Below are 54195 nucleotides of genomic sequence, written 5' to 3' on the forward strand. Positions count from 1 at the left end.
GCCGATCAGCTGAGCGTAAAACGGCTGGTAGCGGCGCAGGATCGCCAAGACCCGCCGCCGGTCGTGTCCCGTGTCAGCCGGTCAGGCGGACCTCGATGGCCCCGTAGCCCTTGGAATGCAGGACGGCAGCAGCGCCGCGCCCGGGCGTGCCGGGGCGAGCTCGGTGGCGTCCCGTACGGCGCCCTCCGCGTCGGCCTAGGCGGGGGAGCCGGGCCAGGAACCCCCTGCCCGCGGTCGCGATCTACCGGGTTACGCGGCAATCGCCGATCTCTATCCGTATTCAAAACAAACGCGACGTACTGTTTGATTAAACTCGCGATGTACTCCGCCCTGCGGACCGGCAACACGCAATCGGGTGGCCACACCATCGATACGGAACCCGTGTCTGTGAGGCGTCGCGAGCGTTAGGCCATTCGGTCACGGTCGGTCCCGGATGACGAGGGGGGAGGAGACGGGCGTGGAGATCAGGGATGTGCATCACGCCTACCGTCGGCGTGTGGTCTTGCGGGGCGTTGACCTGCGGCTTCGGGCCGGAACTCTGTGCGGGATCGTCGGGGAGAACGGTGCCGGCAAGTCCACGCTGCTGAGGATTCTGTCCGGCGAACTGCGGCCCACGCATGGATCGGTCCGTCATAGCGGCCGGTTCGGCTACTGCCCACAGCACGTGGTCCTCAATGACGCGTTGACCGTCCGGCAGCACCTGACGTTCTTCCGGACGGCCTACCGCCTCACCGATGTGCGCTACGCCGAAGAGATCATGGACGTGCTGGGCTTCACCGGATACGCCGACGAGCGGGCCGGGGTTCTCAGCGGCGGCACGCGGCAGAAGTTGAACGTGACGCTGGCGCTCATGCACGATCCGCAGGTCCTGTTGCTGGACGAGCCGTATCAAGGCTTCGACTGGGACACCTATCAGCGGTTCTGGGATCTGGCCGCGCGGCTGCGGGATGCGGGACGCTCGGTCCTGGTCGTCTCCCACCTCGCGTACGACACCGAGCGCCTGGACGAGCTGTGGCGCCTGGACAGCGGAACGCTGCGCGCGGACAAGGCGGGAACCGCCGCGTGAGGTTTCACCTGACCCGCTTCGCCGTCGCCACCCGCTTCACGCTCCTCGAACACGGCCGCAACCGGTTCGCCATGATTCTGGTGATCCTGTTCGTCCCCGTGTGGACCTCCCTGGCGTACCTGGCGATGCCCGACGCCCCGGCCCGGATGCGGCTTCGCGCCACCGGGGAAGCATTGGCCCCGCACGGCAACGAACTGACCGCGATCAGCGGAGCGCTCAACGCCGTCACCCTGATCACCGGTTTCATGATGTTCGCCGCCACCTTCTCCGGCAGTGGCTTCGACCGCCGCCTGGCGATGGCCGGCTACCCCCGCGCCCACCTCGTCCTGGCGAAAGTCACCGCTCTGGCTCTGGTCTCGGCGGCGGTGGCCGCTTATGCCACCGCGGCCATCTGCCTGGCCTGGCCCCCCCGCCAGCCTCTCCTGCTCGCCGCCTCCCTGTTCTGCGCCGGACTCACCTACGGCGCTCTGGGAGTCGGCTACGGGTCTCTGCTGCGCCGGGAAGTCGAGGGGATGTTCGCCATCGTGATGACCAGCATCATCGACCTCGCGCTGCAGAACCCCATCATGAGTTCCGGGGCCGACAACCCGGTCATCCGCTACCTGCCCTCGTACGGGGCCATGCAGGCCAGCACGGCGGCCGGCTTCTCCACCAGCCCGGTCCCCGGGCAGCTGGCTGTCCAGCTCACCTGGTTCGCAGGCGCCGCCCTGGTCGCCCTGATGGGCTTTTGCCGCAGCACCCGCGACTGCCTGCCGTCGACCGCCCCCGCACCGCCGCACGGACAAGGCAGCGGCAAGACCGGCCTTCCCAAGCCGCGCCACACTGCCGCGCCATCGGCTGCGGCGTCCGACACGGAAGCACACTGAGGTCACGGTCCCCATATGCGCGCCACCCCGCAGCCCACCACGACAGACATCGATGCGGTCCTGTCAGCACAGCGAAGGCGTCCCACCCGCCGACCGCCCGCCGGTGGGGATCCGTCTCTGCGGGCGGCGTACCGGCACTGCCGGCGCATCACACGAGAGCACGATCCCGGGATCCACGCCCTCATCCAGCTGATGCCGGCCGTGCTGCGCCCTCCCTGCCGGGCCTTGTGGGCGGCAGCGAGCGTCCTGGACGACCTGGCCGACCAGCGCCGGGACGGGTCACCGGCCGAACGTGCGGCCCGTGTCGAGGCGTGGACGCAAGCCCTGCAACGCGATCTGGCGGCCGGCACCAGCACGGACCTGGTCCGCCACGCCCTGGTGGACACCGCCTTGCGGTGGCGTCTGGACTTGTCCAGCCTGCAAGGCGCCGTGACCAGCACTCTCGACGACGTCCGCGACCGGCGCTTCGCCGACTGGGCCGAGTGGCGTTCCTGGTGCGAGGCACTGGTTCCCTGGGTCGACCAGGTACGGCACCTGTTCGCACAGGCCGGAGCGCCGATGACGCTCAGACTGGACCGGCACAAGGACTACAAGCGGTTCATCGACGGGGCCCAGCTCACCGACATCCTCACCGACCTGAGCGCCGACCTCACCCAAGGGCTCCTGCTGCTACCGCAGGAGGCCCTGGACGCCTTTCCCGGTGCGGAAGACGATCTGCGGCAGAGGCGCTGGAGCCCTGCTGCAGCGGCCTTGACCGACGCGATGACCGCCCTGGGCCGCCAATGGGTGACCAGGCCCGCGATGACCAGAGGCATGCACCCGGGCGCCGCCATCGTGCTCGACACGGCCGCCCGCCTGTTGCGCGCCCAACTCGACGCCGTCGACGCGGCCGGCCCCACCCTGCTCAGGCGCGCCCCGCGCCCCTCCGTCGTCACCCGGACCCGCATCCTCGCCCCTGCCCGCATCCGCTCGAAAGTGGCCTGGAGCCTGACGCCCCTGACCGCGCCCGGACCCCGACGACCCGCGGTGACCGTGAGCGGTACGAGCCCTGAAGCCCAAAGCACCACCCTTCGGCCCCCGCCACCGCACCCCGACGGCGCCCGGCCCCCGCAGATCGCGGCCGACCGGATGCCCGCCCACGTGGCGGTCATCATGGACGGCAACGGCCGCTGGGCCGAGCAGCGCGGCCTGCCCCGCCCGGAAGGCCACCGTGCCGGCGGCACCGCCACCTACGAGATGGTGTACGGCGCCCTGGAGATCGGCCTGCGCCACTTGACCCTCTACGCGTTCTCCACCGAGAACTGGAAACGCGACCCCGAGGAGATCACCACGATCCTGGAAGCGATCCGACGCGACCTCGACGAGGGACCCATCCGTGACCTCGACGTACGCCAGCGCTGGTTGGGCCACCCCGACAAACTGCCCGAGGAACTCGTCCAGGCTCTCCTGCGCGAGGAGCGCCGCACCCGCAACCGCACCGGACTGACCCTCACCGTCTGCATCAACTACGGCGGCCGCGACGAGATCACACGGACAGCCGCAGCCCTCGCCCAGGCAGCCCACGCAGGCGACATCGACCCCCGCCTCATCGGTGAAGACGACTTCGCCCGCCACCTCCCCCACCCCGACATGCCGGACGTCGACCTGCTGTGGCGCACCGGCAACGAACAGCGCACCTCCAACTTCCTTCCCTGGTACACCACGTATGCCGAGTTGTACTTCACCCCCGACTACTGGCCCGACGTCGACCGGCGTGATCTGTGGCAGGCCATCACCGAATACAGCCGACGCCAACGACGCCACGGCGGTGCCACGCGGTAAGGCGCGCGGGGCCAGGATTCCCGGGCGTCAGGCCGTGGGAACTCGTACGCGACCACTGGATCCAAGGCCCCCTGTGTACGGGTCGAGGGCTGCTGCTCGCCTCATCGGGACAGCTTCGCGGTTCGTCAATATGGCGATCGCCTCCGTTCGATGAGCTGCTCGCGGCCGGTGACGTCGAGGCCGGTCGCGGGCTCGTCGAGCAACGGAGTCGTGCATTGATCGCTCGGGCTCTCATGCCCAGTCCGCAACCGCTGCTTCCAGCAGGGTGCTCTTGCCCGCCCCGTTGGCGCCGAGCAGCGCCCAGTGCTCACCGGCTGGCACGTACACGACGTTCGCCGATCCGAACGGCTTTCCGAGCATGTCCCGCAGCGCGTCCCGCAGTGTCTCGTTGCGCAGGCCACTCGCCGTCAACGGGAAGTTCATCGGGCGAGGCAAGCACGGCTGAACGGCTGACAGGCGCGCGCAATCAACCCAGGATCCAGGAACGACACGGGCCAGGCCCGCCCGGTTGCCGAGGCCCTGATGCGCGGGGCGGCGCCTGGGCAGGCTAGTTTACTCAGGTGAGTCTCCTTGATGATGTGGCTGAGCGCGACGGCTGGCGGTGCTGGGTGTGCGACGAACCGGTCGACCCCGACAAGTCGGTGAACGACCCGCAGGGGCCCAGCGTTGACAGCCGGACCGCCGACCGGAAGGCCAAGGTCGCCGAGCGTCTCGCGCACCGCGGGTGCAACAGCCGCAAGGGCGCGGTCAAGGTGGTCATCGCCTGGCCGGACCACCTGTACGTGGTCGAACCCGCGCCGCTCATCACCGTTGCCGGGAGGCTGGAGCGCAAGGGGGGCCGCGAGATGGTGGGCCGTTGTCCGACCAGGCAGGACGCCCAAGTGGCGGCGGAGTGGCTGGTGGACCGGTTTTCCCGACTGGTACCGGGGCTGCCGGTGACCGCCCACGTCGAGCCGGGCGGCGGCCAGTTCCTCGTCATCCTGGCCGCCGGCCGCCGCTGACCGGGGATCACCAGATCACGCCGCCGTTGGCCGGGTCACCAAGGCCCTGCCGCTCTCAGCGCCGCCGACGCGAACACGGCGTTGGAGACGGCGGTGCCGATCCCTGTCCGCGGCGCCGCTCGGTTCCTGGAGGAGCCGGCCGAGCACATGGCCGCCCACCCCGACGCCCTGACCTCGGGCAGTTCTCTCTGCCCACCGGTTCTGCTGCGGATGGCCGAGGTGCTGTACGAAGCTGGACATCCAGTCGTTCGCCCTGGATGCACGCACTGCGGAAAGATCCGGTCTGACCTGCGGCAACTCCGGCCCGAAGGGCGAGTCTGCGGTTCGTGCGACGCCCGAAGCCGCAACCGCGAGACCTGCGCGCGCTGCCACCGTGAAGGCCAACGCGTCCCTGCCCGGCGCCCCGAAGGCCCAATCTGCCATCGCTGCTACCGCGCGGACCCCGCCACGTTCGAGGAGTGCGCCGACTGCGGTCAGCTCCGACACCCGGTGGTACGACGGGACGACGGCCGAGGGCTGTGCATGACGTGCTGGAAACGCCCGATGCACACGTGCGTGAACTGCGGAAAGTCCGCACCCGCTGCCCTCGTTGACGACGACGGCGCACTCTGCCACCTCTGCTACAACCGCCATCGCCGGCAGGTCAGGGAGGAGCCAGGAGGCCGTCTACCAGGGCTCGGAGCCCGTCCAGGTAGGTGTCCTCGGCGGTCAGCGGTGCCCAGTGGTCCGCGACCTGTGCCAAGCGGGGTAGCTCGCTCGGGTCGAGATCGGCGAAGACTTGCTCCCGGTAGGTGGGACGGTCATCGTCCGTGCGCCGCCGGGCCGCGGTCACGCGGACCACGATCTCTCCGGCGGTGTAGTACCAGATCGCACGGTAGCCGTGTACTGCCCGCTCGGGGGACAGGCCGCATTCGACCAGGCCATCAACGATCTGCTCGACAAACCACAGAGCGGATGTGGCCATCAGGTCGTCGGCGGTCAGCACCTCCACGATCCACGGGCAGGCGGCGAGCGCCCCGTGGATCGTGGCAGCAGCGACGATGATCCGCTCGCGAGGCTGAGCGGGTAGTTCGGGCCGGTGCAGCGTCCGCGCGGCGTAGTCGTCCAGCAGCAGGACAAGTAGTTCTTCCTTGTTGCGGACGTGGTGGTAGAGCGCCATCGGCGTACTGCCGATCTCTCTGGCCAGCCGCCGCATGGTCAGCCGGTCCACGCCTTCCGCGTCCACGATCCGACGGGCCGCTGTGACGACCTCCTCGCGGGAGATGCGGGGAGGTCGGCCGAGGGTTTTGCGCGGTGCGGGCGGTTGCGGCATGCCCTCATCATCCCCCAGGTGTCGACAACGTCGATCCCCTGACGCTATTTTCCTTACATGTATAAAAACTCGCGAGGGCGACCCGGAATAGTGCTGGCAGCCGTGGCCGTCGCCCAGTTCGCCGTCGCCCTGGACTTATCCGTGGTCAACGTCGCCCTGCCCGCGATCCACACCGCGCTGAGGTTCGCACCGCTCGACCTCTCGTGGGTCGTGCACGTCTACGCGCTCACGCTCGGCGGATTTCTGCTGCTGGGAGGCCGCGCATGCGACCTCTACGGCCGACGACGGCTGTTCGTGCTCGGCTTGGCTGTCTTCGGGCTGTGCTCACTGGCGGGCGGGCTCGCCCAGGCACCCTGGCAACTGATCGCCGCCCGCGCCGGCCAGGGCCTGGGAGCCGCCGCGGCCACGCCGGCCACGCTGGCGATGCTCACCACCACCTTCCCCGAGGGACCGCAGCGCGTGCGCGCGCTCGGGGTGTGGAGCGGAGTGAACGCCGCAGGCGGAGCGCTGGGCGTGCTGGCGGGTGGGCTGCTGACCCAGTACGCGGGCTGGCGCTGGGTAATGCTGATCAATCTGCCCATCGTCGCGGTGGCTCTCGCGCTGGTCCGCGTAGGCGTGCCCGCCGAAACACGCCCCACCCGGCGCGAGAGGCTGGATGTGCTCGGTGCCGTCCTGGCCACCGGTGGAGTCGGACTGCTGGTGACCGGTGTCGTGCGCGCCGACGCCCAAGGGCGGGACTCTCCGGCCACATGGACGATGCTCGTCGCCGCAGCCATGCTCCTGGCCGCCTTCGGCGTCACCGAATCCCGGGCCTCCGCACCGCTGTTGCGCCTGGGACTGCTGCGCAGCCGCTGGGTCGCCGGCGCCAACGTACTGGTCTTCTTCTCCACGGCCGGGCAGTTCGCGGCGTTCTACTTCGTGTCCCTGTACATGCAGCAGGTTCTGGGCATGGGTGCCGCGGCGACCGGTGCCGCGTTCCTGCCCTTCTCTGTAAGTCTGGTCGCGGGCACCCTCGTCGCGACCCGCGTCACCGCGGCACGCACCCCCCGTGCGTCCCTGGTGCCCGGCGCCCTGCTGGCCGCCGTGGGCCTGGCCTGGTTCGCCTTCATCAGCCCCGACGGCGGCTTCCTCACCGACGTGCTCGGCCCATGCATCATCACCGGCATCGGCGTCGGACTGGTCATCGCCCCGACCGTCGCCGCCGCAACCACCGGCGTCGCCCGCCATGAGGCCGGCATGGCCTCCGGCCTCATGAACAGCTCCCGCCAACTCGGCGGCTGCATCGGCCTGGCAGCCCTGGCCACCATCGCCGCACAACGCACCGGCACGGCAACCGACCCCGCCGCAATCAACGACGGCTACGCCCTGGGCCTTGCCGTCGCCGCCGCCCTCTTCGTGATCGCGGCCGTCGTGGCGATCACGGTGCTGCCACGCCGCCGGGCCGAAACACCTGCCCCGCGATCAGCCGCCACCGCAGAGAACCGACTGGAAGGAACACCGTCATGACGACAACACCCCTCTCACCCATCGACCTGTTCGCCTCGGCGCTGCACATACACCCCGACGGCGATGTCCGAGCCGCCGAACGACGGATGACGAACAGCGACTCTGGCGCCTGGCAGCTCGCGACATTCCACGTGGAGACCGACGCCGACGTTCACGCCGATCACTGGGAGATGCACCCGCAGGCCGAGGAGGCGGTGTGCTGCCTGACCGGCGGTGTCCGCCTCTACTTCCGTCCCGCCAGGCCCGACGACACCGAGGACATGGTGCGGTTGCAGCCAGGCACCGCCGTGATCGTCCCCCGTGGCCGCTGGCACCGCTTGGAGCTGGACGCCCCCAGCGACCTGATGTCGATCACCCTTCGCCACGGCACGCGCCTCGAAAAACGTACCGACACTCGCTGACAGCGGGGTGACCCGGCCGAGCCTGCCGCCGGGCCACCCGGCGGCAACTGCTCTGGGGAAGGCGGCCGCCGCAGGATGCCTCCTCGTTGATTCGTCCCCTGGCATCCGTCCACCCCTGGTAGCCCAGAGCCCCGCGCGTCACATACTCAGTGTCATCAGTCGGGGCGAGCGATATCGGGGAATAGTGCACGGTCGGAATAACCCCCTCCCGCCAGTAATCGAGCCCTGCCGGGAGATGGACCTCGTCGTGGGTGGCGTCGCCGACGACCGCACGGGCCACCTGACGGTCGTTCGCACCGACATCACTCGGTGTCCGGCCGCGACCCAGCGATACGGAATCATCGCAGCCCCGTCCTACGTCCTGTTGAAGGAGGGAGCGGTGGTGGCGCACGCCACGGGAGCCATGACCATCGCCGAGGTCCGGCAGTTTCTGGACGGGCACCTCTGATCGGCCGCCGCGGCACTGCAGCCGCCGCGACGGCCCGTCACGCAGGCCGTGTCGGTCCCGGACAACCGCAGCGGATCGAACGCGACGAAGCGGACCGCCATTCGACTGCCGCCCGGGCAGCCCGGGTGCCGCGTCGTCGCAGCCGGTTGTACAACTGCTCGAGGGCGAGCCGGCCCGCCGCGTTCCGTACGACAAGCTCGCCGTCCGATGCCGCCTCCCTCCGGCGGTCGACTCCCGGCAGTACTGCCACGACCTCGCCGGCAACCTGACGTCGCAGGGCACGGACCCGGCTGCCCGCGCGGCGCCACGTACACGATCAACGACGCGCAGCAGAGGACCGGCAAGTCCACCTCCACCGGTACTGGTCCTCACGACAAGACCGGCAACGAGACCGCCACCGACTCGACTTCCGAGTACACCCCACCGGCGAGACCTGGACCGACCATCCCAGAAGTCCTCGCTCACGGTCGATCCGCTGTGGTCGCCGGGGCCCGACGCCTGGCGAGTCCTTATGCTCCACCTTTGCGGCGGCGAGACGCGGCCGAGCGAGGCGGCGTCGAGCGCATGTGGTCACGCACCGGCGCCAGCAGGCCGGCGAGAACCTTGACGTCGTCGCGCGACAGCGGCTCGAACAAGAGGCCGCTGACCCCCTCGACGTGACCCGGCGGCACCTTCGCAAGCAGCGCACGTCCGGCATCGGTGAGGGTGACGTGACTGGCGCGGGACACTGGCTACTGCTGTGACCACATTGCTTCGCCGGGTTGATCGGGCATCCGTCGCCGTACACCGGCCTGGTTGAGAGGTCCGGCTGTCAGTCGGCGAGCCCGGCGTTGACGATCGCCTTGATGTACGGGAGGTCATTACCGGTCCCCGTCGGGTTGAGGGAGTACACCACGCGGTGTCTGAGATCGCGGGTGGCGAAGAACCCGTTGTCCCAGCCGGGCCGGGAACCGGTCTTGCCCCACGCGTACTCGCCACTTGGGAGCTGGTAGCGCAGGAGTCCGCCGATGCTGTAGCAGGCAGCCTGGCCGGAGCAGTTCGTGTTGCCGGCGGCGCTCTTCACGTTCGGTACCTCGAATACCAGCTTCTGCTGGGCGGGTGGGAGCAGGCTGCCCCGGAACAGTGCGGTGATGAAGCGGTCCAGGTCGGCGGCGGTGGAGATCATGCCTCCCTCGGCCCACGGGTACGGGCTCTGCTCGGTGACGTCCTGCCCGTCGAGGTACACCTCCGCGTGGGGCGAGGGGATCGTCGGGTCGTCGGCGACGGGCAGGCTGGTGTGCCGCAGATGCAGCGGCCGGATGATCCTGCGCTGCAGTTCGCCGGTGAAGGAGTGGCCGGTGACCTTCTCGACGATCAGGCCGAGGACGAAGGAGTTGAGTCCGTTGTACTGCTGCTCGGAGCCGGGTACGGGTGGCGCGTCGGTGGCTGCGGCGAACGAGTCGCGCAGGAAGTCTTCGGGCGTCACAGATTTCAGCTGCCATCCGGGTCCGTCGGCCGGGCCAGGGGTCGGGGCGGGCCTGGGCAGGCCGCTCGTGTGGTCGAGGAGCTGGCGCACGGTGACGCGGTCGTACGCCTCGGGCAGCACTTGGGGGACGTACCTTCGCGCCGGTTCGTCCAGGCCGATCCGGTGCTCGGCGACGAGTTGGAGTACCACCGTGTTGGTGAATGCTTTGGTGACACTGCCGATCCGGACATAGGCGTCAGCGGTGACCGGGCCGGCGGTGGCGCCCACGCCGTCCCGTCTGGTCAGCGCGCCCGCAACGACGTCGTCGGGCAGGTGGTCGAGGATGTCCTGAACGGTGGGGTTCGCGGACGCTGGGGCGCCGGAAGCAGGTGTGGCGGCGGCCGCGGGCAGGGCCGCGCTGGCGGTGAGAGCGGTGGCCAGGGCGAGGGTGGTGACGGCAAGGCGGATGCGCATCGAGGTTTCTCCTCCAGGGCGCTGCTGGGATTCGTTGACTACGCCAACTCTGCTGCGTGCAGTCGCCGTTGCCATCAGTGATCACCCTGATCACAACCCTGGACTGCCCCTGACAGATGCGATCTGGTGCTGCCACCCCATCAGTGCGCCGGGTTGGTCAGGCTGCGGTTGGTTGCGAGGGGGCGGCCGCCCCACCGGATGCCCTTCTCGCTGCGGATGCGAGCGCGGTCCTTGCGCTGTGCGGCGAGTATGTCGGGGCGGCGGGCGTTGACGTTTCGCCCGCGCAGGTAGCGGTGCAGGACTGGGTCTGCGCGGGGTGACTGCAGTGGTGGGAATTTGGCCAGGGTGAACTGCCGTCGGGCCGAAGTGCGCCTGGATCGGGTGGCCCCAAGAGGCGTAGATCGGGATGAAGCACAGCTCGATCTTGTTCTGCTTCGCCCAGCGACGGATGTCCGCGCCTGTGTGAGCGGAGAGGTCGTCCAGAATGAATGTAGTTCGGCGCGCCGTCGAGCCGGGCCGCGCGGATCGACTTCAGCGCGGCAAGGTGGCGGTGCCTTTGCGGCGACGGTTGACGCCCCACAGCCGGTCGTCGGCGACGGAGTACCTTCCAGCCGGTCGTGGCGCGGGCGTGCGGGTAGCGGGCGTAGGCGCCCAGGTGATGAACGACCAGGTCTCGAGTTGTGGCTGAGACCAGCGAGGCACACGGTCTGCGTCACGAGTCTTCTTTCTCGGCCTGTTCGGTCAGGCAGGCGGCGCAGACCGTCTCAAGGTCGTGCGGTTGGAAGGGGCGGTGGCACCGCAGGCGGCCTTTTAGCGGGGGAAGGTCTTCCCGCAGTCGAAACACAGGTCCACCGGCACGTCCGGGAAGGCCGCGGTGAGGACGCTGCAGACCAGTGTCTGGTTGTCACAGCTCAGGCGCCGGCGGTACGAGGCGTTGCTGCCGATGTCCCGGTGGAGGACGTAGTCGAGTGCGTCGGTCCGTACCGTGCAGAACCGGCACTTGCTGTTGTCGTCCGCCACGACCAGGGCCCACTGGTCGCAGTGGGGACACGCCACGGCCTGGAACCGTTCGTGCCCGAGATCCCGCCCATCCGCTCCCGCCGCGGCCTGCGCCGCCGGCGTCCGGCCGAAGAGGGGCGGCGCCTGCAGAAGGCACCGCCCCACGAACACTGTCGAACCCTGGTTGTCAGAACGTCACGCGGCGACCGAGCTCGCCCAGTCGTTGTAGGCACCCAGGTTGGAGCTGTAGGTGTGGGGACTGATGGAGATCTGCCCGCCGTTGCCGCCCTCGTCCCGGGCGAGCCAGCCCCGCTGACTCGACCCCTGGTTGTTGCGCCACGACGACGTCATGTCGCTGAAGCCGTATTCGTTGAGGTTCTGCCAGTAGTAGTCGCTGAAGATCAACCGGCGTCCGCCGCCGTTGATGTTCTCGTACAGGCACAGCCAGCCGCTCGCACAGGCCGGTGTCGCCCGGATCTGCGCTTGGCTTCTGCGCGGTCCGGTCCGTGCTGTCCGCAACCCACGGAAAAAGTGAACCCGCCCTGATGGAGCGAGTTTGCGACGCATCCCGGGTTTCGAGCCGGCCGCGGGCTACTCCGCGTTCGCCGAACTCCGCACCCCACAGGAAGACTCCCTCCCCAGGGTGGCGCGGTGCGGGGGAGCGGGGCTGCGGCTCAACCCGACCGTCGTCCACGGCGGGACCTCCGCGGCCTGGGACGCGCTGTATCCGGGTGGCCAACTCCTGCGGGTCAATCTCTCGGAGACCCTGGTCATCTTCCAGCAGGGCCTGGACATGATCCGTCACCACGTACGCCGTCCCCCTCCTGTTCCGGGTCTGCGGAAGGCCCGCGCAAGCCCCTGATCGGGTGCCGCACGTCGTCAACCACTCGAACGTGTGAGTTCAAAAGTGACCAGGCAGGCGGCTCTTGCCTCAGAGCCGGGTGCGCATTCACGTTCGAGAGATTCGCCCGTCCGGGGCCGTTACGGTCCCGGATTCGGCGCGTTCTTAGAGCACCAGTACCAACCGGCCACACAGACGGAGGACACCATGAACACGGAGCCCGCTCCCGCTCATCGCCCCGGATTCGAACACCGGCGGCGGTCTCCGCTCGCCTTCCAGCCCTGCGGGCTGCAGCAGTCCGACGTCTACGCGCGCCGCTCAGCACGACTGGATACGAGGTGGGGGGCATGAGCACCGGTGGGGACGCAGACGGCATCCGCCAGGGTGCGGTGCCCGGCCCACGCGGTGCGGAACTTCCGCTGCCGCCCGCCGCCGTGCCGAGCGGGCCGCACGACGGTGACATCACCGACGGCCTGACGGAGGCGTACTGGTCCGTGTACGACGGCGCCGCGTCCAAGGCCACGGTGGGACAGATCCTCGCACGCCTGCCGCGGATCGTGCGCCAGATCGGCCGGCTGGCGTGGAATGCGGACCGGACCGCGACCGTGGCGGTCGTGGTCCTGCAGCTGGCGTCGGCCGGGACGACGGCATTCGGGCTCCTGGCCTCGGTGGCGGTGCTGCGGGAACTGTTCGCCGAGGGACCCACTCCGGACCGGGTGCGCGCGGCCATCCCCCAACTCCTGACGGTGGTCGGCTTTCTGGCCGCCCGGGCGCTCCTGGAGGCGGGCGTCGCGGTCGCGCAGGCCAGGGTGACACCGAAGATCCGCACCGCGCTGGAGTGCGAGTTCCTCACCCTGACCGCCCATGTGCGGCTGGAGGTCGTCGACGACGCGGACTGGCACGACGAGGCCTACCGGGCCAACGACCGCGGGCTGTTCTACGCCCGGCAGATCGTCGGCCAGGTCGTGTCTCTGGCCGCGGCACTGCTCGGGCTCGTGGGCACCGCCGGCGTCCTGGGCGTCCTCCACCTCGCTTTGCTGCCTCTGCTCCTCCTGTCCGTGCTGCCGGTCGGCGCGGCGGCCGTACGCACCGCCCGAGCCCGTTTCCACTCCTTCAAGCGGTGGAACACCCTGCAGCGCAGGGTGCGGGTCTTCTCCTGGCTGCTGCTGGAGCGGGACGCTGCCGCCGAGCTTCGCTCGGACACTGCCCAGGGCGCGCTGCTGGAGGAGCACCGCCGGCTGACGACACGGATCGCCGAGGAGGACACCCGCCTGGGCGTGAGCTCGGCCGGGCTGACCCTGGCGGGCCGGGCCGTCGGCGGGATCGGCACCGGCATCACCTACACGGCGCTCGGCGCCATGCTGATCGCGGGCTGGCTGCCCCTGGCCGCCGGCGCGGGCGCGGTCCTCGCCATCCAGGCCGCCCAGTCCTCGCTGACCCGGCTCGTCGACGTCTCCCACCTGGTCTACGAACACGCCATGTGGGTGGACGACCTGCTGGCCTTCCAGGAACGCTGCCGCGACCTCCAGCCGCGCCGCAGTGGGCTGCCCGCCCCCGAGGCGGTGGAGACCATCACGCTGGACGACGTGTCCTTCAGCTATCCGGGCAAGGACGCCCCAGCGCTCAGCGGCATCTCCATGACTCTGCGAGCCGGTCAGACGGTGGCGTTCGTCGGCGTCAACGGCTCCGGCAAGTCGACGTGCGCGCGGCTGCTCGCCGGGCTGTACGAGCCCCAGGACGGGGGCACGGTCTGCTGGGACGGCGTGAACGTGCGGGACATGGACGCCGAGTCGTTGCAGGCCCGGGTGGGCTGCGTGCTCCAGGATCCGGTCCGTTTCCCGTTCAGCGCGCTGGCCAACCTGACGGTCTCCCGGGGGACCCTCACAGAGGCCGATCCGCAGCGGGCGCTGGACGCGGCGCGGGCTTCCGGCGCCGAGCAGGTCATCGCCGGGCTGCCCGGCCGGTGGGAGGCGTTGCTGTCCAAGCGGTTCCGCGGCGGTCAGGAACTGTCCGCCGGCCAGTGGGCGAAGGTCGCCGTCGCCCGCGGCCTGTACAAGAACGCCCCCGTCCTGCTGCTGGACGAACCGACCGCCAGCATGGACCCCCGCGCCGAGCACGCCGTGTACGAGGCGGTACTGCGGGACAACCCGCGCCCCGATCAGATCACGGTGCTGATCTCCCACCGCCTGGCGAGCGTCGTCGCCTGCGACCGCATCTTCGTCTTCGACGGCGGCCGCATCACCGAGAGCGGTACCCACCAGGAGCTGATGGACCTCGGCGGCGAGTACGCCGCCATGTTCACCCTCCAGGCCGCCGGGTACCGCGCCGAGGCAGGGGAGGCGGCGTGATGCCCGGACACGCGCAGCCCCGTCCCGCGCCCGTGCCGTCCGGCGCCTGGCCGGAGAAGCTCTCCGGTGACCGGCGGGGCACCAACTTCCCGATGTGCGCGAACAACTTTGCCGCCGACGACATCGGCCGGGGTCTCCTCGTCCGGCGCGGGGAGGTCAGCACCGCCTACCTGTGGCGCAGCGAGCAGGTCCGCGGGTACGCCGTCGTGATCTGCACCGGGCGTCACGTCGCCGAGCCCACCGAGCTGGAGGAGGGGGCGGCCGCTTTTTACAACCGGCTCGAGCGAGGCAAGCTCGCCGTGGCCTCCGACAGCGTGCTGAACGCCATCGCGCAGGCGCTGCAGCTCGATGACGTCGAGCGGGAGCATCTGTTCGACCTGGCTCGTGCGGGCGACCTTCGAGCCCTCCGCCCTGACGGCGCTCCTGGCCCGGGTCCGCGCAGCCCATCGGGCAGAACACGGCCAGGCTGGTCACAGCCGGGTACCCGACGCGGTGATGTGGCCGCGCACCGCCGCATCCTCCATGCCCGAGCTCATCCCACACCCCTGACCTGCGGCACGGCAACGCCCCCGGGTCGCCCAGTCACACCGAGAGCCGGCTGCCCCGGAGGCTGACGTCTGAACCGGCGCTCCGTTCAGTCCGGAGTGCGGCGTTCGTCGTCCAGGTGGGCCATGGCGTAGAGGCGCTCGTCTGGGTGGCGGGCGAGGCGGGCCATCACCCACGCGGTCCTCGCGTCCATCCCCTCGCCGGAGTCGGCGGCCAGGCGCCGCGCCTGCCACGTGGTGCGTGGGGCGAGCACCCACCGTGCGAGCGGGAACCGGACCCTTCCGGTGCCGGCCGCCGTTCGGCCTGCCCCGTCGGGGTCCCCGGAGGCGGGCTCGGGGGTGTTCGGGTCGGTCACGAGCGCGAGTCTGGCGACGGTCACATCACCACGACGGATATCGGGCCGGAGATCACCGAAACAGGCGGCCTCGGAGCCCGATGGTTGACGCCTGCTGGGTTAAGCGGCAAGAGCTGAAGGCCGCGCACGGAGTCGACTTCGTGGATCGCGCCCCGCTCGGGCACGGGTGCACCGTACGGTCGCTTAGGTGTCGACGGTCACCTTCCCCACCTCGAACGTCACGCAATTCCCCACCCTCGTCCGGGCTGCGGTGCTCGGTGAGGGAACGTGGGTCTGTAGGGGGAGTTCATGGGTTTCGTGATCGCTCGTGCGGGATGATCTCGGTGTGCGTAGTGAGGACCGCCCGTTCGAGTCCGAGTCGGTCGAGATGAGGTTCTTCGCTGTCCCCTCCGGAGTCGGCATCCCGCGCAGGTCCGCACCACTTTTCTCATAAGCTGATCCACGCCCATGTCCGGGACAGGAAGCGTGAGATGACAGACGACGTACGAGCCCTCGCAGAGCGCATGTATGAGGCATTCAACGTGCGTGACCTCGCTGCGGCACGGGCGATCTTCTCGGCCGACTTCGTGAGCCATCCGTTGGGCACCGTTGGCGTCGACAGCGTTGTGAAGGCGTGGAGCGGGCTCCACGCCATGTTCCCGGACATTCAGGTCATCGTCGAGGACATGCTCGTGGATGCAGACAAAGCCGCAGTCCGTACGAGCCTGCACGGCATCCCGGCGGAGGTTGAGGAACAGGCTCTCCCCTCGATGATGGAAATCTTCCGGGTGCGGGACGGCCGCATCGCCGAGCTGTGGGGCCTGTCTTCACTCAGCCGCCCCGGGCACTGAGTTCAGCGTTCAGCCTCCCTGGGAACGGTCCGAGAGACAGGCGATGGGACCGGTGAACGTCAACCGTTCGTTCTCAGCACGGAACCCAAGTCGGGGTGCACTCGCCCTGGGGTGATAGACGTTCGTCTCGTGTTCCGGGACTGTGTAGTGCAGTGACAGCAGATGCAGCATGATCCTCTCCAGCTGAGCGGTGGCCGGAGAGGATCATGCCACCGCATCCCGCCCGGACGGGACGAAGGCCCGGCAGTTGGCTCGTGCAGCGGCGGGTCGGTGGGGTCCGTCGAGTTACGGGGCCGTTTGCCGGGTCGGTAGCTGGGGCCGTTCATGATGACCTGGCGGCCGGCGTTGATGAGCCGGTCGAGGAGGGACTCGGCGACGACCGGGTTGGGGAAGAGGGGACACCAGTCGCTGGGCGCCCTGTCGCTGGTGGTGATCAGGGACCGGCCCTGCCGTTCGGAGACGAGTTCGTAGAGGTCATCGGCCTGGGACGCGGACAGCTGGCGCATCGCGAAGTCGTCGAGGATGAGCAGGTCGGGGCGGACGAGTTCGCGCATGCGCTTGTCCCAGGTGCGGTCCGCGTGGCCGCCGGCGAGCTCGGCCAGGATCCGGCTGGTCTTGGTGAATCGGACACTGGCGCCCTGGCGGACGGCCTGATGGCCGAGCGCCTGGGCGACGTGTGTCTTCCCGACGCCGACCGGCCCGAACGGCTCGTAGGGCTCCGCTCCCGCAGTCGAGCGAGGTCCGCTTCGGCACCGGCCGGGCCGGGGCCGGGGCCGTCGACGTCGCGTGCTGCACCACGGCTCCGTCGACGCGGTCCTCCCCCGCCCACCCCGAAGTCGCCTGGGAGCAGCTGCGCACGGTGGAGGAAGGCCGGCGCTCCCCCCTCGCGTCACTGCACCCGGCCGACGGCACCCGCGCACGCCTCCTGCGGTGCAGCCCCCGCACCGGGGCCCGTGGACGTACCGGATGCGGGGGTGTTCACACAGCCGGCGTGAGCGCGGCGCCCAGGCGGTCCGGACGCTCATGGAGGCCCGTTCTCGTACAGCTCCGGCGTGGTGCGGGCGGCGTGGGCGTAGCGGGCGGCGAGGTCCCCGAAGGCGGTGGCCGGTTGGGGTGGGCCGATGACTTCGATATCGGTGTCGAAGCGGCCGATGGCGGCGGCGAGTCCGGTCCATGACCAGGAGCCGAGGATGAGCCGGCGGTGATGGGAGCCGAGTTCCTCAACGATTCCGTCTTGGGCGAAGGGCGCGACGTCGGCGGCCGGGAGGCGGAGGATGACTTCGCCTTGGCAGGGCCAGTCGGTGGTGGTGCCGTCGTTGCCGCGGAATCGGCCGGTGATGAAGGTGGAGACCGTGCCGCCGGGGAGGTCACGAGGGGTGAAGCGGGGGCCGGTGGGTGTGCGGGGCCGGATGCGGTCGACGCGGAAGGTACGCCAGTCCTCGCGGTGGAGGTCCCAGGCCACGAGGTACCAGCGATGACGCCAGGTGACCAGGTGATGGGGTTGTACGCGGCGGACGTCATGGGCCGAGGTGTTTGGACCCGGGGCGTGGTCGAAGCGCAGTTCCTCGCGGGCGTGGATGGCGCGGCTCAGGTCCATCAGGACCTGAGTGTCGACCTGGGGGGTGTCACCTGCCGCCGCGGGCGGTTGGACGGCGGTGATGTGCAACAGGTCGATGCGGTGGCGCAGGCGGGGTGGCATGACCTGGCGGAGGGTGGCCAGCGCGCGGGTGGCGTCTTCGGCGACGGTGGTGCCGGCGGCCGCGGTCTGCAGCGCGACGGCCAGGGCGACGGCCTGGTTGTCGTCGAACAGCATGGGCGGCAGGTGAGTGCCGGCCTCCAGGCGGTAGCCGCCGGCCGGCCCTTTGAGGGTCCTGATCGGGAGCCGAGTTCGCGCAGGCGATCGATGTCACGGTGCACTGTGCGTGACGTGATGCCGAGACGCTCGGCGAGATCATCGCCGGACCAGTCACGAGGCGTTTGAAGGAGCGAGAGCAGCGCGAGCAGCCGGGCGGATGGCCGCCGCCGCTGGGTCATCGAGCGGACGGTGTCCTGGCTGTCCGGCTACCGACGTCTGAGCCCTCGCTACGAACGCGATCCCCGAAACCACCTGGCCTTTCTCGGCCTCGCCGCCGCCCTCTGCTGCTACAAACGACTCGTCCGCCTCACCACATAGGACATCGCCTTAGCGGGGCTTGAGTCCGTCGACGACGACGTCCAGCATGCGGTTCAGTTGGGGGCGCTGCTCGGGTGCGCCGGCCACAGAGAGCAAACCGGCGAGGATGCTGCCTACGTCGGTCGGGTCGATGTCGCTGCGCAGTTCTCCTGCCGTGGCGCCGGCCTCGAGCACCATCGCCAGGACCTGCTGGACCTCGTCGCAGACCGGTCCGGTACCGAAGCGGCCGGAAGCGCTCATGGCGACCAGGGCCTCGCAGATGCCGCGTCGTTCGCCGACCCAGTCGGCGAATCGGAGCATCCACGCGTGGAGGGCCTGTGCGGGCGGCTCGGTAGCCAGCAGAGTGCGCGCGTCCTCGCGCAAGGGGCGGATCTGGTCCCGATAGACCTCTTCGACCAAGTCCTCTCGGGTGGGGAAGTGCCGGTACAGGGTGGCGTTCCCCACTCCCGCGCGCTTGGCGATCGCATCCAGCGAGATCGCGCGTCCGGATGCGAAGGCTTCGGCGGCCGTGGCGATCAGCTGCTCGCGGTTGCGCTGCGCGTCGGCGCGCAGGGTGCTGCGTGGACGTGTCATGACCTTCGCGATCGTGAGTGTCAGATGAGGTTCGGGAACGAATCGGGGATGGTCAGTGTACGGCGAGACAAGCGGGGAGGTCCCCGTTCAGTGTACGGTGAGGTAAACAGGGAGGTCCCCGTTTATGGACGGTCTCGCCCACTGCTTCAGCGACGAAAGGTTCTGCCATGCCTACAGCGCTCATCACCGGGGGGACGACCGGGATCGGCAGCGCTACGGCCGACCTGCTGCACTCCCGCGGCTACCAGGTCGCGGTCACCGGACAGAATGCTGATTCCCTCGCACGGGCACGGTCCGAGCTTCCCGACCACGTGCTCGTCGTCCGATCCGATGCGCGCGTGCTCGGATCCCGTCGCGGCGGCCCTGGCGCCACGGTGGGGGCGGCGACGCGGGGCGCACTGCCGGCGATGGTGCCCTCGCTCGCGCTCGAACTGGCTCCGCGCAGGATTCGCGTCAACGCCGTGAGCCCCGGGATCACCGACACCCCACTGATCGACAAGTTGGGAAGCCCCCAGAGCGGCCGGGACGCGATGCGCTCGAAGATCCCCTTCAAGCGCTTCGGATCCAGCCAGGAGGTCGCGGAAGTCGTCGCCTTCCTCGCCTCGGACGCCGCCGGCTACATCACCGGCCAGGACGTCACCGTGGCCGGCGGCTACGGGCTCGGCGCCTGATGAGCATCCACGGGCCCTCGACCGGTCCGCACGCAACACACGCCAGGAACCACACGTCACAGGAGAACACGATGGCGCTCACGCTCGACACCTACCGGCAGCTGGGACGTTCCGGCCTGCGGGTCTCACCACTCGCGCTCGGCGCGGCCACCTTCGGCAACGACTGGGGCTGGGGCGCGGAGCAGGACGAGGCGCGGAAACTGTTCGACCTCTACGTCGAGCGGGGTGGGAATTTCATCGACACCGCGGTCACCTACACCAACGGCACCTCGGAGCGCATGCTCGGCGAGTTCGCCCGTGACCGACGTGACAGTCTGGTCCTTGCGACCAAGTACACGACGCTGCGTCGGCCCGATGACCCCAACTCCGGCGGCGCCAGCCGGAAGAGTCTGTTCGGCGCGGTCGAAACGAGCCTGCGGCAGCTGAACACCCACTACATCGACCTGCTCTACCTGCACGTATGGGACTCCACCACTCCCGTGGAGGAGATCCTGCGTGGCCTGGACGACCTGGTACGCCAGGGCAAGATCCTCTACGTCGCCATCTCCAACACCCCGGCCTGGCAGATCTCACGCATGCAGACGATCGCTGACCTGCGCGGCTGGTCGCCACTGACGGCGCTACAGCTGGAGTACAACCTGGTGGAACGCACCGGGGAGCGTGACCTTCTGCCGATGGCCCAGGAGCTGGGACTGGGAACCGTGCTGTGGTCCCCCTTGGCGGGTGGGGTCCTCACCGGCAAGTACAGCCGCCAGGACTTGACCGCACCGGCGTCCGACCAGATGGAGAGCGCCCGCAAGAGCTTCAACCTGGCCCTGGGCGGAGTGACCGAGCGCAACCTCGCCATCGTGGATGTCGTCAAGGAGCTCGCGGAGGAAATGGGCCGGACCCCTGCACAGGTCGGACTGGCCTGGACCTTGCACAACCCAGGAGTGACTGCGCCCATCATCGGGGCGCGAACTGTCGGACAGCTGCAGGAGAACCTGGGAGCCCTCGAGGTCGACCTCACCCCGTCCCAGATGGCGCGCCTGGACGAGGTCAGCGCGATCGATCTCGGCTTCCCCCACGCCATGCTCGCCAGTGACCACATCCGCGTACAGACCCGCGGCGACCTGAAGATCCAGGCCCGCCACTGACGGACGCGCACGGGGGCGCCCTCCCGCCGTTCCCGTGCGCTCGGGCGCGACGCCGGCTTCGGCCTTGAGAACAACCTCGGCGCGGGTGATACAGCCGTCCTTGTCCGCATCGGTCCAGTGCTTGAAGGCGTCATGCTGGTAGCCGGTGCGATCCTCATCGAGAACGGTCAGGCGGGCCAGGGCGTCGCGCACGGGCAAGGTGATGGTGGTCTGCCCCGGCCCTCGTCCAGCGGCGCCGACGGCCGGGACGGCGTGAGCCGCGGCGGGGATGAGCAAGGCCGCGAACGCAGCGGCGACGGCGGCGGTCCGGGTGAAGTACACGACGGTGCCCTCCTCGAAGACGACTGGTCGTGATCTTCGTAACGGGCCCGGAGCGTGACCCGCCCGGGAAGCAGCAGCTCTACCCGATCGGGCGGTAAGTGCGATGGACGGCGCCTGCGGCGGCCTGCTCAGGGCTCCCGGACCGGCGCGGCACCTTCGAAGACCTGGCGGACATGCGGCGCACCGCCGACGAGGGTCACGCCCGCGTCCTTGCGCTGCGCGAGGAGATCGTCCGGTCGTTAGCCTGGGCGGCATGGCTTCTTCCGACGAAAGCGCTGCTGCCTCCGTCCCTCGTCGCTACACCGTCGTGTTGCGCCCATCCCGCCCGGAGGGCAGCGGGACGGGCGGTGTCTTGCGCACGGCCCTCGTGGACTTCACCGGTGAACTGGGCGCGTCCGGTTACCCGCGCTACGAAGGCGAGGGGGTTCAGGCCGACATCGATCCCGAAACCCGTGCGGTAGAGGCGGTCACGCTCGACGGCTCAGAACTCCCCTACGGGTGGGTGGCCCAGATCTCCGAGGACTGACCCTCCTGGCGACCCACCGCGCAGCCAGGGGAGAGCGCTGACCTGTGCGTGGAAGACCGCGGGAAGCAGCGGTGCAAGGGTCATCGGCACCTGCTGACCGCACCAGGGGCGCGCAGTGACAGGCATCTGGCCAAGCTGCGCACGAGGGCCTGGCCGAACGGATCACGCCGACGCGGACTGGACGCACACGGAAGTGGTTCCCGACCCGGTACGAGGTGCAGGCAGACTCCGAGCGGCCCGAGCTGCGCGGACGCCGGCCGCCTCGGTCGGTGTCCGAACCCGGCTGCGGCGCGGTTGAAGAACAAGGGTGTAGGTGCTGTACGGGTGTGGTGTCAGCAGAACCTGACGACGGGTGTGGTGTCAGCGGAACCTGACGACGTTTGTGGTGTCAGCGGAACCTGACGACGATGCACGCGAACCTCGCTGTGCAGGAAGACCGACCTTCTCCTGACCCGGGCCCGGGCGCCGGGTGACCGCCCCACGTCGACATGGTTGAACACGACAGTCCGACCCCCGCAGAGACGCAAGAACCCCGGACCGCGTCGGTCCTGTGACTGAGTACGCTGGTTGGCCGCTTGAGCACACCAGTTGGCCACGAGTGGGGTGCGACAGGTGAGGGAGATCCCGGGCGCATCGGCAGGGCAGGCCGGGGCGTCGCGCAGGGCGAGCAGGATGCGGCAGCGGATCGCGGCGGCGAGCGCGCGGCCCAACCGGGCCGGCATCATCGCACCACGACCTAGCGAGTCATTCCGGCCCGGCCGGCCATGTCCGACCGCTTAACCGTCGGACGCGAGCGGCCGCACTCCACCGGCGTGGAGTCGACGATCCAGTGGTTGTCGAACCAGAGGTCCGTATCGACGGCCAGTAGCCGTATTGCCTTCTTGACCAGCGGCAACGCGGCCCGCAGCCGCTTGTTCCAGCCCGGCTGCCTGGGCACGTACGGGAACATCGCTCCCAACCGGGAGTCCACGAACCGCAGCCAGCGTGACTCCGAGGTGAAGCCCAGCAGAGCCTGCGCGACGGCGAGAGTGACCAGCTCGGAATCCGTCAGTCGCGGCGGTCGGCCAAGCCATCGGGTACCTCCGATCTCGTCGTCGATCTTCACGTACAGTGCGGCCAGCAGGGCGTCCAGGTTGTTCGTCACACAACGATCTTGGACGCCCTGTCTGCGTTCCCGGACGCACCGTCGACATTCGGAATGACTCGTCTGGGCATCGGCGGACCGCACCCCATCGCGATCAGCGTGGATCAGGCGGGTCAGCACTGCAGGGTGAGCAGGCCCGGCCGGTACGGCAGTTCCAGGTAGTCGGTGCCCGCCGGTGGCCCAGGTGGAACCGCCGTTGGCCTGGCCGGCGAAGGGGCTGCTCTCGCTGCCGGCCTGGACGGTCCACGGACCGTTCGGGCCGGAGGCGGTGAACGAGCGGAAGTAGCGGTTCGAACCCTGCGTCTCAACGATCGTCAGGTACTGGTTGTGGCCCTGGACCTTGTAGACCTCCGGCGCCTCGAACAGCAGGTCCTTTGCGTCGCTCATGATCGTCGTGTACGAGGAGCCGCAGCTGCTGGGGAAGTTCCCGATCGGCGTGCTCGCCCGGTAGATGTTGCCGTTGTCCACGGCGTCCTCGCCGGGCGCCCGGGTTGCAGGGTGCCGTCGTCGCCTGCGCTGCTCACAAGATCGTACGGGCCGGTGGTGGTCATGCCCTCGCTCCGGTGCTGGTGTCGGCCGCCTCAAGGACGCGCGGGAGATGGACGTGGAGGTGTTCGACGTCGACCTGGCGGCCGCGGGCGCGCAGTTCGCGGGCGAGGAGCTCGGTGAGGCCGGATGCCCTGTGCCTGCCGCCTGTTCTCTCGGCCATCGCGAGTTGTTGCTTCGTGTAGGTTCCGCGATTGAATGTCGAATGGCGGAGCGTTGAACTGGGGTTTCCTTCGAGTCCGCGTCAGTTGTCGTCGACGTCTGTCCGCAGAGTCGTGTCCAATCCTCGTGGTCAGCCGTTCGTGCCGAGGACGATCCAGTCGAGTATGGATCCGAGGAGAGCGTGGAGTTCTTGCTCGGTTTGGAGGTCTCGGTGCTCGGGACGGTTGTCCCCGCTGCCGAGGTCCACGAAGTCGAGTTCGGCTTCACCGCTGTTCCAGACGGTGATCTGTGTGACCCGGTTGCCGGATTCGACAGTCAGCCATGCGCTGTTCTTGAGTCGGCCGTCTTCTGGGGAGTGCCGCAGTTCGGCGGTGATCCCACGTGTGCGGAGAATCGCGTTGTTCTCGGCGAACCATGCTGTAAGCGCGTCTGGGAGGTTCGGAGGTCGTTGGCCGTTCCCAGCCGTCGGGTAGGACATCTGGAAGGCGAGGCGCTCATCGGCCTGATCCCCAATGCAAGCGAGCACACTGTCCAGGTCGAGGAACTCCTCCCAGACCGGCCTTCCGCTCGCCGCTGAGAGTCTGGCGACGACAAGGTCTTCAAGTTCGGGGACCCGCTTGTTCTTCCAGATCTTGTCGGCCAGGCTGACCAGGAGGTCTTCCATCCCGACCTCTTCTGTGGTCCAGGCGGCGTGTGTTCCGGCGAAGCGTGCCATGGCGGAGTCGACGCCTCGGGTCATCAGCAGTTCACGGCCTGCTTCTTCGTGCTGTGCACCGGGAGCGGACAACTCGGCGGGGTGCAGAGTCTTGCCGATGTCGTGGGTTGCGGCTCCGAAGAGAACCGCCTCCGGGTTGATGCCCAGATCGAGATTGCGTGTGGCGATCCATTCGAGGAGTTGCCCTGCAACGTCGTGGACTGCTCGCAGATGGGCGACCAGCCGCGGCGGAGCGTCAACACGGTGAAGCAGTTCGGCTGCGTCGATTGGCAGTGGACGCAGCGGGGGCCGACCGATGTCCTTGAGGGCAATCGACAGTACTCGCGAGGTCGTCACCGCGACAGGGTAGTCGTTGCGGTCGCAGGAGGGATCCGGCCTTCAGGGTCGGTCGGTTCCCGTCAGCTGGCCCTGGCCCGCACCGACCTTTCGTATGCGGTGCGATGTGCAGCGACTGCAGCCCGGTGCCGGGCCCCACTTCGAGGATCCGCTCGCCCGGGCTCGGGGTGAGCACCGCGTTGAGCCGGGCGGATGTGTGGAACGGCGACGGCAGGTCCAGCAGGCTGCGTTGGGCGTAGGGGTACCGTGGCTTGTCGCCGAACCACCAGGCGCCCGCGGCGCAGCGGCACTGAGGGCGCAGGCCCAGCGCAGGCGCGGTGCGGTCAGGACAGCAGAGCCCATGGTGTTCTTAAGCTCTGTGGTATCCGCGGTTGCAGCCCGGGTCGGTGTGGCGGGTTTCATGGGGGTGCGGGGCAGCGCTCGAACCGCCAGGCGGACGCGTACCGCTGCGAGCGGAGGTTCTGCGAACAACGCCATGACCAGCGCCGCGCGCAGTTCGCTCCCACTGGCCGCGGTCATCGTGTCGAACCAGGCGTCGACGGTGAGCAGGGCGGCCGTCGCGGCGGCGGCCGGTGCCAGTCGCCGATCCCCGCGGGAGGCCAGCAGACCTGTGGTGATCAGGCCGACCGCCTCCAGCGCGTCCAGACCCACCCAGGCGGCGGACCAGTTGGCCTCCGCCAGGGTCTCGGTGGGGCGAGGGGAGCGGGGTCGGGTGGTGCGCTGGGCGGAGGGTCCAGCAGCTCGCGGTTGCGCCGTTGCTGGGCGGGCGTGAGCGGCCGGGCCTCCACGCCGCCGTGGCCGTGCCAGAGAGGGGAGGCGGGCGGCTCGGGGCAGGCGAGGGCGTGGTCGACGTCGCGGTCGGTGCTGCTCATGAAAGTCCTCCAGGTGGAGTTCAGGAGTGGTCGCCTTGGCCCTTGGAGTTGGGCTTCGGCGTGAGGTCGGAGGCGAACCGCCCGCGGGCGCCCAGACTTGGGAAGCCGGGCCCGCCGGTCAGAGGTCCAGGTGGATCGTGATGGGTCGCCGGGGATCACCGGCGTGGGTGTGGACGGTGCGGAGGTGCGCGGCGAGGCCGGCGCCCCCGCCCTGGTGGGGCAGGTGGCAGTCCGGGCAGCCGCGGAACCAGTCGTCACCGTCGGGGAGTTCGGCCGGCGCAGGCACGACATGCCCCCGGTCGTCATCGAGGAAGGATCCGGCAGAGCCCTGCCCAAGGAGATCCTCAGCCAGCTCTGCGAGCGGCTGCACACCCTCGACCAGATCCGGGACGGCAGCGACGACGCGCGCGCCGCCACCGAGATCCTCGTCGATACCGGCCGACGCCCCGACGAGATCGGATGCCTGCCCTGGGACTGCATGGAGACCGACGAGCACGGCAAGTCCGTGCTCGTCTACACCGACTTCTGCCCTGGCCCCGTCTCCATGGCTCTTCCCCGGCAGCCAGCCCGGACGGCCGATCAGCACCACCCAGCTGACCCAACGGCTGAACCAGTTCGGAATCAGGCCCAACCAGGCCCGCAGCACCGCGCTCTTCCAGCTCGCCACCGAGATCCCCGCTGCGATCCTCGCCCGCACCCTCGGCATCCACACCGACGTCGCCTTTGCCTGGCAACGTCTCTCCGCGGGCGACTGGGCCACCTACGCCAACGAACTCAGCCGACGCACCTCAACGGAGAACCAATGAAGTTGCCGGTCGCAATCCACCAGGCCCGCTTGGGAGCCGACGAGTTCAGAGTCATCCGACCTGCCCGGCCTCTGAACCATGCAGTACTCATCGACCACGATCGGCACCTGGACGTGTATCTCGACCAGGACGCCGCCCGCCGAATCGCCGGATTGTGGATGCTCGCGGCACGCTCACCGCGTTCGTTGATTCACCTGCCGATGCGGGCAAACCGCCCGCCAGCCCGGGAAGTACCGGACGACGTCGGCTTCCAACTGGACCTGGTGCTGTTGCACCATTCGCTGCAGTTCACCCCCTCCCGCTGGAAGCAGGTGAGGAGTCGCCTCGGCTCCGGTCGTCCCCAGACCGTGAACTTGCCCGACGCAGATCCTGTCGACAGCGCCGCAGTCGACTGGGCAGCACGTCACTACCGGGAAAACCGCGACCTGTTTCACCAGCACCTTCATGCCGAGACGCTGTTCATGACCGGCAGCGCGAAGGTGTTCCGGGAGACCGCTCGACACTTCCTCGACGTCGCCCGCAACGGACCGGGCTACGTTCCGGTCCACCCCAGCTATCCGTACTTCTGCACCGAGCTCCACTCGAACGACGGCATCCTCGGTGACGCCCGCGAGATCCACATCGAGTACTGCGACCAGTGGAACCCGTGATCGACAGCTGCCAAGCACGTGCTGGCTATGGCTGGCGAGTCAGGCATTCGGACAGTTCCAATACCCCCACGTCACCATTAGTCACGGAAAAACGCACCCCTGCCGCGCTCGACAAACTTGTCTCGCACCAGTTCGACCGGCACGGCAACAAGATCTGGACGCAGGCCCGCCAGCTCCTGGAGCACGAGCACGCCCGCCTGCGGATCGGCCAGGTGTCCGTCCCCTACGGCATCTGCGTCGAACCGAGCGGCGTCAAGGTCGGCGGCCACGGCTGCCCGTTCCGGTTCCGCTGCGTCGGCTGCGACCACTTCCGCACTGACCCGTCGTACTTGTCGGAGCTGCGGGCCTACCTGGACACCCTGCTGAGGCACCGTGAACGTCTCGCGGCGGCCTCGGACCTCGACGCCTGGGCCCGCACCGAAGCGACTCCGTCCGACGAGGAGATCAAGTGCATCCGCATACTGATCCGCCGCGTCGAGACCGACCTCGACGGGCTCACCGAGGACGAACGTGAGCAGATCAAGGACGCCACCCGGACCCTGCGCAAGTCCCGCAACGTCTCCCTGAGCACGCCCGGAATCCGTCCGCCCGAGCCGGACCTGCGGCCGGAGCGGGACGCGTGAGCGCATCACCGGACCACCTGACCCGAGCGCGGGTCGCTGACTCCGACCGTCGAAGAAACCGAGTGTTCAAAGCCCTCGACCAACTGGCCTCCGCCGGCGAGGAGATCAGCGTTTCCTCGGTCGCCCGTGCCGCCGGCGTTCACCGCGGCCTGATTCACCGCACCGGTGATCTGCACGCAGCCGTCATCGCCCGCGCGGGCCAGCCCTTGCCCAGCACGATTGCCGGAACGCAGGTCAGCCGCAAGTCGCCTGGCCGACGTCGCGAACCTCACGACCCGCAACGGGAGACTGGCCGCGCACATCACCCGGCTCGAACGGTGCCTGTCCGAGGCGCTGGGCCGGACGGCTTGGGAAGCATCCGGCCTTGGGGCCCCGGCCGACATCGAGACGCTCGCACGCCGGACCACCGAGTTGGAGCAGCAGATTCTCGATCTGCGCGGCGAACTCGCCGAACGGGACGAGGACCTTGAAGCCGCCCGCGCTGCGAACCGCGAGCCGATGGCCCAGGTCAACCGCTGACCTGCTCCGGCTCACGGGCGCCGCTCAGCGGCGTGCCGAACCACTGGTGCAGTGCGGCTCGCAGACCGCTGGCGTCTTTCGGCTCGTGTCCGGTCCACGCTATGTGGGAGTCGGGGCGCAGCAGCAGGCCGGTCACGCTCGTGCTCTCCGCCTTGCCGCTTATGACATCGACCCGGTCGTGCCAGGGCTTCGCGGCCTCGGCGAAGTCGTCGCACAGGTCCAGCAGCAAGGGCCGGGCGGTGATGGTCAAGTCGGCCAGCCGACGGGTGCCTGCGCCGGTGTGGACCACGAGGTCGGGCGCGAAGTCCTCGGTGGTTCCAGCGAGCAGGTGGGCGATGCGTTCAGTGCCGCCAGGTGAGGCGAGCAGGTCGCCAAAGACGGTCCGCAGGGCACTGACTTCCGGTCCGGGGCGCATCAGTGCCGACTGGGACAGGGCAAGCTCCCGTAGCCGGGAACGTGCAGGCTGCCGTCCGGGCCCAGGTATTCGTCCGCCACGGACACGTTCGCGGAGCGGGTGACGAAGTCGTCGGTGGTCACGCCGGGGAAGCCGATGCCGGACAGGCGTCGCACCAGGCTGTGCCCCCCGTCAGCCCCTACCAGGTAACGGGCGGTGAGAGCCTCACCGTCGGCAAGGGTGATCCGGACGAAGTCGTTGTCCTGGTGCAGATCGGCCACCTCCTGCCCCCTGCGGAGGTCGACGCCGAGTTCCACGGCGCGTTCGGCGAGGACCTTTTCGATCTGCTCCTGCGGCGCCGGGAGCAGGCTCACGGGGTTGTCGTCGAGTCCTGTGAGGTCCAGCGTGAATGCGCCGAACATGTAGCGGGGCGCGGGGCGGGGCGGCTCGCCGGATCCGCTGATGCGTGCGTAGAGACCACGTCGGTCGAGCATGCGCACCACCTGACCGACCAGACCGTTCGCCCGGGGCTCGGTCTTCGGGCCGGCGAGACGCTCCAGCACAACCGGACGCACCCCAGCCAGTGCCAGCTCGCAGGCGAGCATCAACCCGTTCGGGCCGCCACCGACGATTACTACGTCAAGCATGACGATTTTCCTTTTTTGCGGAATGGCGGCGTAGAGGCTGCAAGCACCAGCCCCTGTTCAGGGTGGAAAGGAGGGGCCTACGGAGTGGGAAGTCCGGTGGCCACCATGCGCAGAGCCCGGGGCAGCAGAACCTCCATCGGCTCGCCCGTGCCGCCTTGCACGAACAGCTCGAGGGCGACATTGTTCGCGGCCATCACGCTCGCGGCCACCAGGCGAGGGTAGAGATCGGACCCGGGATCCGTGCCCGTGCGGTCAGCGATCGCTGCGGCAAGCTCCTTCTCCGCAATCTTGCTCGCCCGCAGCATCTCGGCCTCCAGCACGGGTTCGGCCAACATCACCCGCAGACCGGCCGCCCACTCATCGGGCTCCTGGGGTGGCATGTGCTCCACCTCAGGGCCAGGCTCCAGCTGCCGTAGTGCCGCCCGAGTGATTGCCTCCCACAAGGGCTCGCCGGGCGGTCCGTGACGCAGCTCGGCCGCGAGCCGCAAGGAGCGCTCAAGGTAGCGAAACGCAATCGCTTCGGCCTTGCTGGAGAAGTAGTTGTTGTAGGTGCGCGGAGACACCCCGACCGCCGCGGCGATGTCTTCCACCTTGACCGCACTCAACCCGCGCTCGACGGTGAGCCGGACTGCGGCCCAGCTCAGCGCTGCGCGCGTGGCTTCCTTCTTCCGTTCCCGAAGACCACTCATGCCACTGACGTCAGCAGAATCTGCGTGGCGCGCAATTATTCGCATCACGCAATTTTCTGGGCGGGGATCTGCCGACTCTGACTGGACGAGGCAGTGGGGCACGTGGACCTCGCGGCCATCGCCCGGTCCAGCGCCTCGTCCTGTGCAAGCGTGGGCACCCGCATGGGCCGGGCGAGTTCCAGGCTTCAGAGCCAGGCCCGGGTGGATGGACGCACGCCTGGTCAGGTCGCGGGGCCCTCGTTGCCTGCGGCGATCACGAAGAGGGCGCCGGAGGAGGCGGACAGCTCGTTCACCGCCTGTTCGAGGGGGTCGTCACCGGGGCTGTCGGGGCCGCCCAGGCTGAGGTTGACCACCTCGGCGCCCTGCGCGACGGCCCACTGCGCGCCGACGATGACCCCGGACTCCTCGCCGTGGCCGTCGTCGTCGAGCACCTTGCCGCTGATCAGCCGGGCGCCCGGCGCGACCCCCTTGTACTTGCCCCCGGAGTGCGCGCCGGACCCCGCGACCGTGGACGCCACATGCGTGCCGTGACCCACCCGGTCGACCGTGTCCGCCGCCTCGGAGAAGTTCTTCGCCGCGTCGACACGGCCTTTCAGGTCCGGGTGAGTGCCGTCAACTCCGGTGTCCAGCACGGCGACCTTGACGCCCGTGCCGTCGTACCCCGCCGCCCAGGCCTCGGGGGCGCCGATCTGCGCGGTGCTCCGGTCGAGGGCCGCCTCGACCTTCCCATCGAGCCAGATCTTCTCGACCCGGTCGGCGGCGGCCGACCTCTCCCGCGCTGTCCCCCCGCTGCCGGTGAGCGTCTCCCACAGGTCGGCGCCCTCGGACTTACGGGCCTTCAGCGCGTCCCCGTTGACGCTGGGCAGGTCCCGGCTGACCCGGGCTCCGGCGGCGGACAGCGCGCTCGGCGCGAGGGCGCGGCTGGCGTACGTCACGATCAGCGGGAGGTCGGGGCGGGCCGCGTCGTCGTAACCCCACTTGACCAGCTGCGTCACGTCGAACAGCCGCCGGTCGGCGGTGCCGTTCACGAGGAGCCGCTCGGCGTCACGCGGGACGACGTAGGTGCGGTCGGCGCTCCGCGCTATTCGGAAGGCGGTGCCTTCCCGACCCTTGCCGGGCCGCACACCGGTGACCTGTCCGGTGGCGTCCAGCGTGACCCGGTCACCGGTGACGAGGGTGACGGTCCTGGCCTTGCCGAGGGCTCCGGCCGTACCTGCCGTACCGCCGGCGGACTGTGCGGCCCCGGATTCCGGGGCGGCGACGAGCAGGGCCGCGGTAAGAGCGGCGGCGACGAGCACGGCGAGAGCGGAAGCCTCACTCGCTCGCCTCCTACGGTGATTCAAGGCATACCTTTCTCTCCGGACCTTCGGGCATGGCGAAGCAGCCCGGCGGACGGGACAAAGAAACAGAGGGGGAAAGAGGCGCCCCTTCGCAAAGGGGCGCGGGGCGTACGGACTCAGACGAGCCGCTTACGACCCCAGAAGAAGAGGAACGCCACGACACCGGCGGTCAGGGCGAACAGAATCGACGCGCCGAACCACTGCATGGCGTTCATCTGCGACATCGGGAGGTACTGCACCGACCAGCCCACGACGTCGGCCTTGTCCAGGCACACCTGCCGTGCCGCGTCGGTCTGCGACCCCGAACAGGTGCCCCAGCCCACCAGATCCCCGCTGCCGGTGACATACGACTGGTCGATTTCGTAGGCGCCGTGGGGGAGCGACGGGGACACGTTCTCGCCTGTGACACCCTTGTTCGTCGTGACCGTGACGACGTTGCCGAGCGACAGCAGGAAGTAGCCCCAGACGAGCTGGAGGACGACGGTGAAACCGAAGGTGACCACCATGGCCGTCAGCGTGCGTCGCAGCACCACACCGATCGCCACCCCGCCGAAGACGGAGAAGAGGGCGAGGGCGACAGGCACTGGGCCCGTCGTGTTGAACGCGGCGCCCGAGGTCCAGTCCATGACCGTGGCCTCGGACTTGACGGGGTTCCACCACCAGCCGAACACCGCCGACAACACGCCCGTGCTCACCACGACCACCAGTCCGGCCAGCGCCAGCTTCGTGACGAGCCAGCGGGTCCGGCTCATCGACTGGGCGGCGACCAGCTTGGCGGTGCCGTTCTCCAGGTCGCCCGCGATGAGCGGGGCGCCGAGGAAGACACCGAGCAGGATGGGTATCGCCTGGAGACCCGTGGAGACGGAGGAGAACGCGTCTTTGTACTGCTGGAACTTGCCGCCCGCCTCGTCGAGGCTCTTGCCGGGATAGCCGTAGCCGTCGAGGAAGTCGACCAGCTGGCCGCGCTGGTAGACGATCCAGGCCACGGAGAGCGCGGTGGCGGCGAGGATCGTCCAGAACGCGGCCCGGTGCTGGCGCCAGACCAGCCAGGTCATACCGCTGAGTCGGGGGCGCCGGTTGGCCTCCGTGGTGGTCGCGTTCAAGGTCCCGTCGGTGGTCCCGTTCATGGTCCCGTTCTTGCCGTCGCTCGTGGAGCCGGTCGAGGTGCTGGTCGAGCTGCGGGTGAAGGTGCTCATGCCGCCACCGCCCCGGTGCCGAACCCCTGGCCATGGACCTGTGCGGTGGGGGTGATCAGCGGTGGTGCGTCGGGTGAGCGGAGATAGGCGAGCAGGAGTTCCTCCATGTTCGGGGCGTTGATGTCCCAGGGGCCGGTGACCGGGCCCTCGGGGCGGATGAGCGCGGTGAACTGCCGTCCGCTGGTCCGGGACTCGACGAGGGTGTGGTGCCCGAGGGCGGGAGGCATGCCGTCACCCTCCTTCGCGCCCGTGACCAGGGTGTGCACGGACATCAGCTCGTCCACGTCACCGGCGAGGCGCACTCCGCCGCCGGAGACGACGACGAGGTAGTCGCACACGTTCTCCAGTTCGGCCAGGACGTGGGTGGACATCAGCACGGTGGTTCCGCGCTCGGCGGCCTCGGCGAGGAGGGTGCCCATGATCTCGTGGCGCACGACCGGGTCGAGGTCCGACATCGGCTCGTCGAGCATCAGCAGGTCGGGGCGCTTTCCGAAGGCGAGGGCGATGGCGACGCGGGTGCGCTGGCCTCCGGAGAGGGTGCTGATCTTCGCGTCGAAGGGCACGTTGCCCGCGCGGATGATGTCCTCGGCGGCACGCTGGTCCCAGCCGGGGTTCAGCTCCCGGCCCAGACGCAGGGTCTCCGCCACGGTGAAACGGCGGAACAGGGGCTTCTCCTGGGCGAGGAACGCGGTGCGCCGACCGGACTCCACCGAGCCCGGAGCCTCACCGAACAGGCTGATCGAGCCGTTCGTCGGCTGCAGGACATGGGCCGCGATGCTCAGCAGCGTGGTCTTGCCCGCCCCGTTGGGTCCCACCAGGCCGCAGATCCGTCCCGCCGGGAGACGGAAGGAGCAGTCCCGCAACGCCCAGCCCCGCCGGTAGCGCATCCCCAGCCCGTACGCCTCGATCGCCGGTTCCCCCGCGTACATACCTTCACTCACCTGTGCTCCTGGTTGTCGTGGCCCCCGTGGACCTTGTCGTGGACCCCGTTGCCGCCACGTTCCCGGCGGCGTACTGCTTCTCCATCGCCGACGCGACCAGCGCGGCCACGTCCTCCTGCTCCAGACCGGCCCCGGCCGCCTTCGACATCCACGCCACCAGCTCCGCGTACAGCGGCGAGTCGGTGCCCGTCTCGGGGCGGCCCAGCGTGCGGCGTACGAAGGTGCCCTGGCCCGGTCGCGGTTCGACCAGGCCCTCGCGCTCCAGCTCGCGGTACGCCTTGAGGGTGGTGTTCGGGTTGACCGTGCTGGTCGCGGCGACCTCCTTGGCGGTGGGCAGCCGGTCACCCGGCACGAGTACGCCCAGCCGGAGGGCCTGCTTGGTCTGCTGCACGATCTGCTGGAAGGCGGGGACCCCGCTCCGCCTGTCGATGCGGTACTCCACGATCACCACCATCATTCCACTACTTGATTAGTGGAATGATGGTGGAGGGGCGCGAGGGCGGTTGTCAATGCCGACCGGGGACGAGGAGAAGCGGGTGGAAGGCACGCTGACCGTCTTTTTTTGGGACATCAGCGGACAGGGAACAAGGCATGTCCAGCAAGAGACGCCTGCTGGTGGCCGGTCTGACGATGGCCCCCATGGCCGGGCTCTGCGCATGCGGAAGCGGAAGCGGGCAGAACGACAACCCATGGGAGGTCAGGGCGACCAGTGCGCCGCGTCCCTGGGCCTGGAGAACCCCCTGTCCCTCAACGGCGGTACGGTGTCGGTCGGTTACGAGGATGTGGCGATCTACCGTCTCCTGCCGACGGGCGCCGCGGTGGTCGTCACGGACTACGCCGGCCTGGGAGCGACGGACTGCCTCCACACGTACGTCAACCGTCTCGACGAGGCCCACGCGGTACTGGACGCGGTACGCGCCGCCCGCTCCCTCCCCGGCACCTCGGTCACCTCCGAGTCCCGGGTGGGCCTGTTCGGCTACAGCCAGGGCGGCGGAGCCGCCGCGGCGGCAGCGGAACTCCAGTCCTCCTACGCAGCCGACATCACCCTCGCCGGCCCCTACTCGGGCGCCCACCGGCCGACCTGACCGCGGTCACGAAGGCGATCGACGGCAGCGAACTGGTAGGCGCGCTGGCCTGGTCGCTCAACGGCTTCCTCCAGTCGGACCCGACGCTGAAACCGATAGCGGAGGCCCACCTGAACGCGACGGGCAGGGCGGCGATGACCGACCTGTCGCCGATGTGCGTGAGGGCCACTGGTGGCGCGGTTCGGTGGAATTCCACTCCAGCGGCAGCGGACGGCAGAGATCAGCAAGGTCGTGATCGCGAATGTGTGGCGAAGATCGTGCAGGCGGGGCCTGCGGGGGCCTTCACCTGCGGTGATGTTCGCCGCGTCCAGCAGCTGGGCGAAGATGCGCGGGATGTTGTGGGCATCGAGCCGGGTGCCGCGGGTGGACACCAGGAAGGCCACCGTGCTGGGAACGGGCCGCTGGAGGTCACGTTCCCGGGCGTATTTCCGCAGCGCGGCGGCGGTGCTGGCATGCACGGGAACCTGGCGCGACTTGCACGCCCCGTGAGGTCCGGAAGATCTTCTCCGGCAGCCACTGACCAGCCCGCCACCCAGCGAGGCCAGCGGCTGCGGGGCGTGTACATGATCACGGCCATCCCGTGAGGCAGGCCAGAGTGCCGATGATGTCGTAACGGGCTGGCTCGGCCAGCAGGCCGCGCCGCTCGTAGGAGCGCACCCGGCGCCCTCGTCGGGCATCACCCGCATGGGTGCAGTCCCAGCCGCACACGCGGAACAACTGCCCGGTCACGGCTGCGGGAGCGTCAACCGGTCGCACCGGAAGGGGAGTTCGACCGTCCGGACGGCCCATTCGTCTCATTACAGTACATGCTCATTACATTGCCTTTGGTGGGGAGTGTCTGTGAGCTACTCGGACCGGGATGTCCAAGTCGGCCGTGCTGGTGAACAGGGGCAGCGTCAACCGGCTGGAGCTGGGCGACAAGCTGCTGGAGGTGACCGCGGGTGGCGGCGACGGCGTCCTGGACGCGTTCTGCGACGCGAGCGGCCTGAGCCCGCGCTCGGGCCGTGACTACCGGCTCGTCTCCCGCCTCTGCACGCCGCCGCTGCGGGCGAAGATTGCCGCCACCGGCGTCCAGGCCACCTGGAGCGCGGGGTTCCGGTCGACGAGGGCTACCGCAAGCTGCTGGTGTTGCTGGAGGAGGCCGTCGCGCAGGGCCGCGACCAGCTGAAACTGCCCCAGTACCACCAGGCGCTGGGCACGGCCCCGGCGCTTCGGGACCTGATGGACTCTCACCTGGGCGACGCCGCGAAGCTGGTGGAGTACCTGGGCGCCTTCAGGGCGGTGCCCGCGAGAAGATCGTGGTCTCACTGCTGGAGGCCGACGCCGGTCTGCGCTCGTCGGTCCGCGAAACCGTCAACGAACAGCACCGGCGGGAACGCGACCGGGAACGGATCGACTGCGGCGAGACGCCGGGCCAGTGGATGGCCCTGGCCCGGGACCTGGTGCGGGTGGGCGACCAGGCCACCGGCTTCATCGCCCGCCACCAGAGCACCGGCGCACTGTGCGAAGAGCAGCTTCCCGCGGCCAAGGACGCGCTGACCAAAATCGAGCTGATGGCGACCTGGATCGGACTGCGGCTGGGCGGCGCGAACGAGAGCGCCCGCCGTGAACGCGGCACCGCGCGTGTCCCGGTGGCGGTGTGGTGCCGCCCGCCATCGAGGAGACGGACGCTTTCCTGGAAGCCGACCTCGCGGAGTTCGCCCGGCATGCGCGCGGCGGGGGCTGGGCGTTGGCTCACCTGGTCGCACGCCGGGTCGCATTGGACAGCGGTCGCGGCCTGACCATCGAACAGCGTGCGAAACGATTCGGTGGAAGCATTTACCGGCAGCTCGGCGCGAGGGACTGCGCGAGCAGGACGGGCACCGGCCCGAAACGGGTCAAGGCCCTGCTCGATGCGTGGGAGCGGGCGGCCGCGGACGGCTTGGTGCCGACCGTGCCCCGCGTCGCCGCCGGCGAGGCCGTCAAGCTGCCGGAATGAGGCCGTCGTGCCGGTGAGGTCCACGTCGCCGCTGCGGCTGGTCCTGCCGCCGCGCTTGCCCCGCACCCCGAGCTCCGCCAGGTCCAGCGTTGGCAGCGAGGCCGGGTCCACCCCCTTGAACCGGGCGAAGGCGGCGGCCACGACCCGGTGTGCCTCGCGCAGCAGCGCGTCGACGTTCATCTGCGAGCGGCGCGGCAGTTCCCCGGCCGCCAGCGCGGCCAGGCTCTCGCAGGCATCGGCCAGATGCGTGATCAGCTGGCGGGCCGCGAGCGGGTCGACCTTCTGGCCGCGCGCGTCGCGCTGCTGCAGCACGTAGGGCACTTCCCACCGCCCAAGCGGGTGCAGCGGCGCGAGCGAGAACTGGTGAACGCCCAGGTAGGGGGGCCTGCCGGTCCAGCCGCGACGCCGGAAGGGGCGACCCGGCGATCCGGGAGGCAGGGTGCTGCCTGAAGCGCCTGCCGTGCTGGAAGCACAGCCCCAGCGGGCCGCGGCCGTCGTAGCGGCAGCCCCGCACCCGGCAGCCAGGCACCGGGTCCTACGCCCGCTGGACCGCCACCCATGCGTCCAACGAGGAGGACGGGTTTCGGTCCAGGCCCTTGTTGCGAAGCGAGGCGTGCGCTGCACAGCCCCACAGGTTCGACTCGCGCGGGCAGTCCTCGACGCGGCACAGCGCCCGCCGGTCGGTCATGGTCCGGTCGCGGACCGGCACATGGGTGGCCTTGAAGTCCTTCATGGACAGCCCGCCGGCCTTCTGGGCCTTCGCACGCCCAGAGCACAGGCTCTTCGTGCTGGCCAGCGCGTCGCAGGCAGCGGTACCGCAGCGGAACACCACGGTGCGCGGATGATCCACATCCCCGGTGGACACCAGCGTGTCCGCGTCCCACTCGCCCGGCCGCCAGCCCTCGGCGACCTGCTCGCGCAGCCACGCCGTCCAGCTGTGCCTGCTGCGGTGGTTACCATGACATCACGACGGCGTGCTGCCCGATCCGGGCGGGAAGGGTCCGGCGGATGCTGGACCCTTCCTCTCGTAGCGGGGACAGGATTTGAACCTGCGACCTCTGGGTTATGAGCCCAGCGAGCTACCGAGCTGCTCCACCCCGCGTCGGTAACGCCACTCTACACAGCACAGACAACCTGCCGGGCCACCCGGGTCGGCCGCGGCGGCCAGGGCGCGGACGGGCTGCAACGTTGCTCAGGACTGGTCAATCACTGGGGTCCGTTGCGCACCCAGCGATGTCCTGGCTGAAGCGCAGAGCCCGGAGGGACGAATCTGTATCCGCCACCCACGACAGGGTGAGAAGAGATCGTGGGGCGGTTCATGATTTCCTCGAACCAGGAAGCAGCGATCCGGCCGAGGTGTTCAGGGGGGCCGGCGGCACAACGCGGCGCCACATCCCCTGTTGGTTCCGGAGTCTGGTAATTCTGGCTGTGGCGTTCGCTGCAGAAGAGCCGGTCACCGATGACAGTCGCGCCCAACGTCATGAAGATCAGGCCCCTCTCCCTCTCACGCCTATCGACCAGATCCGCTATGAGCGTGAGAACCTCTTCTCCCCGGTCCAACGCCTCGTCCAGCGCGGTGAGGTAAGGCGTGTGCTCAACTGGCGGCTCCCACCGAGACTCCCGTGCGGCGGGGGCCACGTCATCCTCGTCGTCGTCCGGCCCGAAGACGAGCACGACGGTGTCTTGAGGCCGACATTCTGGCCAGGAACGAGCGGACTGCCTCACGACGTCCACGACCGCCTGCTGTTGGCTGTTCCGTACGTCGTCCTCGAACCAGTCGTCATACACGCAGATGAGGCTACGCGGCGGCTGGGGGATGCGGAACGCTCGGAGCTGTACAGCAGTGAAGTACAGCACTCACCACGACCACAGCCGACCGTCATCAGCCACAGACGACCGGCTGACCAGCCGAGCAGACCGCAGTGAGCGCCCTGCCCGTAGTCCGGGACGCAGGGGTCTGTGCCGGACGCGCGCCAGACTCTGCGGGAAGACACGGGGAATACTGAGGTTTTCGGGTTGTCGTCGGGGAGTGACGGTTCAGGATCCCTGCGGTATGCCGGTGGTATGCGTTATCCGGAGAGCCTCTCGGCGGCCCATGGGGGCTGGATCGTCTTCGAGGACGAGGCCGGATTCTCGATGACGCCGCCACGGGCCCGGACCTGGGGGCGACGTGGCCACACGCCCGTTGTCCGCGTCCGGGGCAGATCCCGCCGCAGGACTTCGGTCGCCGCGCTGTGCTGCTACAGACCCGGCGAGAGCGCCGGACTGAGCTATCGGCCCCGTCGCCATCTGCTCCCGAAGGGGGCACGGAAGAGTTTCTCCTGGCTGGACTACCGCGACCTGCTCGTCCGTGCACACATCCAGCTCGGCGGCCCGATCGTGGTGGTCTGGGACAATCTCAACACCCACCTGGCGTCCGGGCTGAAACAGTACGAGGCCGAGCACGACTGGCTCACCACCGTCCGCCTCCCGCCGTACGCACCCGAACTGAACCCCGTCGAGGCCCTCTGGTCACTGGCACGCCGGGCCATGGCCAACACCGCCTTCGACACACCCGACGACCTCGACCGTGTCCTTCGCCGGGAGTTACGCAGGATCCAGCTCCGGCCCCACCTGATCGACGGCTGCCTCACCGCCACCGGCCTGACCGGCGGTTCGTCACCGACCTTCAGCAAGCCTGGCCGGACGAGCACCGGCATGAAGAGCAGGGCCAGGCCGTGCCCGAGCAGGAGACCGGCGGAAACTGGCTCTCCCGCTTCCGCAGGTGACGCGACCGGACCCGGCTGTCAGTGGCGGCTGCAAGGCTGAGCGGATGGACCGTGATGACGAGCAGCTGCTGCGCGGCCGGGTCTACGGCACCGACCACGACCGCCCGGGCCCGCTGCCCCACCGGGACTACGCCGAACTGGTCAGCGGCCCGCTGGACGGCTGCTGCTCGACATCACCGGCTGGAGGCCGGAGGAGATCGACGACGGCGTCTCCCTCCTCACGGAGCTCGGGCAGTTGCCGTGGCGGCGGACGGTGCGGAAGGTGTCGGCGAGGACCGAGCAGCCCATCAGTTCCAGTGCGGCGTCGACGCCGTCCGGCATCAGCTCGCGCACCTCGGCCCCGGAGGCCGGGCGCTGTACGACCCGCGCCCCGGCGACCCGGCCCGCTGGGACTGGAGTGGCGACAGCCCCTGAAATACCTGCCTCGGTCGGGTGAAGACGCCACCGCAGGCGCTGGCTCGGGGCCGGTGTCGGTGCCTTGCGATGCTGGCTCGCTGCCGCAGAGGACCGCCACGGCGGCCGGAGAGATCTGCCCCGGCCTGCCCCGGGCCGCCCCGTCCCGCCTGCCCGGCGGGCCGGGGCGGTCAGGGGTTGTGGGACATGGTCATCGGAAAGGCCATGAGCTGCGCGACGACCGTGCCCGGGTCGCCGACGGGGGCGAAGTCGACCGGCTGCTGCAGCTGGTAGACGGCGCCCTGCGGGGGGAACACGGTGAGGCGGTCGTTCCCGGTGGTCATCGTCTTGGTGTTGGACAGCACCGTCGGCCCGGTAGCGCCGGGGAATGCCTCGATGGTGAGGGTGAAGTCGTGGAACAGGGTGTTCTTGAACGTCGGCGGCATGTTCTTGACGAGTTCCAGCAGGCTGAGCGGCGTGGTGTCGGTGTCGGACTGCGAGAGCGTGACCTTGCCGAGCGTCGGGTGGTCGGCGCTGTACTCCTCACCGATGATCCTCATCTTCACCCCGCCGAGACCGCCGTTGATGTTCGCCTCGATGCGGACCTTGATGCCGCCCCTGAAGTCGAGCTGGGCCATACCGATCGCGTCGGCCTTCAGCGGCACGTTCACGGCGTAGCCAGAGCACGGGATCTCCAACCCGACCGGGGGTAGCAGGCCACCAATACTCACCATCGGGACACCTCCGGAGCAGGGGGCCGCGCCGGGCGACGCGGACATGCCGTGCGAGTGACGGCTTTCCCGCACGCTACCGATCACCACAGGGCCGGGCCTGCTCACGCACCGGGAATCCACGAAAGGATGAATTCGGTACGGCCCAGGCCCAAGCAGCCTTGGCGTACGCGCAATGGCCTCGGATCGGTGCCGTACCGGTGCACTCAAACTTCGTCGGCACACGCTCAAGGTTCGCTGTCACAGAACATCCCTGACGTCCCCGAGCTGACTCGCTCATCGAACCGGCCGGCGGCAGGCTGGGAGGCGTGATCAGCGAGCCGATCGTCGTGCACCGGCCCTCGCTCTTGGGCGGCCTGCCGGCCCTCACCACGCTTGCAGTCCATCGACGACAGCGACCGCTGCTCCTGCCGGGCACCGACAGCCAGCGAGCGCGGCTTCACCCCTCCCGCGCTGACCCCTCTCGCCGAGAGCCAGATCGCCCGCCGCCTCCACGCCGCCACCGCGCACCCGCACCTCGCGGCCGAACTGGCCACGGCCTGCGTCACGGCCGCCTCGATGACCCAGCTGGACACTGCCCGCGTCACTGATGCCGCACCGGACGCCAGCACGCTGATGCTCCACGACCGCAGGAACACCCGCCAGGGCTGCATGACCCACTCCGTGCCGGACTGGGCACGCCCCCTCCTACGAGCTCGTAACACGATCTTGTTGACGTTGACTGGTGAGGCGTAACCGGTGTGACGATTCCGGCGTTCGTGAGGGCGTGGGTAATCGACCGCGGTTCGTGGACGATGAGTTGTGGGCTCTGATCGAGCCGTTACTGCCGCCGTGGCCGGAGCGGTCGCCGGGGCCACGACCGGTGGCGGACCGGCTCTGCCTCCAGGGCATCCTGTACGTCCTCTACAACGACATAGCCTGGCAACTCCTGCCCTTGGAACTGGGGTTCGGCTCGGGACAGACCTGCTGGCGCCGCCTGGACCGGTGGCAGAAGGCAGGAGTCTTCGACCAACTGCACCGAGTCCTACTCGCGGAGCTCAACGCGGCCGGCGCACTCGACTGGTCACGCGCGTGCGTGGACGGTTCCCACGTCCGCGCGAAAAAGGGGGCGCCGACACCGGCCCGTCGCCGGTCGACCGGCGGAAAACGGGCAGCAAACACCACCTGCTTCGTTCGGCAAACGCACTCGAACACGGGTCGGCCCCTACGTCGGAGGTAGTCGCCTTGGAGGGTGCCGCCCCACCGATCCCGGTTGTCGGTGAGCTTGAGCTGGGCGTTAGCCTCGGCGGATGATTCCTGTGCGGGCTCCAAAGGTGATCACACGCCACCGCGACGGGTGGATCTATGCCTACGTGATGGATTCCGGTGCTCTCGGGGCGCTGGAGCCCGTCGCAGTGTTCCGGCCGCGGCCTGGCGACGAGGTCTTGGAGTCGGCGGTCTGGCCCGATCTGGAGCGAGTCGCGTATACGACGCTGAACGGTGTCGTCTGCCTCACGCGCGCCGGTGACGTGCTGTGGGCGTCGGACTTCGAGCCGTACTCGGACCAGCTCTATGGCCACCGGCCTGGTTGTGCGCTGTCCCTGGACGGCCGAAGCGTCTGGGTCTACCGGCCGGACGCGATGGCAGGACGCGGAGGCGCAGACCAGTGGGTCGTGCACGACGCCGACAGCGGGACGGTCCTGGCCCGCCGTGAGCTGGAAACGGCCGGGCACGGTGCCTTCCATTACGTGCACCCCATGGACGGCAGCATCTACCTCGACATCGGTGAGGGCCAGGACGGCTCCGTCATTTTCCGAGCTGCAGCCGGGGCCAAGGGCGAGCCCACCTTCGCGACGTATCCGTGGTCGGACCGCTGCATGATCGACCTGGCCCCGGACGGGCAGCAGTTCATGACCGTCGACCACGGGCAAGCGGATGTCGCCTTCCAGCGCCACCCCAGCGGGGAAGTGCTCTTCACTCTGCCCGTCGAAGCCTTCGGACACGACCCGGAGGAGGCGTTCGTTGAGTGGAGCGGCGGCTACCTGACTCCAGACTTGGCCATCGTCACCCTGGGCGGTCAGGACCAGGACGAGGAGGAGTGGTTCCGCTACCACCTGGTCGACGTGCGGAGAGGCACGATCAGCGGCGAGATCACCGTCGAGGTGACCAACCCCTATGAACTAACGCCCCTGGGCGACGGCTCCTGGCTCACCGGCGGTCCCGACGGCCACCCAGTCCGCCGAGCGCGCTCTCTGCTGCCTTCCCCACCGCCGCATCCGGAAGGTTGAGAGCGCAGGGGCTCTCGATCTTCGTTTCTGGTGACAGAAAAGCTGCTGAAGGGCGTCCTGTGACAAGCCGTGTGCCTCGCTTGTGACAACCAGGCGGCTTCGACCGGCCCCGTTCGCCAGCTCATCTGGCTCCGCCGGTGACAACTCTCGTGCTTTGGCTCATCCGCACCTTATTCCGCACCCCGAATGCGAGGCCCTGACGAGCAGCCCCCGGCGCACTCTTCGCCATCCCGTTCCCGGCCCGGCCGCACCCCGCGAGCTGGTCGACCACGCCCGGATCGGACGGCGTGTGATGCGCCGCCGGGCGAAGGGGATGACCGCGGCCGCCGTCGCGGCGGCCCTCGAGGACGCCCGCTTCCACGCGCGCCAGGACTCCCGCCATGAGCACCTCGCCGACGACACCCGCGGCCGGGCGGAGCTCGCGGAGTGGGAGCGCATCGACCACCTGCTCGCCGACGCGGCCCCGAACACCGTCTACGACCCGGACACCGACGACGTCGTCCAGGCCGAGCTCGCCGCCGACGCCGCGGCCGCCCTGGAAGCCGAGCTGCGCGAAGCCCAGCGGATCGCCGCCCGCGCCGGTGAGCTCCAGGCGCTGCGCGAGCTCGGCACGCTGGAGCAGACCGAGCCCCGCGAGGGCGACGAAGCAGCCCGGGACGAACTCACCCGCCGCGCCGGCTGGTACGTGCAGAAGGACGTCGACGCGTGGCTCGCCCACGCCCTGGCCGCGCACATCGGGCACTACACGGATCCGGCCGCCCGCGCGGCCGCCGCCGATCTACTGCCGACGCATCTGCTCGCCCACGCCGCACTGCTCACCGAACTCGCCCACCTCGCGCCAGGCGCCGGCGTCGACCAGCTGGCGTTCGCGGCCCGGCTCACCGCCGCCGCCCCCGAGGCCACCAGCGACCTCGCCGCGTTCCTCGCCCACGCCCGGTCCGGGCAGAGCTGATCTCACCCTCCGCAATGCCACAGCCCTCCCTGATTCCCTCGGGACAACCTGTGAGGTCGGGGGCCGGTGACGGGAGCCGCGCGCTTGACCTTTCGCAATGAAGGTTGAGCGTTCTCATCGAAGGCTGAGCCCACCCCAGATCCGACCAAAAGCGCATCGCGAGTGGGGGTCGGTGCGCCATCCTGAGTGCCATGCAAAGCATCGAGACGGTTCAGCGCCGGCTTGCAGCTCGGGAAGCGTCACTGGCCAGAGCCCGGGAGCGACTAGCACGCAGCCGGCCAGGGACCCCGGCTCACCGACGTGCCAGTTTGGATGTTGAGCAGTTGGAGCGGGCGGTGCACAGCCGACAAGCTCACTTGGCTGAGCTCACCGCGGCGGCGGATGGCTAACCGAGCGGCGCTCAGACTTTGGTGAGATGTCCGGTCTCAAATGATCTGGTTCCGAATCGGGTCGCTGACCTGCGGCGACCAGTTCAGTTGAGACGTGGGGAAGCCAGGAATCTCAAGTGATGTGGCCCCGGGCGAGCGGATGCCGGAGGCTGTCTCAGTTGATGTGGTCCGACTTCGCTGTGCCGTCGGCCGCAACGGGACCGCTGGCCTGGCTAGGACTGACGGCGTGCGAAGAGGACCGCACCTGGAACGCTCTCGTCGGGGTCGATCAGCATTCGGGCCTCGACGGTGAACCCGGCATCGCGTAGCCAGGCCGCCACTTGGTCAGGCTGGCGGCGGTAAACGTGGACGTTCATCGGGTGGCCGCCGTAGCCCTGCGTCTTCAGCCTCGACCCGTCACCGACGTGAAAGCCGAGCAGCAGTGGTCCGCCGGGACGCAACACGCGCCGGAAGTGGCCGAAGACCGTGGGCACTGCTTCGTCGGGGACGTGAATCAACGACCAAAATGCGAGCAGGCCGACGACTGAAGCATCGGCGAGGCCGAGGTCGGTCATCGAGCCCACCTCGAACCGCAGGCGGGGGTGGTCACGCCGAGCCACGTCGATCATCACGGATGAAAGGTCGATGCCGAAAGCGTCCACACCCAGCTCGTGCAGGTGAGCGGTGACGTGTCCAGGTCCGCAGCCGACGTCCGCCACCGGCCCACCGCCAGCGGCGTGCACCAAGTCGGCGAACAGCGCCAGAGCCGCCCGAAGATACGGCGCCCCGGCCAGAGCCCCGCGTAGTTGGTCGGCATAGCTGACCGCGACCGTGTCGTAGGAGGTCCGGGTGTCTGCCAACCAGCGGTCCGCGTTCATGGCTCGACAGAGTAGGGCAGTGATCAGGATGACGAACCAGATCAACTGAGATCAACGACGAATCAGATCAGGCCACTTGAGACGGAGACCAGATCCGTGGAGACGGGACATGAGAACGCTCAACCTTCGCTGCGAGAGATCAGCGCTCGCGTGACCTGTGACAGCGAAGCTGGACCGCTCGTCATCGAAGTTGGACGGACGGCTGTTTACGCCGGCGAAGATGGATCACTGCATGGTTGGTGACAGCGAAGCTGGACCGGCAGGGGCTTGAGCTGCGCGATCCCGGAGTCCGGCTCGCCGGAGGACCGCTCTTTGCCGGCAGGTGCCCGAGCACCACTGGCGGGCGCGGAACGGCTCGAGGTGGGCCGCGGAGGTTCCGCATGCCGCACATTCCCGCTGGTCACAGCCTCTGGTGAACTCCTGCTCGAAGGAGTGGTCCGAGCACCAGGGGTTCGGCCTGAGGGGCTGGAAGGGGCAACGGCAGGTCAGCCAGGACGAACAGGCATACCCAGAAGATCTGCACCCGACTAGGTTCACGTCGAGAGCGTCAGCACTTCTCCTTCCGCGCCTGCTGGATCAGCGGCTCGGCCTCGTCCAGGGTGAAGGTGACCTGCCAGGTCTCGGCCGCCCGGTGCAGGGTGTCGGCGAACTCCTGGTAGCCGTGGTCCTGTTGAGCCGCGTCGGCGGCGCGGTTGGTCGCCGTGTTCAGGTACTGCTCGGCGGTCTGGTAGTAGGGGTCGGTCAGATTTGACGGCCGGGGGCGGGCGAGTTGGTCGGTCAGCTGCTGCAGGGAGGCGCAGGCGGACTTGGCAAACTCGCGCGCCGCCACCGTGGCCTTGGAGGGCGTCGAGCTGCAGGCCGCCAGGGAGAGCGTGGACGCCAACAGCAGGGGCAGGGGCAGTGACAGGCGAAGTATCGGCTGACGTCGACTAGTCATGGGCCAATCGTAGTTAGCTGACGGCCCGACCGCCCGGAAATCCGGTGGGCCCGCAGCCACCGTCCCGCCCGGCCCACATCTGGGCCTTGTCCGCTCTGGCCTGCAACGCGGCCATCAACGACGGCACCGCTTGCGCCCACTCTCGCCTCAACGCCCGCGCACCTCGGCGGGCTCGTCACCCGCGACGGTAGAAGCCAGCCACACGATCACATACCAAAACCCCGCGAAGCACCCCAGCGAGACACCCGCACCGAACGGACTGCGCGAGGCCCACCTCGCCCGGCTCGCCGCCCAGCGCCCGGCCGTCGCCTGATGCCGTCGCCACGCGGTACGACAAACTCGCCGTCCGCTTCGAAGCGACCGTGCTGGTCGCAGCCATTAACGAGTGGCTGTGACCAGCACTTTCGCAACAGACCCTAGCCGCCGAAGGAGCCCAAGGTGCCGTCCGGCATCACGCAGCTCACCGCCGGCCGACAGCTCACCGGGCTCCGCCAGGTGCTGGACTGCCCCGCCACGCCGACCACGCTCCGGCAGGGCCCCGCCGCCGCGCCGGGGGAGCCGCCGGACTGGCTCGCACTCCTGTGCCCCGCCCACTCCCAGGCCCTGCCCGGATGGCCGGGCACCGCCGCCGACACCGACGGGCTGCGCCTGTCCTGCGGATCCGTCCTGGACTACCGGTCGGCCGAGCAGCTGCTCCAGTCACACGTCGACCTGTGGCTGACGCCTCTGACCGGGGTGGACCCGAAGATGTACGCCGGAGTCTGGCCCGAGGTCGTGGACCAGGCGGACCGCGTCATGCGCGCCCGCCTGGGCGAAGACGCCGCCGACGGAGACGAGAGGCTGCACAGCCTCGCGATGATGCTCGAGAGGGCCTCCCGGAACGCAGCCGAGGGCAACCTGTACCAGGCGACCGTTCCCCTGGCACTGCGAGACCCTCGCCCAGCGCCTGTAGCCGCGGCCGCACCGCACGTCCGTTCCGGCCTTGCACCCATCAGCCGGCTGCCGCCTCCGGGTCGCGGCCGGTGCTGCGCCACCGGCTCCCGCCGGGGCCGGCCCGAGGACGGTTCTCGGTCACCTCACCGCTGCCGGAGTACAACTTCGGGATGCGCGGCCACGGGCCCATCGAGGATCGGCTGCGGCATGCCCCGCAGGTGAAGGTCGAAGAAGGCTGCCACATAGTCGCGGGTTATGTACCAGCCGCGTTCCCCGGAGAGCGGCGCTGCGGGGTCGGACAGACCCAGCCGACCAGCGAGATAGGGCAGATCCGTGAAGGAAAAATGCTCAGCGCCGGTCACCGTCAGCCAGCGTTTCCAACCACTCAGGTGCTTCCACGCCTCAGACCAGTCGGTGTTCTCACTGTCAGGGCTGTGCGTGGACTCGGCGCCGAGCATCATGAACGGGCGCCGGCCGAGCCCCGCAGCAGCAGGGCGCAGGAAGAAGTCACCGTCCAGGTCGACCCCGGCCCGCACACGGTGATCGGCGGCCATGGTTGCCGCGGCGCTCGCGCCCCCGATCGAATGCCCCGCGATTCCGATCCGGCTCGGGTCGATCGCGCCGGACAACGCCCCCGCCTGTCGGCCCTGCGTCAGCTCGTCGATCACGAAGGACAGGTCCTTGGCCCGGCCGCGCACGACGGCTGCCTTCTCCTGGAACGTGCTGACCTGCTCGCAGGCCACACAGGTCAGCACTCGGCCCCCAGGAAAGGCCGTACCAACGGATTCGTACGCGTGGTCCACGGAGGCAACGACATAGCCGCGACTCGCAAGATCGTCGGCGACCGCTGTGAGTGTGGTGCGCGGCATCGAGAATCCCGGAGAGAGCAGGACCAAGGGGAAACGCCCCGGCGCAGGGCGTACACCTTCCTGAGCATGAGTACGCGCCCCTGCAACCGTCGCGGCGGGCACCACGCCGCCGAGCCCTCTGGCCTCCAGCAGCAGCTGCGCCTCGTCATCGGTCATGTATGCCGCTGGGGAACCGCTCATCCCGCGCGCTGGGTAGGACACCGACACCATCAGCTCCCGGTGCCCCGCCGTCGGCACCCACGGGTCAGTGCGGTGCCTGTCGACCAAGTGCAGGGCGCGGCGGCCCACCGAGTACGGACCGGTGGGAAGCGGCAACGCCAACCCGCTCGTGTACGGAACTTGGGAGGGAGTCTGCACGCCCTGTGCGGACGAGGCGGGTGCGGCGCCCAGGAGCGGGACGGACAGGGCGAGGGTGAGCACGGCGGCTGCAGCGGCTCTGCGACGTCTGGTGGTCATAGAGTTGACGCTAGGTCTCCGACTGCCCCCAACACGTCGATCTACAGGGGTACTTGGGCGTACCTCTGTGGTCTGATCTCGTCAGACCAGGTTCCCCGACAGGGTGAAGCGGATGGTCCGCTGCCTTGGAGACGACCGGTCAACGTTCGATGAGATCGGTCAACCTTCGGTGAGTCGAGACACCGGGTCAGTGAAAGCCCCGCAACGCCGCGTCTGTCCCGTCTCCGGAGATTTGGCCCCTGTCTCAAGTGACGTGGTCCGAGTCGCTTGCGATCTCAGGTGACCTGGTTCGCCGACGTCAGTAGCTGTCCCGCCTCACCGATCGCCGGTGGCTCACCCTCCCGCCCGCGCGGCCAGTCGGGCGGCGCGCAGGCTGAGGTGGTGCCGCTCCGGGAGGCTGGCGGTGCGGCGGGCCGCGGTGCGGTAGTCGGCGACGGCGGCCTCCCGGTCCCCGGCGAGCTCGTGCAGATGGGCGCGGACCGCGTACAGCCGGTGGTGGCCGGCGAGCGCGGGCGGCGGGTCGGTGAGCAGGGCGAGGCCGGCGGCGGGACCGTCCACCATGGCGGTGGCGACCGCCCGGTTCAGGGTGATCAGCGGATTGTCGGAGATGCGGGCGAGCACCCCGTACAGGGCGAGGATCTGCGGCCAGTCGGTCTCGGCGGCGGTCGGCGCCTCGTCGTGGACGGCCGCGATCGCAGCCTGCACCTGGTACGGGCCGACCGGGCCGCGCGGCAGGGCGGCGGTGATCAGCGCGACGCCCTCAGCGATCGCGGCTGTGTCCCAGCGGCTGCGGTCCTGCTCAGCGAGCGGGACGAGTTCGCCGTCCGGGCCGGTACGGGCGGGCCCGCGCGCCTCGGTGAGCAGCATCAGCGCGAGCAGACCGGCCACCTCGGCGTTGTCCGGCAGCAGCGTGTGGACGGCCCGGGTGAGGCGGATGGCCTCCCGGGAGAGTTCGACGCGCCGCAGCTCGGGGCCGGTGCTACTGGCGTACCCCTCGTTGAAGATCAGGTAGAGGACGTGCAGCACCGCGTCCAGCCGGGCTGGCCACTCGGCGTCGTCCGGCATCCGGAAAGGCACTCCGGAAGCTTTGATCCGCTGCTTGGCCCGGCTGATCCGCTGGCCCATGGTCGCCTCGGGGACGAGGAACGCCGCGGCGATCTCGCCCGTGGTCAGCCCGCCGACCGAGCGAAGGGTGAGCGCGATCGCAGAGGCCGGCGAGAGCACGGGGTGGCAGCACAGGAACAGCAGCGCGAGGGTGTCGTCGTGCGCGCCCTCGGCCCCGGTGTCGGCCCCGGGCGCGGACCGCCGGTCGGCCGGGACCTGACCGGCCACCAGCTCCTCGCGCCGACGGCGGGCCTGCTCGCTGCGGACCTGCTCGGTCATCCGGCGGCTGGCGACCTGAACCAGCCAGCCGCGCGGGTTGCGCGGCACACCCTCGGCCGGCCACTGCGTGGCGGCGTCCAGCAGGGCCTCCTGGACGGCGTCCTCGGCTGCGGCGAAGTCCCCCCAGCGGCGGGTGAGCACGCCGACGACCTGCGGCGCGAGCGTGCGCAGCAGGTCCTCGACGGATGGTTCGAAAGTCGTCACAGGGGGTGTTCACAGGTCGGTGGGCGGGGCCGCCATGACCTGGCGCACCTCGATCGGCATGTTGAGCGGCCGCCCGCCCGGACCGGGAGCGGCGGAGACGGCGGCGGCGATCTCGATCGCCCGCTGCTCGCTGTCGCAGTCCACGATCCACCAGCCGGCCACCCACTCCTTGGACTCCGGGAACGGGCCCTCGGTGACGACCGGCGCGCCGCCGCTGTGGGAGCGCACGATCCGGGCGGTCTCCGGCATGGCCAGGCCCTGGGCATCCACCAGTTCGCCTGCTGCGGCGAGGCCGGCATTGGTCTGCTTCATGAACCGGATGTGGGCCTGGATCTCCTCGGGCTTCCACTCGTCGAGCTTGGGGAAGTCGACGTTCTTCTCGCTGAACTGCATCAGCAGCATGTACTTCATGGTTCTGCTCCTCGTTCGTCGTGGCCGCCCCGGGGCAGGGGCTGTCACGGGTAGGTAGAAGCACGCCGGGGGGTTTCGACATCCTCGGCGGTAATCCGTGAGAAAAACTTAGCGGCCCCCAAGGGGGACGAGCCCGCAGCAGCCCCGCGACCCGCAGCGCCTCCGCGGCCGCAGCGACCGTGCCACCGGCTGACCGCGGCCGCGCCGCGACGCCCGGTGTGTAGAGCTGACATCGAGATCGATATCGCCTCGCACACGATCTGCGCAGCCATCCTGCGACCGGCGGGCAGCAAGGCGGTCGACCCACCCAGGCCTGGTATCAGTTCGAAACGCCTCCGCCGGACCAGATCAGCTGAGAGGCCACGGCCATCCACTTTCCTCGGACCAGATCACCTGAGATTCCTGGCGCCTCCGCGTCTCACTTGATCTGGTCGCTCCAGGTCTGAACCGGTTCCGCGGACCAGATCCTCTGCGACGGGACAGCTGTCCGGTCTCAGGTCGGGTTGCCGCTGTACTGGTCGGGCCGTCAGCCCTGGCGCTGGCGACTCCTGAGCCGTCCATGTAGTCGCGGACGCGTGTGATCAGTCCGTTGCGGACGTGGAGTATCAGGAGGCCGGGGACGGTGAACGTGGTGGCCTTGGGCGGCAGGGTTCCCACCACGACATGCTCGGCGATGATCACTTTGGGATCGGCGGTCTCGTGGGCCGCGATCCTCCTGACCTCCTGCACCTTGGCGGGGCTTGCGCCCCAGACCGCCCGGTAGCCGGCGCGCACGGCCTCACGACCCTCGAAGGATGCGGGGAAGCCGGGTGAGGTGAACGGGAACTCGTGCACCGCATCGAGGGCGTAGAGATCGGCGAGATCGTCTGGCGACTTGTCGAGCATGGCTTGGTAGTAGCAGGTCAGCACCTCGTGAGGGGTGCGAACGGCAGATGTATCCAGATGTGACACGGGGTCATTCCATTCGCTCAACACTTGTTGACCCACTCACGCTACGGTCGGCTGGAAGTTCGGTCAACGGCTGTAGAGTGAATCAGTGTCCACTCCTCGCCAGTCCCGCGCCGACCGCCGCCGAGCGACCGAGGCACGCATCCTCGACAGCGCCCGAGAGCTGTTCGCCGAGAAGGGATTCGAGCGCACCACCATTCGCGCCGTGGCGGCCGCGGCGAGCGTCGATCCGGCTCTGGTCATGCAGTACTTCGGTTCGAAGCGGGAGCTGTTCAGCCAAGCCGTGCAGGCGTTGCCCGCCCCGCTGACGGTCACTGATGCCGACGAGCTCGTCGATCAGTTGCTGGCCTCGCTCGGCCTCAAGCTCGGCGGTCTTCCCGAGGGCACGCTGGCGATGATGCGGTCGATGCTCACCGACCAGGCGGCAGCCGATCACGTCCGTGTCGCTCTCGGCCGGCAGATCGACAGCGTCGGTGCCGCCCTGCCCGCTTCCGAGGATCCCGAACTGCGTGCCGCGCTGATCGTCACCGCGTTGCTGGGCGTGACCATAGGCCACCAGCTCCTCGGCCTGGCCGCGCTTCATGAGGCCCCTGCGGATCACATCGCCGCGTTGCTCCGCCCCGCCATCAAGGCTCTGGCCGGACCGCCAGGGTGAACGAACCCAATGCCCCGTCGCTCGGAATGTGAGCAGGCTGCACTCAGGCTCAGCAGCGGTAGGAGGGGTGGAACGGGCTCCACCGTGTTTCCGCGTCGGCTCCATCGGGCTGGCGCGGTGGCGGGATCGCGCCTGGAAGGACGCACCACCTTCGCCTCCACGCCCACCGGGTGGCACCGGCACCGCCTGGGGCCGGCGCGCTGGACCCGCCGACGCACCCTCGCCGAGGAACACCACTGGCGCGCTCGGAGCTCCGGCCGGCCCGTGCCCCCCGGCCCCTCCGTCTCACCAAGTCAGTGGCGTCCCGGCCCGCACCACCCCGACCCTGCTCGCACTCCCGATCCCGAGGACGTCGCAGCGCTCTACCGGCAGCTGCGCAAAGCCTTCGAGGACGGCAAGAACGAACCCGGCGCCGCGGACTTCCACTACGGCGAGTGCGAGATGCGCCGCCACGACCTGACCGGCACCCCGCCGGGGGAACGCCGCCTCCTGTGGGGGTACTGGCTGCTGTCCGGCTACGGTCTGCGCGCCTCCCGCGCCTTCGGCTGGCTGATCACCGCCATGTCCCTGACCGTGCTGCTGCTCATGGGTTTCGGCCTGCCCACTCACGACCCCGACCCCGCCACCACCGGAACCCTCCACGGCAGCAAGGTCAGCCTCCACACCAGCGCCCCCGACCCCACCCTGCGGGGAGGCTGGAGCGAACGCTTCACCGCGGGCCGCGCAGAGAAAGCCACCCGTGTCGCCATCAACTCGGTGGTCTTCCGCCCATCCGGGCAGAACCTCACCATCGCCGGCACCTACATCGAGATGACGTCCCGCCTGCTCGAACCCACCCTCCTCGCCCTCGGCGCCCTCGCCATCCGCGGACGCATCAAACGCTGACCGTTCTGACCCCGCTGGCTGCGGTGTGCGGCGTTGTCCGGCCCGTCACGCGGTCGTGTTTTCGCGATCTGGCCCAGGGGCCCCTTCCCGACTTCCCGCCGCTCCGTGCCGTCCTCTAAGCTAGGTAGACCTACCTACCTAGTTTGGATTGTGATGAGTGAGACCAGCAGGAGCGCTGGGCGCCGACGCCCAGCCCGGGAGCGGCTTCTGGAAGCGGCGGCCCGGCGGTTCTACGCCGACGGCGTGGCGGCCACGGGCATCGACACGATCACGGCTGAGGCTGGCGTGGCGAAGATGAGCCTGTACAACAATTTCTCCTCCAAGGCCGACTTGGTCCGGGCCTACCTGGACGCCCGGCACGAGGAGTGGCTGGAGCTGTACCGGGCTCGGCTGGAGCAGGCCGACGGCTCCCGTGAAGGGGTGCTGGCCGTCTTCGACGCCTACGCGGACCACGCGGCGTTCGCCTACGAACACGGCTTTCGCGGGTGCGGGCTGCTGAACGCCGCCGCCGAACTCCCAGCCGACGATGAGGGCCGGGCCGTGGTGCGCGCCCATAAGGAAGAGGTCGAGCGCCTGATCGCCGGTCACCTGGAGCAGATGCTGCCGGGCCGGGCCGAAGAAGCCCGCGCGGCGGCTGAGCACCTGGCTTTCCTGCTGGAGGGCGCGATGGCCCGTGCCGGGCTCGAGGGCGACGGCGAGCGTGTCACCCACGCCCGCTCGATGGCCGCAGCGCTGCTGGACCGGCTGTGACCGGCCACAGCCAACCCGCGGCGATCGGGGCCCTGTGCGTGCTGGCCGCCTCCGTGCTGTGGGGCACCACTGGCACCGCCGCCACCTACGCCCTGTACTCCTGGGCAGCTCACCGGCTCATCAGCCGCCAGATCCCCTCTCGCGCGGCGATGGGCGCCGTCTTCGGGATCGGCGGGCTCCTCCTCCTGCCCGTCCTGGCCATCACAGGCGCGCCACTGGTCGCCTCCTGGACCAACGCCGCCGTGGGCACGTACATGGCGCTCGTCCCGATGTTCGCCGGCTACGTCCTGTTCGGCTGGGGCCTCGCGCACGTGCCGGCCAGCACCGCCACCACCCTGTCCCTGCTCGAACCCGCCGTCGCCGCCGTCCTCGCCGTCCTGATCGTCGGCGAACGCCTCCCCGTAACCGGCTGGGCAGGCATCACCCTCGTCATCACCTGCCTCGCCGTCCTCACCACCCCCACACCCAACCGGCCACGGAACTATCCGCACCCTGTAGCAACGGCGATCGAACACGACACGGCTGCAGCGCCTCCCAAAGTCGTGAACAACCGCTGCCCAAACTCGGGTTCTGGCTCATCTTCTGTGGAGCAGTAACGCTGCGTGCTGTCGAAACCCTGCTCAGCCGACCTGGGTCCCAGGGGGCGTCCCACCCGTCTCGGGGACACTGCAGGCATATTCCGCCCCACGCCCTCAGCTGCGTGCTCGTCGCGAGAGGATGAGGTGGTGATCCGCTACGACTCCGAGATACAGGCTCTGTACCGCCGCTACTGCCTCCCGGCGCGCCGCTACCTGAAGCTCGGCGGAGCGGTACTTCGCATGCCACGCGAGGAGTACGAGCCGTTCCTTCATGCCTTGGCCGCTGATGCGAGGGCTGTCTCCGACGCCGAGCTCACCATCCTCTTCGAGGGCAGCTGGCGCGAGCGGCGCACCGCGGCGTGGCTCGCCGCCGTCTCGCGCCGTGACCACTTCCGCGAGCGTATGGGAGCACTGCTGCTGGAGAGCGAGGTCTGCTGCGCGGGTGGGGCCTACTGCGCGGCGTTGGCGAGTTTCGGCACCGCACGGGACGCCGACCTGCTCGCCGCCTACCTGGATCGTTACCTGCAT

56 protein-coding genes, 1 tRNA gene and 13 pseudogenes (1 of these 70 only partly in view) are annotated in these 54195 nt (G+C 69.4%); 33 read left to right on the forward strand and 37 right to left on the reverse strand.

Translation table 11 applies throughout. The features are described from left to right. Positions 1 to 457: 457 nt before the first annotated feature. Genes ACFVYK_RS23140 through uppS form a run of 3 tightly spaced genes read left to right on the forward strand, consistent with a single transcriptional unit; the run spans position 458 to position 3753 of the window. Positions 458 to 1066 (forward strand): ABC transporter ATP-binding protein, encoded by a 609-nt coding sequence (locus tag ACFVYK_RS23140; RefSeq protein ID WP_389777062.1) that lies wholly within the window; start codon positions 458 to 460, stop codon positions 1064 to 1066. Beyond that, a complete protein-coding gene (locus tag ACFVYK_RS23145) occupies positions 1063 to 1932 on the forward strand; it encodes an ABC transporter permease (protein ID WP_389777064.1) in 870 nt (289 codons plus the stop codon). Before ACFVYK_RS23140 ends, ACFVYK_RS23145 begins: the two co-directional genes overlap by 4 nt. 15 nt (positions 1933 to 1947) lie before the next feature. Then, positions 1948 to 3753: a polyprenyl diphosphate synthase gene (gene uppS / locus ACFVYK_RS23150; protein ID WP_389777067.1), complete on the forward strand. Its 1806-nt coding sequence runs from the start codon at positions 1948 to 1950 to the stop codon at positions 3751 to 3753. Positions 3754 to 4011: 258 nt separating this feature from the next. Here uppS and ACFVYK_RS23155 read toward each other — a convergent pair. Next, positions 4012 to 4176: pseudogene (locus tag ACFVYK_RS23155) on the reverse strand (ATP-binding cassette domain-containing protein); the annotation flags it as partial. 137 nt (positions 4177 to 4313) lie between these two features. Here ACFVYK_RS23155 and ACFVYK_RS23160 point away from each other — a divergent pair. Next, entirely contained in the window at positions 4314 to 4754 is a 441-nt protein-coding gene (locus tag ACFVYK_RS23160) for a hypothetical protein (protein ID WP_389777070.1), read from the forward strand. A 643-nt stretch (positions 4755 to 5397) separates the two neighbouring features. Here the strand turns inward: ACFVYK_RS23160 and ACFVYK_RS23165 are convergent. Continuing rightward, positions 5398 to 6066, reverse strand: a complete 669-nt coding sequence (locus ACFVYK_RS23165; protein ID WP_389777073.1) for a TetR/AcrR family transcriptional regulator — start codon at positions 6064 to 6066, stop codon at positions 5398 to 5400. A 57-nt stretch (positions 6067 to 6123) separates the two neighbouring features. On the opposite strand from ACFVYK_RS23165, the gene ACFVYK_RS23170 reads away from it, so the two are divergent. The 3 genes and pseudogenes from ACFVYK_RS23170 to ACFVYK_RS23180 all read left to right on the forward strand — a co-directional run. Beyond that, a complete protein-coding gene (locus tag ACFVYK_RS23170; protein WP_389777076.1) occupies positions 6124 to 7572 on the forward strand; it encodes an MFS transporter in 1449 nt (482 codons plus the stop codon). Further along, positions 7569 to 7973, forward strand: coding sequence for a cupin (locus ACFVYK_RS23175; RefSeq protein ID WP_389777079.1), 405 nt, complete (start codon positions 7569 to 7571; stop codon positions 7971 to 7973). Before ACFVYK_RS23170 ends, ACFVYK_RS23175 begins: the two co-directional genes overlap by 4 nt. A gap of 208 nt (positions 7974 to 8181) precedes the next feature. Further along, positions 8182 to 8421 (forward strand): annotated as a pseudogene (locus tag ACFVYK_RS23180) (thioredoxin family protein); the annotation flags it as partial. Between the two features lie 811 nt (positions 8422 to 9232). On the opposite strand, the gene ACFVYK_RS23185 reads toward ACFVYK_RS23180, so the two are convergent. The 4 genes and pseudogenes from ACFVYK_RS23185 to ACFVYK_RS23200 all read right to left on the reverse strand — a co-directional run bounded on the left by ACFVYK_RS23185 (position 9233) and on the right by ACFVYK_RS23200 (position 11857). Further along, positions 9233 to 10339 carry a serine hydrolase domain-containing protein gene (locus ACFVYK_RS23185; protein ID WP_389777082.1) on the reverse strand — a complete coding sequence of 369 codons (1107 nt, stop codon included), beginning with the start codon at positions 10337 to 10339 and terminating at the stop codon, positions 9233 to 9235. A gap of 140 nt (positions 10340 to 10479) precedes the next feature. Next, a pseudogene (locus ACFVYK_RS23190) lies at positions 10480 to 10948 on the reverse strand (transposase); the annotation flags it as partial. A 201-nt stretch (positions 10949 to 11149) separates the two neighbouring features. Next, the gene (locus ACFVYK_RS23195; RefSeq protein WP_389777084.1) at positions 11150 to 11395 is read right to left on the reverse strand and encodes a hypothetical protein; all 246 of its coding nucleotides are present in this window, start codon (positions 11393 to 11395) and stop codon (positions 11150 to 11152) included. Between the two features lie 138 nt (positions 11396 to 11533). Continuing rightward, complete coding sequence (locus ACFVYK_RS23200; RefSeq protein WP_389777086.1) at positions 11534 to 11857, reverse strand: peptidase inhibitor family I36 protein; 324 nt, start codon at positions 11855 to 11857, stop codon at positions 11534 to 11536. 37 nt (positions 11858 to 11894) lie between these two features. Between ACFVYK_RS23200 and ACFVYK_RS23205 the strand changes: the two genes are divergently transcribed. The 3 genes from ACFVYK_RS23205 to ACFVYK_RS23215 all read left to right on the forward strand — a co-directional run bounded on the left by ACFVYK_RS23205 (position 11895) and on the right by ACFVYK_RS23215 (position 15141). Continuing rightward, positions 11895 to 12200 carry a hypothetical protein gene (locus ACFVYK_RS23205; RefSeq protein ID WP_389777089.1) on the forward strand — a complete coding sequence of 102 codons (306 nt, stop codon included), beginning with the start codon at positions 11895 to 11897 and terminating at the stop codon, positions 12198 to 12200. A gap of 326 nt (positions 12201 to 12526) precedes the next feature. Further along, complete coding sequence (locus ACFVYK_RS23210; RefSeq protein WP_389777092.1) at positions 12527 to 14527, forward strand: ABC transporter ATP-binding protein; 2001 nt, start codon at positions 12527 to 12529, stop codon at positions 14525 to 14527. 92 nt (positions 14528 to 14619) lie between these two features. Further along, complete coding sequence (locus tag ACFVYK_RS23215; RefSeq protein ID WP_389777093.1) at positions 14620 to 15141, forward strand: helix-turn-helix domain-containing protein; 522 nt, start codon at positions 14620 to 14622, stop codon at positions 15139 to 15141. A 20-nt stretch (positions 15142 to 15161) separates the two neighbouring features. Here ACFVYK_RS23215 and ACFVYK_RS23220 read toward each other — a convergent pair whose 3' ends face one another. Then, the gene (locus ACFVYK_RS23220) at positions 15162 to 15428 is read right to left on the reverse strand and encodes a hypothetical protein (protein ID WP_389777095.1); all 267 of its coding nucleotides are present in this window, start codon (positions 15426 to 15428) and stop codon (positions 15162 to 15164) included. Between the two features lie 470 nt (positions 15429 to 15898). On the opposite strand from ACFVYK_RS23220, the gene ACFVYK_RS23225 reads away from it, so the two are divergent. Next, positions 15899 to 16258, forward strand: coding sequence for an ester cyclase (locus tag ACFVYK_RS23225; protein WP_389777098.1), 360 nt, complete (start codon positions 15899 to 15901; stop codon positions 16256 to 16258). Positions 16259 to 16317: 59 nt separating this feature from the next. On the opposite strand, the gene ACFVYK_RS23230 is transcribed toward ACFVYK_RS23225, so the two are convergent. Continuing rightward, positions 16318 to 17283 carry an ATP-binding protein gene (locus ACFVYK_RS23230; protein ID WP_389777100.1) on the reverse strand — a complete coding sequence of 322 codons (966 nt, stop codon included), beginning with the start codon at positions 17281 to 17283 and terminating at the stop codon, positions 16318 to 16320. Further along, positions 17280 to 18292, reverse strand: a pseudogene (locus ACFVYK_RS23235) (helix-turn-helix transcriptional regulator). Before ACFVYK_RS23235 ends, ACFVYK_RS23230 begins: the two are co-directional and overlap by 4 nt. Between ACFVYK_RS23235 and ACFVYK_RS23240 the strand changes: the two are divergent. Next, a pseudogene (locus ACFVYK_RS23240) lies at positions 18258 to 18431 on the forward strand (transposase); the annotation flags it as partial. The pseudogenes ACFVYK_RS23235 and ACFVYK_RS23240 overlap by 35 nt on opposite strands. 9 nt (positions 18432 to 18440) lie before the next feature. Here the strand turns inward: ACFVYK_RS23240 and ACFVYK_RS23245 are convergent. Continuing rightward, positions 18441 to 19004, reverse strand: a complete 564-nt coding sequence (locus ACFVYK_RS23245; RefSeq protein ID WP_389777102.1) for a TetR/AcrR family transcriptional regulator — start codon at positions 19002 to 19004, stop codon at positions 18441 to 18443. A 167-nt stretch (positions 19005 to 19171) separates the two neighbouring features. On the opposite strand from ACFVYK_RS23245, the gene ACFVYK_RS23250 reads away from it, so the two are divergent. The 4 genes from ACFVYK_RS23250 to ACFVYK_RS23265 all read left to right on the forward strand — a co-directional run bounded on the left by ACFVYK_RS23250 (position 19172) and on the right by ACFVYK_RS23265 (position 21658). Next, positions 19172 to 19675, forward strand: coding sequence for an SDR family oxidoreductase (locus ACFVYK_RS23250; protein ID WP_389777105.1), 504 nt, complete (start codon positions 19172 to 19174; stop codon positions 19673 to 19675). A gap of 71 nt (positions 19676 to 19746) precedes the next feature. After that, complete coding sequence (locus tag ACFVYK_RS23255) at positions 19747 to 20811, forward strand: aldo/keto reductase (protein WP_389777106.1); 1065 nt, start codon at positions 19747 to 19749, stop codon at positions 20809 to 20811. 132 nt (positions 20812 to 20943) lie between these two features. Next, on the forward strand, positions 20944 to 21165 hold the full coding sequence (locus ACFVYK_RS23260) for a hypothetical protein (RefSeq protein ID WP_389777109.1): 222 nt from the start codon (positions 20944 to 20946) through the stop codon (positions 21163 to 21165). Between the two features lie 220 nt (positions 21166 to 21385). Continuing rightward, the gene (locus tag ACFVYK_RS23265; RefSeq protein WP_389777112.1) at positions 21386 to 21658 is read left to right on the forward strand and encodes a hypothetical protein; all 273 of its coding nucleotides are present in this window, start codon (positions 21386 to 21388) and stop codon (positions 21656 to 21658) included. Positions 21659 to 22269: 611 nt separating this feature from the next. On the opposite strand, the pseudogene ACFVYK_RS23270 reads toward ACFVYK_RS23265, so the two are convergent. From ACFVYK_RS23270 to ACFVYK_RS23295, 6 genes and pseudogenes are all read right to left on the reverse strand, one after another. Beyond that, positions 22270 to 22383, reverse strand: a pseudogene (locus tag ACFVYK_RS23270) (transcriptional regulator); the annotation flags it as partial. Positions 22384 to 22409: 26 nt separating this feature from the next. After that, a pseudogene (locus tag ACFVYK_RS23275) lies at positions 22410 to 22802 on the reverse strand (IS982 family transposase); the annotation flags it as partial. A 113-nt stretch (positions 22803 to 22915) separates the two neighbouring features. Continuing rightward, positions 22916 to 23273, reverse strand: a pseudogene (locus ACFVYK_RS23280) (non-reducing end alpha-L-arabinofuranosidase family hydrolase); the annotation flags it as partial. A 76-nt stretch (positions 23274 to 23349) separates the two neighbouring features. Continuing rightward, a complete protein-coding gene (locus ACFVYK_RS23285; RefSeq protein ID WP_389777115.1) occupies positions 23350 to 23511 on the reverse strand; it encodes a hypothetical protein in 162 nt (53 codons plus the stop codon). 129 nt (positions 23512 to 23640) lie between these two features. Next, complete coding sequence (locus ACFVYK_RS23290) at positions 23641 to 24561, reverse strand: HD domain-containing protein (protein WP_389777117.1); 921 nt, start codon at positions 24559 to 24561, stop codon at positions 23641 to 23643. A gap of 990 nt (positions 24562 to 25551) precedes the next feature. Next, a complete protein-coding gene (locus ACFVYK_RS23295) occupies positions 25552 to 26100 on the reverse strand; it encodes a hypothetical protein (protein ID WP_389777119.1) in 549 nt (182 codons plus the stop codon). Between the two features lie 135 nt (positions 26101 to 26235). On the opposite strand from ACFVYK_RS23295, the gene ACFVYK_RS23300 reads away from it, so the two are divergent. Together ACFVYK_RS23300 and ACFVYK_RS23305 are read left to right on the forward strand one after the other, a co-directional pair. Then, positions 26236 to 26889 (forward strand): hypothetical protein, encoded by a 654-nt coding sequence (locus ACFVYK_RS23300; protein ID WP_389777122.1) that lies wholly within the window; start codon positions 26236 to 26238, stop codon positions 26887 to 26889. Beyond that, on the forward strand, positions 26886 to 27512 hold the full coding sequence (locus tag ACFVYK_RS23305) for a hypothetical protein (RefSeq protein WP_389777124.1): 627 nt from the start codon (positions 26886 to 26888) through the stop codon (positions 27510 to 27512). Before ACFVYK_RS23300 ends, ACFVYK_RS23305 begins: the two co-directional genes overlap by 4 nt. 5 nt (positions 27513 to 27517) lie before the next feature. Here the strand turns inward: ACFVYK_RS23305 and ACFVYK_RS23310 are convergent, their stop codons facing one another. Continuing rightward, positions 27518 to 27688: a hypothetical protein gene (locus ACFVYK_RS23310; protein WP_389777126.1), complete on the reverse strand. Its 171-nt coding sequence runs from the start codon at positions 27686 to 27688 to the stop codon at positions 27518 to 27520. 43 nt (positions 27689 to 27731) lie between these two features. Here ACFVYK_RS23310 and ACFVYK_RS23315 point away from each other — a divergent pair, with 43 nt between their 5' ends. After that, a complete protein-coding gene (locus ACFVYK_RS23315) occupies positions 27732 to 28031 on the forward strand; it encodes a hypothetical protein (protein ID WP_389777129.1) in 300 nt (99 codons plus the stop codon). On the opposite strand, the gene ACFVYK_RS23320 is transcribed toward ACFVYK_RS23315, so the two are convergent. From ACFVYK_RS23320 to ACFVYK_RS23350, 7 genes are all read right to left on the reverse strand, one after another. After that, complete coding sequence (locus ACFVYK_RS23320; protein ID WP_389777131.1) at positions 28021 to 28446, reverse strand: hypothetical protein; 426 nt, start codon at positions 28444 to 28446, stop codon at positions 28021 to 28023. The genes ACFVYK_RS23315 and ACFVYK_RS23320 overlap by 11 nt on opposite strands. Continuing rightward, positions 28446 to 29072, reverse strand: coding sequence for an FAD-dependent oxidoreductase (locus tag ACFVYK_RS23325; RefSeq protein ID WP_389777134.1), 627 nt, complete (start codon positions 29070 to 29072; stop codon positions 28446 to 28448). The genes ACFVYK_RS23320 and ACFVYK_RS23325 overlap by 1 nt, the downstream gene beginning before the upstream one ends. Before the next feature lie 77 nt (positions 29073 to 29149). Continuing rightward, positions 29150 to 29761, reverse strand: coding sequence for a TetR family transcriptional regulator (locus ACFVYK_RS23330; RefSeq protein WP_389777137.1), 612 nt, complete (start codon positions 29759 to 29761; stop codon positions 29150 to 29152). Positions 29762 to 29982: 221 nt separating this feature from the next. Then, positions 29983 to 31059: a S8 family serine peptidase gene (locus tag ACFVYK_RS23335; RefSeq protein ID WP_389777139.1), complete on the reverse strand. Its 1077-nt coding sequence runs from the start codon at positions 31057 to 31059 to the stop codon at positions 29983 to 29985. A gap of 158 nt (positions 31060 to 31217) precedes the next feature. Then, positions 31218 to 32297 carry an ABC transporter permease gene (locus tag ACFVYK_RS23340; protein ID WP_389777142.1) on the reverse strand — a complete coding sequence of 360 codons (1080 nt, stop codon included), beginning with the start codon at positions 32295 to 32297 and terminating at the stop codon, positions 31218 to 31220. Further along, complete coding sequence (locus ACFVYK_RS23345; RefSeq protein WP_389777201.1) at positions 32294 to 33226, reverse strand: ABC transporter ATP-binding protein; 933 nt, start codon at positions 33224 to 33226, stop codon at positions 32294 to 32296. Before ACFVYK_RS23345 ends, ACFVYK_RS23340 begins: the two co-directional genes overlap by 4 nt. Positions 33227 to 33230: 4 nt before the next feature. Continuing rightward, complete coding sequence (locus tag ACFVYK_RS23350; RefSeq protein ID WP_389777145.1) at positions 33231 to 33695, reverse strand: GntR family transcriptional regulator; 465 nt, start codon at positions 33693 to 33695, stop codon at positions 33231 to 33233. A 238-nt stretch (positions 33696 to 33933) separates the two neighbouring features. On the opposite strand from ACFVYK_RS23350, the pseudogene ACFVYK_RS23355 reads away from it, so the two are divergent. Then, a pseudogene (locus ACFVYK_RS23355) lies at positions 33934 to 34497 on the forward strand (lipase family protein); the annotation flags it as partial. 119 nt (positions 34498 to 34616) lie between these two features. Here ACFVYK_RS23355 and ACFVYK_RS23360 read toward each other — a convergent pair. After that, positions 34617 to 34781 (reverse strand): annotated as a pseudogene (locus tag ACFVYK_RS23360) (hypothetical protein); the annotation flags it as partial. Positions 34782 to 34890: 109 nt separating this feature from the next. Next, entirely contained in the window at positions 34891 to 35052 is a 162-nt protein-coding gene (locus ACFVYK_RS23365; protein ID WP_389777148.1) for a hypothetical protein, read from the reverse strand. 130 nt (positions 35053 to 35182) lie between these two features. On the opposite strand from ACFVYK_RS23365, the gene ACFVYK_RS23370 reads away from it, so the two are divergent. After that, positions 35183 to 35491 (forward strand): hypothetical protein, encoded by a 309-nt coding sequence (locus tag ACFVYK_RS23370; RefSeq protein ID WP_389777150.1) that lies wholly within the window; start codon positions 35183 to 35185, stop codon positions 35489 to 35491. 105 nt (positions 35492 to 35596) lie between these two features. Here the strand turns inward: ACFVYK_RS23370 and ACFVYK_RS23375 are convergent, their stop codons facing one another. The 4 genes from ACFVYK_RS23375 to ACFVYK_RS23390 all read right to left on the reverse strand — a co-directional run bounded on the left by ACFVYK_RS23375 (position 35597) and on the right by ACFVYK_RS23390 (position 38089). Continuing rightward, the gene (locus ACFVYK_RS23375; protein ID WP_389777152.1) at positions 35597 to 36613 is read right to left on the reverse strand and encodes a hypothetical protein; all 1017 of its coding nucleotides are present in this window, start codon (positions 36611 to 36613) and stop codon (positions 35597 to 35599) included. Positions 36614 to 36836: 223 nt separating this feature from the next. Then, positions 36837 to 37166, reverse strand: coding sequence for a hypothetical protein (locus ACFVYK_RS23380; protein ID WP_389777154.1), 330 nt, complete (start codon positions 37164 to 37166; stop codon positions 36837 to 36839). A 163-nt stretch (positions 37167 to 37329) separates the two neighbouring features. Beyond that, positions 37330 to 37403 (reverse strand) — tRNA-Met (locus ACFVYK_RS23385). A gap of 104 nt (positions 37404 to 37507) precedes the next feature. Then, positions 37508 to 38089, reverse strand: a complete 582-nt coding sequence (locus tag ACFVYK_RS23390; protein ID WP_389777157.1) for a hypothetical protein — start codon at positions 38087 to 38089, stop codon at positions 37508 to 37510. Between the two features lie 276 nt (positions 38090 to 38365). Between ACFVYK_RS23390 and ACFVYK_RS23395 the strand changes: the two are divergent. Continuing rightward, positions 38366 to 38947 (forward strand): annotated as a pseudogene (locus ACFVYK_RS23395) (transposase); the annotation flags it as partial. Positions 38948 to 39113: 166 nt separating this feature from the next. Beyond that, a pseudogene (locus tag ACFVYK_RS23400) lies at positions 39114 to 39483 on the forward strand (hypothetical protein). A gap of 170 nt (positions 39484 to 39653) precedes the next feature. Here the strand turns inward: ACFVYK_RS23400 and ACFVYK_RS23405 are convergent. After that, positions 39654 to 40196, reverse strand: coding sequence for a hypothetical protein (locus tag ACFVYK_RS23405; protein WP_389777159.1), 543 nt, complete (start codon positions 40194 to 40196; stop codon positions 39654 to 39656). A 372-nt stretch (positions 40197 to 40568) separates the two neighbouring features. Between ACFVYK_RS23405 and ACFVYK_RS23410 the strand changes: the two genes are divergently transcribed. The 4 genes and pseudogenes from ACFVYK_RS23410 to ACFVYK_RS23425 all read left to right on the forward strand — a co-directional run bounded on the left by ACFVYK_RS23410 (position 40569) and on the right by ACFVYK_RS23425 (position 43412). Beyond that, positions 40569 to 40928, forward strand: a complete 360-nt coding sequence (locus ACFVYK_RS23410) for a hypothetical protein (protein ID WP_389777162.1) — start codon at positions 40569 to 40571, stop codon at positions 40926 to 40928. Positions 40929 to 40980: 52 nt separating this feature from the next. After that, positions 40981 to 41375 (forward strand): annotated as a pseudogene (locus ACFVYK_RS23415) (transposase); the annotation flags it as partial. A gap of 107 nt (positions 41376 to 41482) precedes the next feature. Continuing rightward, entirely contained in the window at positions 41483 to 42460 is a 978-nt protein-coding gene (locus ACFVYK_RS23420) for a hypothetical protein (RefSeq protein WP_389777165.1), read from the forward strand. Positions 42461 to 42773: 313 nt separating this feature from the next. Then, positions 42774 to 43412 carry a hypothetical protein gene (locus tag ACFVYK_RS23425; protein ID WP_389777167.1) on the forward strand — a complete coding sequence of 213 codons (639 nt, stop codon included), beginning with the start codon at positions 42774 to 42776 and terminating at the stop codon, positions 43410 to 43412. A 601-nt stretch (positions 43413 to 44013) separates the two neighbouring features. Here the strand turns inward: ACFVYK_RS23425 and ACFVYK_RS23430 are convergent. After that, complete coding sequence (locus ACFVYK_RS23430; protein WP_389777169.1) at positions 44014 to 44658, reverse strand: class I SAM-dependent DNA methyltransferase; 645 nt, start codon at positions 44656 to 44658, stop codon at positions 44014 to 44016. 547 nt (positions 44659 to 45205) lie between these two features. Continuing rightward, positions 45206 to 45595, reverse strand: a complete 390-nt coding sequence (locus ACFVYK_RS23435; RefSeq protein WP_389777172.1) for a hypothetical protein — start codon at positions 45593 to 45595, stop codon at positions 45206 to 45208. Positions 45596 to 46033: 438 nt separating this feature from the next. Here ACFVYK_RS23435 and ACFVYK_RS23440 point away from each other — a divergent pair, with 438 nt between their 5' ends. After that, positions 46034 to 46750 carry a hypothetical protein gene (locus tag ACFVYK_RS23440; protein WP_389777174.1) on the forward strand — a complete coding sequence of 239 codons (717 nt, stop codon included), beginning with the start codon at positions 46034 to 46036 and terminating at the stop codon, positions 46748 to 46750. Here the strand turns inward: ACFVYK_RS23440 and ACFVYK_RS23445 are convergent. From ACFVYK_RS23445 to ACFVYK_RS23460, 4 genes are all read right to left on the reverse strand, one after another. Further along, on the reverse strand, positions 46672 to 47853 hold the full coding sequence (locus tag ACFVYK_RS23445) for an alpha/beta hydrolase family protein (protein ID WP_389777177.1): 1182 nt from the start codon (positions 47851 to 47853) through the stop codon (positions 46672 to 46674). The genes ACFVYK_RS23440 and ACFVYK_RS23445 overlap by 79 nt on opposite strands. 333 nt (positions 47854 to 48186) lie before the next feature. After that, positions 48187 to 49440, reverse strand: coding sequence for an RNA polymerase sigma factor (locus ACFVYK_RS23450; protein ID WP_389777179.1), 1254 nt, complete (start codon positions 49438 to 49440; stop codon positions 48187 to 48189). Between the two features lie 9 nt (positions 49441 to 49449). Beyond that, positions 49450 to 49851 (reverse strand): YciI family protein, encoded by a 402-nt coding sequence (locus tag ACFVYK_RS23455; protein WP_389777181.1) that lies wholly within the window; start codon positions 49849 to 49851, stop codon positions 49450 to 49452. Positions 49852 to 50199: 348 nt separating this feature from the next. Continuing rightward, positions 50200 to 50736 carry a nuclear transport factor 2 family protein gene (locus ACFVYK_RS23460; RefSeq protein ID WP_389777183.1) on the reverse strand — a complete coding sequence of 179 codons (537 nt, stop codon included), beginning with the start codon at positions 50734 to 50736 and terminating at the stop codon, positions 50200 to 50202. A 151-nt stretch (positions 50737 to 50887) separates the two neighbouring features. On the opposite strand from ACFVYK_RS23460, the gene ACFVYK_RS23465 reads away from it, so the two are divergent. From ACFVYK_RS23465 to ACFVYK_RS23485, 5 genes are all read left to right on the forward strand, one after another. Further along, positions 50888 to 51454, forward strand: coding sequence for a TetR/AcrR family transcriptional regulator (locus tag ACFVYK_RS23465; protein ID WP_389777185.1), 567 nt, complete (start codon positions 50888 to 50890; stop codon positions 51452 to 51454). Positions 51455 to 51571: 117 nt separating this feature from the next. Next, positions 51572 to 52339, forward strand: a complete 768-nt coding sequence (locus ACFVYK_RS23470; protein ID WP_389777187.1) for a hypothetical protein — start codon at positions 51572 to 51574, stop codon at positions 52337 to 52339. A 153-nt stretch (positions 52340 to 52492) separates the two neighbouring features. Beyond that, a complete protein-coding gene (locus ACFVYK_RS23475) occupies positions 52493 to 53089 on the forward strand; it encodes a TetR/AcrR family transcriptional regulator (protein WP_389777190.1) in 597 nt (198 codons plus the stop codon). Continuing rightward, the gene (locus tag ACFVYK_RS23480; protein WP_389777192.1) at positions 53086 to 53685 is read left to right on the forward strand and encodes a DMT family transporter; all 600 of its coding nucleotides are present in this window, start codon (positions 53086 to 53088) and stop codon (positions 53683 to 53685) included. The genes ACFVYK_RS23475 and ACFVYK_RS23480 overlap by 4 nt, the downstream gene beginning before the upstream one ends. 129 nt (positions 53686 to 53814) lie before the next feature. Then, on the forward strand, positions 53815 to 54195 hold the 5' portion of the coding sequence (locus ACFVYK_RS23485; RefSeq protein WP_389777195.1) for a DUF6000 family protein. 222 nt of this gene lie beyond the right edge of the window; 381 of the gene's 603 nt are visible here — the first part of the coding sequence; its start codon is at positions 53815 to 53817; its stop codon lies off the right edge, out of view.

It is taken from the genome of Streptomyces sp. NPDC058291, assembly GCF_042880855.1.
Lineage (GTDB): Bacteria > Actinomycetota > Actinomycetes > Streptomycetales > Streptomycetaceae > Streptomyces.

Excerpts from the sequence above, each read along its gene's own strand:
- uppS (WP_389777067.1), top strand. The coding sequence starts at position 1,948 with ATGCGCGCCACCCCGCAGCCCACCACGACAGACATCGATGCGGTCCTG.
- ACFVYK_RS23165 (WP_389777073.1), bottom strand. The coding sequence starts at position 6,066 with ATGCCGCAACCGCCCGCACCGCGCAAAACCCTCGGCCGACCTCCCCGC.
- ACFVYK_RS23170 (WP_389777076.1), top strand. The coding sequence starts at position 6,124 with ATGTATAAAAACTCGCGAGGGCGACCCGGAATAGTGCTGGCAGCCGTG.
- ACFVYK_RS23175 (WP_389777079.1), top strand. The coding sequence starts at position 7,569 with ATGACGACAACACCCCTCTCACCCATCGACCTGTTCGCCTCGGCGCTG.
- ACFVYK_RS23185 (WP_389777082.1), bottom strand. The coding sequence starts at position 10,339 with ATGCGCATCCGCCTTGCCGTCACCACCCTCGCCCTGGCCACCGCTCTC.
- ACFVYK_RS23210 (WP_389777092.1), top strand. The coding sequence starts at position 12,527 with ATGAGCACCGGTGGGGACGCAGACGGCATCCGCCAGGGTGCGGTGCCC.
- ACFVYK_RS23215 (WP_389777093.1), top strand. The coding sequence starts at position 14,620 with ATGTGCGCGAACAACTTTGCCGCCGACGACATCGGCCGGGGTCTCCTC.
- ACFVYK_RS23225 (WP_389777098.1), top strand. The coding sequence starts at position 15,899 with ATGACAGACGACGTACGAGCCCTCGCAGAGCGCATGTATGAGGCATTC.
- ACFVYK_RS23230 (WP_389777100.1), bottom strand. The coding sequence starts at position 17,283 with ATGAGCGTCCGGACCGCCTGGGCGCCGCGCTCACGCCGGCTGTGTGAA.
- ACFVYK_RS23245 (WP_389777102.1), bottom strand. The coding sequence starts at position 19,004 with ATGACACGTCCACGCAGCACCCTGCGCGCCGACGCGCAGCGCAACCGC.
- ACFVYK_RS23250 (WP_389777105.1), top strand. The coding sequence starts at position 19,172 with ATGCCTACAGCGCTCATCACCGGGGGGACGACCGGGATCGGCAGCGCT.
- ACFVYK_RS23255 (WP_389777106.1), top strand. The coding sequence starts at position 19,747 with ATGGCGCTCACGCTCGACACCTACCGGCAGCTGGGACGTTCCGGCCTG.
- ACFVYK_RS23260 (WP_389777109.1), top strand. The coding sequence starts at position 20,944 with ATGCTGGTAGCCGGTGCGATCCTCATCGAGAACGGTCAGGCGGGCCAG.
- ACFVYK_RS23265 (WP_389777112.1), top strand. The coding sequence starts at position 21,386 with ATGGCTTCTTCCGACGAAAGCGCTGCTGCCTCCGTCCCTCGTCGCTAC.
- ACFVYK_RS23285 (WP_389777115.1), bottom strand. The coding sequence starts at position 23,511 with ATGGCCGAGAGAACAGGCGGCAGGCACAGGGCATCCGGCCTCACCGAG.
- ACFVYK_RS23300 (WP_389777122.1), top strand. The coding sequence starts at position 26,236 with ATGAAGTTGCCGGTCGCAATCCACCAGGCCCGCTTGGGAGCCGACGAG.
- ACFVYK_RS23320 (WP_389777131.1), bottom strand. The coding sequence starts at position 28,446 with ATGCGCCCCGGACCGGAAGTCAGTGCCCTGCGGACCGTCTTTGGCGAC.
- ACFVYK_RS23325 (WP_389777134.1), bottom strand. The coding sequence starts at position 29,072 with ATGCTTGACGTAGTAATCGTCGGTGGCGGCCCGAACGGGTTGATGCTC.
- ACFVYK_RS23330 (WP_389777137.1), bottom strand. The coding sequence starts at position 29,761 with ATGAGTGGTCTTCGGGAACGGAAGAAGGAAGCCACGCGCGCAGCGCTG.
- ACFVYK_RS23340 (WP_389777142.1), bottom strand. The coding sequence starts at position 32,297 with ATGAGCACCTTCACCCGCAGCTCGACCAGCACCTCGACCGGCTCCACG.
- ACFVYK_RS23345 (WP_389777201.1), bottom strand. The coding sequence starts at position 33,226 with ATGTACGCGGGGGAACCGGCGATCGAGGCGTACGGGCTGGGGATGCGC.
- ACFVYK_RS23350 (WP_389777145.1), bottom strand. The coding sequence starts at position 33,695 with ATGATGGTGGTGATCGTGGAGTACCGCATCGACAGGCGGAGCGGGGTC.
- ACFVYK_RS23370 (WP_389777150.1), top strand. The coding sequence starts at position 35,183 with ATGTCCAAGTCGGCCGTGCTGGTGAACAGGGGCAGCGTCAACCGGCTG.
- ACFVYK_RS23405 (WP_389777159.1), bottom strand. The coding sequence starts at position 40,196 with ATGGTGAGTATTGGTGGCCTGCTACCCCCGGTCGGGTTGGAGATCCCG.
- ACFVYK_RS23420 (WP_389777165.1), top strand. The coding sequence starts at position 41,483 with ATGATTCCTGTGCGGGCTCCAAAGGTGATCACACGCCACCGCGACGGG.
- ACFVYK_RS23425 (WP_389777167.1), top strand. The coding sequence starts at position 42,774 with ATGACCGCGGCCGCCGTCGCGGCGGCCCTCGAGGACGCCCGCTTCCAC.
- ACFVYK_RS23430 (WP_389777169.1), bottom strand. The coding sequence starts at position 44,658 with ATGAACGCGGACCGCTGGTTGGCAGACACCCGGACCTCCTACGACACG.
- ACFVYK_RS23435 (WP_389777172.1), bottom strand. The coding sequence starts at position 45,595 with ATGACTAGTCGACGTCAGCCGATACTTCGCCTGTCACTGCCCCTGCCC.
- ACFVYK_RS23445 (WP_389777177.1), bottom strand. The coding sequence starts at position 47,853 with ATGACCACCAGACGTCGCAGAGCCGCTGCAGCCGCCGTGCTCACCCTC.
- ACFVYK_RS23455 (WP_389777181.1), bottom strand. The coding sequence starts at position 49,851 with ATGAAGTACATGCTGCTGATGCAGTTCAGCGAGAAGAACGTCGACTTC.
- ACFVYK_RS23460 (WP_389777183.1), bottom strand. The coding sequence starts at position 50,736 with ATGCTCGACAAGTCGCCAGACGATCTCGCCGATCTCTACGCCCTCGAT.
- ACFVYK_RS23475 (WP_389777190.1), top strand. The coding sequence starts at position 52,493 with ATGAGTGAGACCAGCAGGAGCGCTGGGCGCCGACGCCCAGCCCGGGAG.